The organism is Variovorax sp. OV700, assembly GCF_900099805.1.
Classification (GTDB): Bacteria; Pseudomonadota; Gammaproteobacteria; order Burkholderiales; family Burkholderiaceae_C; genus Variovorax.
Genome location: NZ_FNDR01000005.1, coordinates 451,107 through 507,786, shown reverse-complemented (window position 1 = coordinate 507,786; position 56,680 = coordinate 451,107). Strand labels below are relative to the sequence as shown.

Annotated in this window: 50 protein-coding genes, 1 tRNA gene and 1 riboswitch (2 of these 52 only partly in view); of the genes, 24 read left to right on the top strand and 27 right to left on the bottom strand. The window is 66.2% G+C overall.

The window, feature by feature from the left end; genetic code table 11:
* On the bottom strand, positions 1-919 hold the 5' portion of the coding sequence (locus BLR24_RS15090) for an efflux RND transporter periplasmic adaptor subunit (protein WP_093018165.1). The gene continues 275 nt to the left of window position 1, outside the view; only the first 919 of its 1,194 coding nucleotides appear in the window; its start codon is at positions 917-919; its stop codon lies off the left edge, out of view.
* 99 nt (positions 920-1,018) lie between these two features.
* Positions 1,019-2,863 carry a potassium transporter Kup gene (locus BLR24_RS15085; RefSeq protein ID WP_093018163.1) on the bottom strand — a complete coding sequence of 615 codons (1,845 nt, stop codon included), beginning with the start codon at positions 2,861-2,863 and terminating at the stop codon, positions 1,019-1,021.
* A gap of 149 nt (positions 2,864-3,012) precedes the next feature.
* Between BLR24_RS15085 and hpnC the strand changes: the two genes are divergently transcribed.
* The 5 genes from hpnC to BLR24_RS15060 are packed head-to-tail and all read left to right on the top strand — an operon-like array spanning position 3,013 to position 6,656.
* Positions 3,013-3,924 carry a squalene synthase HpnC gene (hpnC, locus tag BLR24_RS15080; protein ID WP_093018161.1) on the top strand — a complete coding sequence of 304 codons (912 nt, stop codon included), beginning with the start codon at positions 3,013-3,015 and terminating at the stop codon, positions 3,922-3,924.
* Positions 3,921-4,760: a presqualene diphosphate synthase HpnD gene (hpnD, locus tag BLR24_RS15075; protein ID WP_093018159.1), complete on the top strand. Its 840-nt coding sequence runs from the start codon at positions 3,921-3,923 to the stop codon at positions 4,758-4,760. Before hpnC ends, hpnD begins: the two co-directional genes overlap by 4 nt.
* Positions 4,757-6,016, top strand: a complete 1,260-nt coding sequence (gene hpnE / locus BLR24_RS15070; RefSeq protein ID WP_254787309.1) for a hydroxysqualene dehydroxylase HpnE — start codon at positions 4,757-4,759, stop codon at positions 6,014-6,016. The genes hpnD and hpnE overlap by 4 nt, the downstream gene beginning before the upstream one ends.
* The gene (locus tag BLR24_RS15065) at positions 6,013-6,315 is read left to right on the top strand and encodes a hypothetical protein (RefSeq protein ID WP_093018156.1); all 303 of its coding nucleotides are present in this window, start codon (positions 6,013-6,015) and stop codon (positions 6,313-6,315) included. The genes hpnE and BLR24_RS15065 overlap by 4 nt, the downstream gene beginning before the upstream one ends.
* Positions 6,316-6,350: 35 nt before the next feature.
* A complete protein-coding gene (locus BLR24_RS15060) occupies positions 6,351-6,656 on the top strand; it encodes an NIPSNAP family protein (protein ID WP_093018155.1) in 306 nt (101 codons plus the stop codon).
* 9 nt (positions 6,657-6,665) lie between these two features.
* Here the strand turns inward: BLR24_RS15060 and BLR24_RS15055 are convergent, their stop codons facing one another.
* Entirely contained in the window at positions 6,666-7,397 is a 732-nt protein-coding gene (locus BLR24_RS15055) for an HAD family hydrolase (RefSeq protein WP_055806207.1), read from the bottom strand.
* 15 nt (positions 7,398-7,412) lie between these two features.
* On the opposite strand from BLR24_RS15055, the gene hemH reads away from it, so the two are divergent.
* A complete protein-coding gene (hemH, locus tag BLR24_RS15050) occupies positions 7,413-8,447 on the top strand; it encodes a ferrochelatase (protein WP_093018153.1) in 1,035 nt (344 codons plus the stop codon).
* Here hemH and BLR24_RS15045 read toward each other — a convergent pair.
* The 9 genes from BLR24_RS15045 to BLR24_RS15005 all read right to left on the bottom strand — a co-directional run bounded on the left by BLR24_RS15045 (position 8,444) and on the right by BLR24_RS15005 (position 18,547).
* The gene (locus tag BLR24_RS15045; protein WP_093018151.1) at positions 8,444-8,950 is read right to left on the bottom strand and encodes a DUF1993 domain-containing protein; all 507 of its coding nucleotides are present in this window, start codon (positions 8,948-8,950) and stop codon (positions 8,444-8,446) included. The two genes, hemH and BLR24_RS15045, sit on opposite strands and share 4 nt — an antisense overlap.
* A 51-nt stretch (positions 8,951-9,001) precedes the next feature.
* A complete protein-coding gene (locus BLR24_RS15040) occupies positions 9,002-9,889 on the bottom strand; it encodes an alpha/beta fold hydrolase (RefSeq protein WP_093018149.1) in 888 nt (295 codons plus the stop codon).
* A complete protein-coding gene (locus tag BLR24_RS15035; RefSeq protein ID WP_093018147.1) occupies positions 9,886-10,953 on the bottom strand; it encodes a branched-chain amino acid ABC transporter permease in 1,068 nt (355 codons plus the stop codon). Before BLR24_RS15035 ends, BLR24_RS15040 begins: the two co-directional genes overlap by 4 nt.
* A 16-nt stretch (positions 10,954-10,969) precedes the next feature.
* Positions 10,970-11,953, bottom strand: coding sequence for a branched-chain amino acid ABC transporter permease (locus BLR24_RS15030; RefSeq protein ID WP_093018145.1), 984 nt, complete (start codon positions 11,951-11,953; stop codon positions 10,970-10,972).
* Between the two features lie 151 nt (positions 11,954-12,104).
* Complete coding sequence (locus BLR24_RS15025; RefSeq protein ID WP_093018143.1) at positions 12,105-12,833, bottom strand: ABC transporter ATP-binding protein; 729 nt, start codon at positions 12,831-12,833, stop codon at positions 12,105-12,107.
* A gap of 136 nt (positions 12,834-12,969) precedes the next feature.
* Complete coding sequence (locus BLR24_RS15020) at positions 12,970-13,737, bottom strand: ABC transporter ATP-binding protein (protein WP_093018141.1); 768 nt, start codon at positions 13,735-13,737, stop codon at positions 12,970-12,972.
* A 39-nt stretch (positions 13,738-13,776) separates the two neighbouring features.
* Positions 13,777-15,234 (bottom strand): extracellular catalytic domain type 2 short-chain-length polyhydroxyalkanoate depolymerase, encoded by a 1,458-nt coding sequence (locus BLR24_RS15015; protein ID WP_093018139.1) that lies wholly within the window; start codon positions 15,232-15,234, stop codon positions 13,777-13,779.
* Between the two features lie 168 nt (positions 15,235-15,402).
* Positions 15,403-16,590 (bottom strand): substrate-binding domain-containing protein, encoded by a 1,188-nt coding sequence (locus tag BLR24_RS15010; RefSeq protein WP_093018137.1) that lies wholly within the window; start codon positions 16,588-16,590, stop codon positions 15,403-15,405.
* Between the two features lie 415 nt (positions 16,591-17,005).
* Positions 17,006-18,547 (bottom strand): sigma-54 interaction domain-containing protein, encoded by a 1,542-nt coding sequence (locus tag BLR24_RS15005; RefSeq protein WP_093018273.1) that lies wholly within the window; start codon positions 18,545-18,547, stop codon positions 17,006-17,008.
* A gap of 158 nt (positions 18,548-18,705) precedes the next feature.
* On the opposite strand from BLR24_RS15005, the gene BLR24_RS15000 reads away from it, so the two are divergent.
* The 4 genes from BLR24_RS15000 to BLR24_RS14985 are packed head-to-tail and all read left to right on the top strand — an operon-like array spanning position 18,706 to position 25,257.
* Entirely contained in the window at positions 18,706-19,431 is a 726-nt protein-coding gene (locus BLR24_RS15000) for a CerR family C-terminal domain-containing protein (RefSeq protein WP_093018135.1), read from the top strand.
* Positions 19,428-20,921, top strand: a complete 1,494-nt coding sequence (locus tag BLR24_RS14995; RefSeq protein ID WP_093018133.1) for an efflux transporter outer membrane subunit — start codon at positions 19,428-19,430, stop codon at positions 20,919-20,921. The genes BLR24_RS15000 and BLR24_RS14995 overlap by 4 nt, the downstream gene beginning before the upstream one ends.
* Positions 20,918-22,150, top strand: coding sequence for an efflux RND transporter periplasmic adaptor subunit (locus BLR24_RS14990; RefSeq protein WP_093018131.1), 1,233 nt, complete (start codon positions 20,918-20,920; stop codon positions 22,148-22,150). Before BLR24_RS14995 ends, BLR24_RS14990 begins: the two co-directional genes overlap by 4 nt.
* Positions 22,147-25,257, top strand: a complete 3,111-nt coding sequence (locus BLR24_RS14985; RefSeq protein ID WP_093018129.1) for an efflux RND transporter permease subunit — start codon at positions 22,147-22,149, stop codon at positions 25,255-25,257. The genes BLR24_RS14990 and BLR24_RS14985 overlap by 4 nt, the downstream gene beginning before the upstream one ends.
* Positions 25,258-25,384: 127 nt before the next feature.
* On the opposite strand, the gene BLR24_RS14980 is transcribed toward BLR24_RS14985, so the two are convergent.
* The 3 genes from BLR24_RS14980 to BLR24_RS14970 form a co-directional block, all read right to left on the bottom strand.
* A complete protein-coding gene (locus BLR24_RS14980) occupies positions 25,385-26,899 on the bottom strand; it encodes a tripartite tricarboxylate transporter permease (protein WP_093018127.1) in 1,515 nt (504 codons plus the stop codon).
* Between the two features lies 1 nt (position 26,900).
* Positions 26,901-27,437, bottom strand: coding sequence for a tripartite tricarboxylate transporter TctB family protein (locus BLR24_RS14975; RefSeq protein WP_093018125.1), 537 nt, complete (start codon positions 27,435-27,437; stop codon positions 26,901-26,903).
* 180 nt (positions 27,438-27,617) lie between these two features.
* Positions 27,618-28,577, bottom strand: coding sequence for a tripartite tricarboxylate transporter substrate binding protein (locus BLR24_RS14970; protein WP_093018123.1), 960 nt, complete (start codon positions 28,575-28,577; stop codon positions 27,618-27,620).
* Between the two features lie 127 nt (positions 28,578-28,704).
* Between BLR24_RS14970 and BLR24_RS14965 the strand changes: the two genes are divergently transcribed.
* From BLR24_RS14965 to BLR24_RS14950, 4 genes are read left to right on the top strand one after another with little or no spacing between them, the layout of a single operon-like run.
* Positions 28,705-29,385, top strand: coding sequence for a response regulator transcription factor (locus BLR24_RS14965; protein WP_093018121.1), 681 nt, complete (start codon positions 28,705-28,707; stop codon positions 29,383-29,385).
* Positions 29,382-30,803, top strand: a complete 1,422-nt coding sequence (locus BLR24_RS14960; protein ID WP_093018119.1) for a sensor histidine kinase — start codon at positions 29,382-29,384, stop codon at positions 30,801-30,803. The genes BLR24_RS14965 and BLR24_RS14960 overlap by 4 nt, the downstream gene beginning before the upstream one ends.
* Before the next feature lie 2 nt (positions 30,804-30,805).
* On the top strand, positions 30,806-31,240 hold the full coding sequence (locus BLR24_RS14955) for an RNA-binding S4 domain-containing protein (RefSeq protein ID WP_093018117.1): 435 nt from the start codon (positions 30,806-30,808) through the stop codon (positions 31,238-31,240).
* Positions 31,241-31,292: 52 nt separating this feature from the next.
* Positions 31,293-32,102: a PPK2 family polyphosphate kinase gene (locus tag BLR24_RS14950; protein WP_093018115.1), complete on the top strand. Its 810-nt coding sequence runs from the start codon at positions 31,293-31,295 to the stop codon at positions 32,100-32,102.
* Positions 32,103-32,150: 48 nt separating this feature from the next.
* On the opposite strand, the gene BLR24_RS14945 is transcribed toward BLR24_RS14950, so the two are convergent.
* From BLR24_RS14945 to BLR24_RS14930, 4 genes are all read right to left on the bottom strand, one after another.
* Positions 32,151-32,822 carry a hypothetical protein gene (locus BLR24_RS14945; protein WP_093018113.1) on the bottom strand — a complete coding sequence of 224 codons (672 nt, stop codon included), beginning with the start codon at positions 32,820-32,822 and terminating at the stop codon, positions 32,151-32,153.
* A 166-nt stretch (positions 32,823-32,988) separates the two neighbouring features.
* Positions 32,989-33,675, bottom strand: a complete 687-nt coding sequence (locus BLR24_RS14940; protein WP_093018111.1) for an RraA family protein — start codon at positions 33,673-33,675, stop codon at positions 32,989-32,991.
* 20 nt (positions 33,676-33,695) lie between these two features.
* Positions 33,696-34,682, bottom strand: a complete 987-nt coding sequence (locus BLR24_RS14935) for a Bug family tripartite tricarboxylate transporter substrate binding protein (RefSeq protein WP_093018109.1) — start codon at positions 34,680-34,682, stop codon at positions 33,696-33,698.
* The gene (locus BLR24_RS14930) at positions 34,679-35,908 is read right to left on the bottom strand and encodes a pyridoxal phosphate-dependent aminotransferase (protein WP_093018107.1); all 1,230 of its coding nucleotides are present in this window, start codon (positions 35,906-35,908) and stop codon (positions 34,679-34,681) included. The genes BLR24_RS14935 and BLR24_RS14930 overlap by 4 nt, the downstream gene beginning before the upstream one ends.
* A gap of 104 nt (positions 35,909-36,012) precedes the next feature.
* Here BLR24_RS14930 and BLR24_RS14925 point away from each other — a divergent pair, with 104 nt between their 5' ends.
* Positions 36,013-37,017: a LysR family transcriptional regulator gene (locus BLR24_RS14925; protein WP_093018105.1), complete on the top strand. Its 1,005-nt coding sequence runs from the start codon at positions 36,013-36,015 to the stop codon at positions 37,015-37,017.
* A 153-nt stretch (positions 37,018-37,170) separates the two neighbouring features.
* Here the strand turns inward: BLR24_RS14925 and BLR24_RS14920 are convergent.
* The 6 genes from BLR24_RS14920 to cysS form a co-directional block, all read right to left on the bottom strand.
* A tRNA-Ser gene (locus BLR24_RS14920) sits at positions 37,171-37,263 on the bottom strand.
* Between the two features lie 26 nt (positions 37,264-37,289).
* Positions 37,290-38,558, bottom strand: a complete 1,269-nt coding sequence (locus tag BLR24_RS14915; RefSeq protein ID WP_093018103.1) for an aspartate kinase — start codon at positions 38,556-38,558, stop codon at positions 37,290-37,292.
* A 67-nt stretch (positions 38,559-38,625) separates the two neighbouring features.
* Positions 38,626-39,603: a tRNA lysidine(34) synthetase TilS gene (gene tilS / locus BLR24_RS14910; RefSeq protein ID WP_093018101.1), complete on the bottom strand. Its 978-nt coding sequence runs from the start codon at positions 39,601-39,603 to the stop codon at positions 38,626-38,628.
* A gap of 10 nt (positions 39,604-39,613) precedes the next feature.
* Complete coding sequence (locus tag BLR24_RS14905) at positions 39,614-40,594, bottom strand: acetyl-CoA carboxylase carboxyltransferase subunit alpha (RefSeq protein ID WP_093018099.1); 981 nt, start codon at positions 40,592-40,594, stop codon at positions 39,614-39,616.
* Positions 40,595-40,610: 16 nt separating this feature from the next.
* Complete coding sequence (locus tag BLR24_RS14900; protein ID WP_093018271.1) at positions 40,611-41,261, bottom strand: DNA-3-methyladenine glycosylase family protein; 651 nt, start codon at positions 41,259-41,261, stop codon at positions 40,611-40,613.
* 17 nt (positions 41,262-41,278) lie between these two features.
* On the bottom strand, positions 41,279-42,655 hold the full coding sequence (cysS, locus tag BLR24_RS14895) for a cysteine--tRNA ligase (RefSeq protein ID WP_093018097.1): 1,377 nt from the start codon (positions 42,653-42,655) through the stop codon (positions 41,279-41,281).
* A gap of 191 nt (positions 42,656-42,846) precedes the next feature.
* On the opposite strand from cysS, the gene BLR24_RS14890 reads away from it, so the two are divergent.
* From BLR24_RS14890 to BLR24_RS14865, 6 genes are all read left to right on the top strand, one after another.
* A complete protein-coding gene (locus tag BLR24_RS14890; RefSeq protein WP_093018095.1) occupies positions 42,847-43,437 on the top strand; it encodes a tetratricopeptide repeat protein in 591 nt (196 codons plus the stop codon).
* Positions 43,438-43,575: 138 nt separating this feature from the next.
* Positions 43,576-44,124, top strand: a complete 549-nt coding sequence (locus tag BLR24_RS14885; RefSeq protein WP_254787317.1) for a peptidylprolyl isomerase — start codon at positions 43,576-43,578, stop codon at positions 44,122-44,124.
* Positions 44,125-44,154: 30 nt separating this feature from the next.
* Positions 44,155-44,667 (top strand): peptidylprolyl isomerase, encoded by a 513-nt coding sequence (locus BLR24_RS14880; protein ID WP_093018091.1) that lies wholly within the window; start codon positions 44,155-44,157, stop codon positions 44,665-44,667.
* A gap of 25 nt (positions 44,668-44,692) precedes the next feature.
* Positions 44,693-45,463 carry a UDP-2,3-diacylglucosamine diphosphatase gene (locus BLR24_RS14875; RefSeq protein WP_093018269.1) on the top strand — a complete coding sequence of 257 codons (771 nt, stop codon included), beginning with the start codon at positions 44,693-44,695 and terminating at the stop codon, positions 45,461-45,463.
* Positions 45,464-45,471: 8 nt separating this feature from the next.
* Positions 45,472-46,263: a M90 family metallopeptidase gene (locus BLR24_RS14870; protein ID WP_093018089.1), complete on the top strand. Its 792-nt coding sequence runs from the start codon at positions 45,472-45,474 to the stop codon at positions 46,261-46,263.
* Between the two features lie 243 nt (positions 46,264-46,506).
* Positions 46,507-46,800 carry a GYD domain-containing protein gene (locus BLR24_RS14865; protein ID WP_093018087.1) on the top strand — a complete coding sequence of 98 codons (294 nt, stop codon included), beginning with the start codon at positions 46,507-46,509 and terminating at the stop codon, positions 46,798-46,800.
* A gap of 96 nt (positions 46,801-46,896) precedes the next feature.
* Here BLR24_RS14865 and BLR24_RS14860 read toward each other — a convergent pair whose 3' ends face one another.
* Together BLR24_RS14860 and BLR24_RS14855 are read right to left on the bottom strand one after the other, a co-directional pair.
* Positions 46,897-49,767, bottom strand: a complete 2,871-nt coding sequence (locus tag BLR24_RS14860) for a DUF349 domain-containing protein (RefSeq protein WP_093018267.1) — start codon at positions 49,765-49,767, stop codon at positions 46,897-46,899.
* Positions 49,768-49,957: 190 nt separating this feature from the next.
* The gene (locus tag BLR24_RS14855; protein ID WP_093018085.1) at positions 49,958-53,770 is read right to left on the bottom strand and encodes a DUF748 domain-containing protein; all 3,813 of its coding nucleotides are present in this window, start codon (positions 53,768-53,770) and stop codon (positions 49,958-49,960) included.
* Positions 53,771-54,368: 598 nt separating this feature from the next.
* Between BLR24_RS14855 and BLR24_RS14850 the strand changes: the two genes are divergently transcribed.
* From BLR24_RS14850 to nrdR, 3 genes are all read left to right on the top strand, one after another.
* Positions 54,369-55,214 carry a lytic transglycosylase domain-containing protein gene (locus BLR24_RS14850; protein WP_093018082.1) on the top strand — a complete coding sequence of 282 codons (846 nt, stop codon included), beginning with the start codon at positions 54,369-54,371 and terminating at the stop codon, positions 55,212-55,214.
* A 17-nt stretch (positions 55,215-55,231) separates the two neighbouring features.
* A riboswitch (ZMP/ZTP riboswitch) is annotated at positions 55,232-55,357 on the top strand.
* Between the two features lie 41 nt (positions 55,358-55,398).
* Positions 55,399-56,643, top strand: a complete 1,245-nt coding sequence (gene glyA / locus BLR24_RS14845; RefSeq protein ID WP_093018080.1) for a serine hydroxymethyltransferase — start codon at positions 55,399-55,401, stop codon at positions 56,641-56,643.
* Positions 56,644-56,662: 19 nt separating this feature from the next.
* On the top strand, positions 56,663-56,680 hold the 5' end (the start) of the coding sequence (gene nrdR, locus BLR24_RS14840) for a transcriptional regulator NrdR (protein WP_055806121.1). The gene runs 426 nt beyond the window's last position; only the first 18 of its 444 coding nucleotides appear in the window; the start codon lies at positions 56,663-56,665; the stop codon falls past the right edge of the window.

Below are 56,680 nucleotides of genomic sequence, written 5' to 3'. Positions count from 1 at the left end.
AGGTGCCCTTGCCCTCCTGGCGCAGCGCGCTGGTCGGGAGCTTCATGACCGCGCCGCCTGCGCGCGCCAATGCCTGCGGGCGGGCATAGACGGTGGCGCCGAGCGCTGGCGACGTGGCCGCGTCGATCGCCACCTTGACTGAATAGGTGCGCGTGACCGCGTCGGCGCTGGCTGCCACTTCGCGCACCTCGCCCTGCAGTTCTGCGCCGCCCGACCAGCCGCGCACCGTGACCGGCGAGCCGGGCTTGATCAGGGCAGCGCGGTCTTCGGGCACCGCAAACACCACGTCGCGCGCGCCGTCCTGCGCAATGCGGACGACTGGCGTGCCGGCCTGCACCACCTGGCCCGGCTCGGCCTCGATGGCGGTAATGATCCCGGCCACGTCGGCCACCAGCGTGGTGTAGCTGGCCTGGTTGCCTTGCGACGAAAGTTGGGCCTGCGCCTGTTCGAGCTGCGCCTGTGCGGCCTTCCAGGTGGACTCGCGGCGTTCCAGCTCGGCGCCGCTGATGAAGTTCTGCTCACGCAGTTCGCGATAGCGCTTGAGGTCGGCCGCCGCGAGATCGCGGTTGGTCTGGGCCGCGGCCAGTTGGGCCCGTGCCGCTTCGGCTGCCAGCCGGTAGTCCTGCGGATCGAGCTGGGCCAGCACGTGGCCGGCCTGCACGTGCTGGCCGAGTTCGGCCTGGCGCTTGGTGATCTTGCCCGCCACCCGGAATCCCAGGCGCGATTCGACGCGCGCCCGAACCTCGGCCGAAAACTCGGGCTGTGCGTCGATGTCGCTGGTGCCCACCGTCACCAGCTTGACCGCGCGCACGGGTTCCTCGGCTGGTTTGGACTGCGAACAGCCGACCAGGAACAAGGCGGGAAGCAGCAGCCATGCAATGGCGCCGCGGGCAGGAGAAAAGCCGGAAGAGGCGGTCATGAGACACCCTGGAAAGGTCGAACCCGGTCATTACTGACCCACTGGTTAGTAATCTAGGGTAAACCTCCGGGACTGTCAATCTCGGAGTTCCAAGATTCGCTAGGTTCGCTGTCCCATCTCGACCAGGCGGTTGTCGGGAAGCTCGAAATAGTCGGACGCCCTGCCCGCGTTGCGCTGCAGCCAGCCAAAGAGCACGCGGCGCACGGGGTTCATGCCCGGAAGGGTTTCTTCCCCGACCGACGCGCGCGAGACGAAATACGAGGTCTTCATCGAATCGATGGCCAGCCCCTTCTGGTAGGCCAATATCCGCATGAACTCGGGCACGTCGGGCCGCTCCATGAAGCCGTGGCGCGCCGTGACCACCCAGATGCCATCCATCAGATGCTCGGCCTCGATGCGGATGACCGCATCGACGCGCGGGGTGTCGCAAGCCAGCACGCGCAGCACGACCACCTGCTCGTGCAGGACCTGGTTGTGCTTGAGGTTGTGGAGCAAGGCGTGGGGTACCGCCGTGGCGTCGGCATTCAGGAACACCGCCGTGCCCCTGACGCGGTGCGGCATGTCGAGCGCCAGCGATTCGAAGAAAGGCTTGAGCGGCAGGCTTTCGGCCGCGGCGGCCTCCAGCCCCAGCCGACGACCCTTGGCCCAGGTCGTGAAAAGCACCATCACTCCCGCCGCCACCGCCAGCGTGAGCCAGCCGCCTTCAGCCACCTTGAGGCTGTTGGCCGCCACGAAGGTCAGGTCGACCACGGCAAAAGCCACCACCCCGAGCACCACTGCCACCCTGTTCCAACGCCACAGCCCCCAGGCCACGACGCCGGCCAGCAGCGTGGTGGTCACCATCGTGATCGACACCGCAATGCCATAGGCCGCCGACAGCTCGCCCGAACTGCGAAAACCCAGCACCAGCAGCAGCACCCCGGTCATCAGCAGCCAGTTGACCACCGGCACGTAGATCTGGCCGATGGCCGCGCCCGAGGTCTGCACCACCCGCATGCGCGGCAGGTAGCCCATGCGCATGGCGTGGGCTGTGAGCGAAAAGGCGCCCGAGATCACGGCCTGCGAGGCAATCACGGTGGCCATGGCGGCCAGCACGACCATCGGCAAAACGCCCCAGGCAGGAAAGAGCCGGAAAAACGGGTTGTCGACGGCGGCGGGATCCGCCAACACCAGCGCGCCCTGGCCGAAATAGTTCAGCACCAGCCCGGGCAGCGCGATGAAGAGCCAGGCGAGCCGGATCGCCCGCGCGCCGAAATGCCCCATGTCGGCGTAGAGCGCTTCGCCCCCGGTAAAGGCAAGAAATACCGCGCCCAGCACCCCCATCGACTGCAGCCGGTGCTCGACCAGGAAACCGATGGCCCGGCGCGGGTCGAGCCCCGCCAGCACCTGCGGATGCTGCAGCACCTGCCATCCGCCCGCGAGGGCCAGCACCCCGAACCACAGCATCATGACCGGCCCGAACACCTTGCCCACCACCCCGGTCCCCTTGCGTTGCACCGCAAAAAGCCCAAGCAGGATGAGGATGGTGATCGGAATCACCGCGCGCTTCAGCACGGGTGCCTGGACCTCCAGCCCCTCGACCGCCGACAGCACGGAAATGGCCGGCGTGATCAGGCTGTCGCCATAGAACATGGCCGCCCCTACCAAGCCGAGCGCCCCGATGACATTCCACAGCCACGGCCGGGTCTTCGAGCCTCCGGCCGCGCTGCGGGCAAGCGCCTGCAGCGCAAGAATGCCGCCCTCGCCGTCGTGGTCGGCGCGCAGCACGAACACCACGTACTTGAGCGTGACCACGAACATCAGGCCCCAGAAGATGAGCGAGAGCAGGCCGAGCACCGTATCGGGCGTGAACCCCACGCCGTGCTCGGGGTTCAGCGTTTCCTTGAAGGCATAGAGCGGCGAGGTGCCGATGTCGCCAAACACCACGCCCAGTGCCGCGATCATCAGGCCCGGCCCTGCCGCATGAGACGCCTCGCCGTGCGTTGGACTCTGGGCAGCGGGGATCTGTGCCTGTGCATTCATGAAATCGTGGGATTGGATCGGAGGTGACGCCGCGAGCATAGTGCGCGCCACGTGTCGCGGACAATCGCCGCGTGCCTGAACCTTCCCACATTGCCGCGCCGCCGGCGCATTACGAGAATTTTCCAGTGGCCTCCTGGCTGTGCCCGCCCCATCTGCGACCGCCGATTGCCGCGATCTACCATTTCGCGCGCACCGCGGACGACATCGCAGACGAAGGCGACGCCTCGCCGGACCAGCGGCTGGCCGATCTTCGCGCCTACCGCGAAGAGCTCCGCGCCGCTGCCCGCGGCAGCGTGCCGGCCGCCTCGCGCTGGCCGTACGTGTTCGGGCCGCTGGCGCACAGCATCGCGCAGTTCTCGCTGCCCGAAGAATTGCTCGCCGACCTGTTGAGCGCCTTCATGCAGGACATCGAGAAGACGCAGGGCGGCGGAAGCTACGCCGACCGCGCCGAGCTGCTCGACTATTGCCGCCGCTCCGCCAACCCGATCGGGCGCCTGCTGCTGCACCTGTACGGCGTGCACGATGCCGAGGCGCTGGCGCAAAGCGACGCCATCTGCAGCGCCCTGCAACTCATCAATTTCTGGCAGGACCCGAGCGTGGACCTGCCGCGCGGCCGCTTCTATCCGCCGCTGGCCGACTGTGCCCGGCGCGGCCTGACGCGCGAAAGCTTCAAGGCATTCATGCCGCTGGCCGATGCACCGCCGCCGCAGGAAGCCATCAATCTGATCGCGGTCGAAAGCGCCTGGGCGCGCGAGCTCATGGCCCAGGGCGCCCCGCTGGTCCACCGCCTGCCGGGCCGCGCCGGCTGGGAACTGCGCTTCGTGGTCCAGGGCGGCTTGCGCATCCTCGACAAGATCGAAGACCTGGGCTTCGACACCTTCTCGCAGCGCCCCAAGATCAGCAAGACCGATGCGCCATTGCTGGCCTGGCGCGCGCTCCGGATGCGGAGACAATTGCCGCCCATGAAAGCGCCCCTCCGATGACTCCCGAGCAATACGTACAAGACAAGGCCGCCGCCTCGGGCAGCAGTTTCTATTACGCCTTTCTATTTCTTCCCAAGCCGCGGCGCGCCGCGATCACGGCGTTCTATGCGTTCTGCCGCGAGATCGACGACGTGGTCGACGAGGTCACCGACCCCGGCGTGGCGGCCACCAAGCTCGCCTGGTGGCGCACCGAGGTGGCGCAGTCTTTTTCAGGCCCGCCCCGCCACCCGGTGATGCAGGCGCTGGTGCCGCATGCCACCGCCTACGGTATCGAGCCCAGGCAGCTGAACGAGGTGATCGACGGCTGCCAGATGGACCTCGACCAGACCCGCTACCTGGACTTTCCCGGCCTCGCGCGCTACTGCCATTTGGTCGCCGGCGTGGTGGGCGAAGTCGCGGCGCGCATCTTCGGCCAGACCGATCCGCAGACCACCGCCTATGCGCACAAGCTGGGGCTGGCACTGCAGCTCACCAACATCATTCGCGACGTAGGGGAGGACGCGCTGCGCGGCCGCATTTACCTGCCCGTGAACGAACTGCAGAAGTTCGACGTCAAGGCGCACGAGATTCTCAACCGCGTGCATTCGGAACGCTTCGTGGCGCTCATGAAGTTCCAGGCCCAGCGCGCGCACGCGGCGTACGACGAAGCCCTGGCCCTGCTGCCCGCCGCGGACCGCCGCGCGCAAAAGCCCGGCCTCATGATGGCCAGCATCTACCGCACGCTGCTGCGCGAGATCGAGCGCGACGACTTCCAGGTGCTGAACCAGCGCGTGAGCCTGACGCCGGTGCGCAAGTTCTGGCTGGCATGGAAAGTCCAGGCGCTGGGGAGCATTTGAAGACCGCCGTCATCGGCGCCGGCTGGGCTGGCCTTGCCTGCGCCGTCGAAGCCACGCGGCTCGGCCATGCCGTGACGCTGTTCGAGACCGCGCACATGGCGGGCGGGCGCGCGCGGCGCGTCGACCACATGCATGGGCTGACGCTGGACAACGGGCAGCACATCCTCATCGGCGCCTACACCGCCACATTGAAGCTGATGCGCGAGGTGGGCGTCGACATCGACAAGGCCCTGCTCCGGCTGCCGCTCTCGCTGCGCTTTGCCGACGGCGGCGGGCTGAAGCTGTCGAGGCTGCCAGCGCCGCTCGATCTGCTGGTCGGCATCTTCACGGCGCGCGGCTGGTCGTGGCGGGACAAGTCCACCCTGCTGCGCACCGCGGTGCAATGGCGCCTGCGCGGGTTTCGCTGCGACCCGGGCACCAGCGTAGCCACGCTTTGCGCCGGGCTCACGCCGCGCGTGATGGAAGAGCTGATCGAGCCGCTGTGCGTCTCCGCACTCAACACGCCGGTCGATCAGTCGAGCGGCGAGGTGTTCCTGCGGGTGCTGCACGACGCGCTCTTCAGCGGCAGCGGCGGGGCCGACCTGCTGCTGCCGCGCGTCGACCTTGGTGCGCTTTTTCCCGATGCAGCCCTGGCGTGGCTCGCTCAGCATGAGGCCACGCTGCGAATCGGCATCCGCGTGCACGCGATCTGGACCGAGGGCGCTGCATGGCGAGTCGACGGCGAGCGATTCGACCGCGTGGTTCTGGCCTGTGCGCCATGGGATGCCGCGCGTCTCGTCCGCGCGTCCGGCCTGCCCGCGCAGCGCTGGTGCGAGACCACCGAGGCCCTGCGCTTCGAGGCCATCGCCACGGTCTATCTGCGCGGCGCCACGCCGCTGGCGGAACCGATGCTGGCATTGCGCAGCCGCCCCGACACCGCACCGGCGCAGTTCGTGTTCGACCGTGGCCAGCTCGGCGGACCCGAGGGCGTGCTTGCCATGGTCGTCAGCGCGAACGAAACTCCGCGCGAGGCGTTGGAACATCAGGCCATGGCACAAGCCGCAACCCAGCTGGGCCAGACCGCGCTGCAGCCTGTGCAGACCGTGGTCGAGAAGCGCGCCACCTTTGCCTGCACGCCCGGGCTCGTACGGCCGCCCGCGGCCATCGCACCCGGCCTGCAGGCCTGCGGCGACTACACCGAAGGCCCCTACCCCGCGACACTCGAAGGCGCAGTCCTGAGCGGACTGGCCGCCGCCAAGGCATTGACATCACCATGACCGAATTGCGCTACCTGGATTTCGACTACAGCGAGGACACCGAAGGCCACGGCACCTTCGACGCCATGGCTTCGACCGCGCCCGCGAAAACACGCGAGGTGCTGGCCGAAGTCGCGGAAGTTCTGGCCTGGGCCAACGCCACCTTCCCGGATGCGCAAGGCGCACTGGCAGACGGAGCGGCATGGGATTTCGACTTGCAGCAAACCCGGGAAGCGCCGGACCTCGACACCGTGACCTTCTCGCTCAGCGGCACCGCCGATTTCTGCGCGGCGCTGCGCGAGCAATTCAAACTGGACTGAAACCCGACTGCCGCTCCCCATTCACTGAGAGAAACATGGTCACCTGCTACCTGCGCTACATCGTCGATCCGTACAAGCTCAAGGAATTCGAGCACTACGGCAAGCTCTGGATTCCGCTGGTCGAGAAATTCGGCGGCCAGCACCACGGCTACTTCCTGCCGTCGGAGGGTGCGAACAATGTGGCGCTTGCGATGTTCAGCTTTCCGAGCTTCGCAGCCTACGAACAGTACCGCGCCGATTCGATGCAGGATGCTGAGTGCCAGGCTGCGTTCAAGTACGCCGAGGACACCCGCTGCATCCTCAGCTACGAGCGCAGCTTCTTCCGGCCCGTGTTCTCGTAAAGCGCGAACTCAAGCGCCGAGTGCCACGCACAGCGCGTGGAGGTTCGGCACGATCAGTTGCGGACGCGCCCCGTGCACCCAGGGGCGCTCGTCGCGCACCAGCCAGGCGGCCTGCATGCCGGCGTTGAGCGCGCCGACCACGTCGAGCTCCGCGTCGTCGCCCACGTGCAGCACGTCCTTCGGCAGCAGGCCGACTGACGCGGCCGCGGCGCGGAAGATCGGCGCATGCGGCTTGCCGCTGCCGAAGGCGCGCGCATTGAATGCGGTGCGAAACCAGCGGCCCACGCCGGTCAGGTGGATGTCGGCATTGCCGTTCGAAATGGCCACCAGCGGATAGCGCTCGCTGAGCCACTTGAGCGCCGGCAGCGCGTCTTCATACAGCGTTACGCGCTGGCGCTCGGCAAAGAAGGCATCGAAGGCCGGGTCGGCCAGCGCCGGGTCTTCGCCCGAGCGCTTCAGTGCCGTGCGAATCGATTCGCGGCGCAGCGCGCTCAGGTCGTGCGCTAGGTCCGAACGTTCCTTGGCGGTGGCTTCACGCAATTCGCGCAGGACGCCGGGGTTCAGCAGCAGCGATGCGGTCTTGGGGGCTTCGCGCAGCAGCCATTCCTGCAGCACGGTCTCGGCACGTTCGATGGTCGGCCAGATGGGCCAGAGGGTGTCGTCCAGGTCGAGCGAGATCGCGGAGATGCGCTTGATGTCGAGTGGCTCAGCGCCCGCCAGCGCCGTGGAAACGGAAGTCATGCCCGAGAATATCGCATGCCTCAAGACAACGGGAACAACAGTTCCATCGCCGCGCGCACCGCCGTACTCTGGTGCAACCTCGGCTCGCCGGATGCCCCCACCACGCCCGCCGTGCGGTCTTACCTTGCGGAATTTCTCGGTGACCCGCGCGTGGTCGAAATTCCGAAGCTGCTCTGGGCCGTGATCCTGTACGGCGTCATCCTTCGCGTGCGACCCGCCAAGTCGGCCGCCAAGTACGCGAGCATCTGGATGGCCGAGGGCTCGCCGCTCAAGGTGTGGACGCAGAAGCAGGCCACCCTGCTTGCCGGCTGGCTCGGCGAACGCGGGCACCGCGTGTCGGTGCGCGATGCAATGCGCTACGCCAGCCCGTCGATCGCCTCGCGCCTCGACGCGCTGCAGGCCGAAGGCGCAGCGCGCGTGCTGGTGCTGCAGGCCTATCCGCAATACTCGGCCACCACCACGGCCAGCGTGATCGATGCGGTGAACGACTGGAGCCGCCGCCAGCGCCGCATTCCGGAGTTTCGTTTCGTCAACCAGTACCACGACGATCCGGCCTACATCGAGGCGCTTGCGCAAAGTATCGAGCGCCACTGGAAGACCGAAGGCCGCGGCGAGGTGCTGCTGATGAGTTTCCACGGCATTCCAGCGCGCAACATCGCGCTCGGTGATCCGTACCAGGCGCAGTGCCTCGAAACCGCACGCCTGCTTGCCACTCGCCTCGGGGTATCGGCCGCGCAGCACCGCGTCACCTTCCAGTCGCGCTTCGGCCGCGCCAAGTGGCTCGAGCCCTATACCGAGCCCACCCTGCGTGAACTCGGCGCGAGCGGCGTCAAGCGGGTCGACGTGGTGTGCCCGGGCTTTCCGGCCGACTGCCTGGAGACGCTGGAAGAAATTGCGATGGAGGGCCGTGAGGCCTTCATGCATGCGGGCGGAGAAGCCTTCAGCTACATCCCGTGCCTGAACGACAGCCCTGCCTGGATCACCGCGCTGGCGGGCATCGCGGAACGCAACCTCGCGGGCTGGCCCACGCAGCGCCCCGCCAGTACTTAGAACTTGCCCAGGTAGTCCATCTTGCCGATGGGCATGCCCTTGTGGCGCAGCACGTCGTAGGCCGTGGTCACATGGAAGAAAAAGTTGGGCAGCGCGAACTGCAGCAGGTAGCGCTGCGCGGTGAATTGCGCCTCGCCTTCGCGCGCCTTGATGGTTACCTGGCGTTCCTCCTGGCCGTCGATCAGCGTGCGGTCCACGGTGGCGAGGAAATCCTGTGTCTTCGCGATCCGGGCCAGCAGTTCGTCGTACGTCTTCTCCTCATCGGGAAAGCTCGGTGCCGTGATGCCCGAGATGCGCGCCACACCAAGCTTCGACGCATCGCTCGCGCGCTGGATCTGGCCGGCCAGCGTGATCATGTCGGGTGCAAGCCTCGCATCCACCAGCGTCGCCGGATCGATGTCGTTGGCCCTGGCGTGCGCCAGGCTCTTCTCGAGCACGTGGGTGAGTTGGCCGAGCCCGCGCGAGAAGACCGGCACGGAAAGGTCGTACAGCGAAAGCGCCATGGGGAAATCCTTGTGGTTGGAATCGGCGGCGATTGTCTCGCCGACTCGCGCCTAGCGGCCAGCGGCCCGGATAAACCCTTCAATCAGATCCAGTTGTTCGGGCACGTTGAGCGCGGGCGCGTGGCCGCACCCCTGGATTTCAATCACCTTCAGCAACCCGGCGGCGCCCGGCCCCCGCTGCTGCATCTGCTGCGTGACCTCGGGCAGCACCAGGTCCGATTCCGCGCCGCGCAGGCACAGCACCGGCACCTCGATGACGTCGTAGTGCGGCCAGATCAGGTAGTCGTTGTCGTGCGCGCTGAACTGACGAACCATCGCCGGGTCGTAGTGCGGCGTCACACGGCCGTCAGGCAGGCGGCGCGTGGAGCTCTCGGTCAGGCGGCGCCATTGCGCATCGCTGAGCCAGCCGTAGGGCTTGTAGACGGTGCGAAAGAAAAGTTCGAGCTCGGCCACGGTGTCGAATGCGGGTGGCTCGCCCGCATAGGCGCGGATGCGCTCGATGGCCGCCTGCGCGAGCTGCGGCGCGTTGTCGTTGAGCACCAGGCTCGCAATGCGCGCCCTCATGCGCGGCTCGAACAGGCCCGACGCGCAGACCGTGCCGATGGCACCGCCCATCGAGGTGCCGACCCAGTGCACGCGGCCCAGGCGCAGCTCGTCGCACAGCGCAGCGGCCATGCGGGCGTAGAACGAGAGCTGGTATTCCTCGTCGGGCAGCGGACTCCACTGGCTCAGCCCACGGCCGATGGTGTCGGGGCAGATCACGCGGAAGCCGCGCGCGGCAAAGTGCTGTGCCAGCTCGTCCATGTCGCGGCAGGTGCGCGCGAGGCCATGCCACGCGATGATCACCGGTGCATCGGGCGCACCCCAGTCGAGCCAATGGATTTCGCGGCCAGCAAGCTGGGCATAGCGGGACACCGGAACGGGAAGATCGTTGCTCATCGTGCAGCCCTCGCCCTCAGCTTGCCGACGATGCCCGTCGGAAAATAATAGACCGAGAGCACGAACAGCACCCCCAACCACAGCAGCCACCGGTCGGGCGACAGCAGCGCCGCAAGCCACGGCAACCCGCTCGCGGCCTCGCTGCCCACGCGCAGCAGATCTTGCAAATAGCTTTGCGCCAGCACGAACAGCACCGCGCCGATGGCCGCGCCGTAGATGGTGCCCATGCCGCCGATCACCACGATCAGCAGCACGTCGATCATGATCTCGAAGCTCAGCGACGTGTCGGGCCCGTTGTAGCGCAGCCATATGGCGAGCATCGCGCCGGCCAGCGTGGCGAACAGGGCCGACAGCACGGCCGCCGTGGTGCGGTACACCACCACGCGGTAGCCGATGGCCTCGGCGCGGAACTCGTTCTCGCGGATCGCCTGCAGCACGCGGCCGAAGGGCGAATTCACGATACGCAGCAGCGCGAGCACCAACACCACCGCCGCCACGAAGAGCATGTAGTAGCACAGCAGGCGGCCATCGAGCGAGACACCGAGGAAAGGTTCTTCGGAGAACTCGAAGCTCGGCGAAATCAGTTCGGGCAGCTTGAAGGTGAGCCCGTCTTCGCCGCCCGTGAAATCCGACAGCTGCGAAGCCAGCGTCTGAAACGCCGAAGCCACCGCCAGCGTGATCATCGCGAAGAAGATCGCACGCACCCTGAGCGAAAACAGACCGATGGCGAACGAGAGCACCAGCGAGATCGCGAGCGATGCCGCGAGCCCCAGCAGCACCGCGCCCCAGCTGGGACCGATCCGCGAAGCCGAGATGGCGATGCCATAGGCCCCGATGCCGAAGAACATGGTGTGCGCGAAGCTCACGATGCCGGTGTAGCCCAGCAGCAGGTCGAAGCTCGCGACCAGCACCACGAACACCAGGATCTTGGCCGCGACACTGAGCGCCTTCACGCCCGGGAAGATGAAAGGCGCGAACGCCAGCGCGATGAACAGCGCCACCAGCAGCAGCGCCAGCAGGCGGCTCCTCGGCGTGTCGTTGGAGAGAAGTCGTTTCAGGAACATGGCGGCTTCTTCTTTCTCAGCGGTTGGCAACCGGGTACACGCCCTGCGGACGCCACAGCAGCACGGCCACCATCAGCAGGATGCTCGCGAACTGCGTGAGCGTGGGCAGCAAGAAGCCGATGTAATTGGTCATGAGCCCAACCAGCAGTGCACCGATCAGTGCCCCGCCCGTCGAGCCGAGCCCGCCGATGATGATCACGATGAAGATCAGCACGTTGACCTGCGCGCCCATCTGCGGCACCAGGTTCTGCTGGAACAGGCCCCACATCACGCCGCCCAGGCCGGCCAGCGCACTGCCCACCACGAACACACCGACGAACAGCCGGCCGATGCGGTAGCCGAGCGACTCGACCATCTCGCGGTCCTGCACGCCGGCGCGGATCAGGAGGCCGATCTTGGTGCGACTCAGCGTCCATGCGAGCAGGCCGAACACCGCGATGCCCACCGCCACAGCAAGCAGGCGGTACTTGCTGATGGCCGCATCGCCGATCAGCAGCGAGCCGCGCAAGGCTTCGGGCAGCGGCAGCGGCACCTGGGCTGGCCCCCAGATCACCTTGATGAGCTCTTCGCCGATGATCATGCCGCCCATGGTGATGAGGATCTGCTTCAGATGCTGGCCATACACCGGCCTTACGATGAAGCGCTCGAACGCGAGGCCGACCGTACCGGCCACCGCCATGGCCACCAGCATCGCCGGGAATACGGCGACGAGGTTGCGCCACAGCTCGCCCGAACCCGTCCAGTCGCCCATCAGGCCGAGCACGCTGCTGGCCACGAAGGCGCCGAGCGCAATGAACACGCCGTGGCCGAAGTTCAGGACATCCATGAGGCCGAACACCAGTGTGAGGCCCGACGCGATGATGAAGATGATCATGCCCATCGCCAGGCCCGCCACTGTGAGCGTGAGCCAGGTCGAGAAGGAACCCGTAAGTGGCAGCGCGACCAGTGCGAGGATGGGTGCGAGAAGCAGCGGCTTCCAGTCGAAGTCGAGCGCCTTCATTGCTGCGCTCCCTTCTTCTCTTGCTCCTTCCCCCTCCGGGGGAAGGCTGGGATGGGGGCTGACGGCACTTGCAAGGCCGCGCTGTATCGAAGGCCGCGAGCCCCCACCCCAACCCTCCCCCAAAGGGGGAGGGAGAAAAACGTCGAATACTTCATAGGGCCAGTCCAAGCAGCGATTGCTGCAATTGCGCATCCGCGGAGAACGCCGCCATGCTGCCGCTGTGCACCACGCGGCCGTTGTCCATCACCGCGACGTTGTCGCCCAGGCGCTGGGCGAAGTTGATGTTCTGTTCCACCAGCAGGATCGTCACGCCGCTGCGCTTGAGCTCGCCAAACGCATCGATCATGTTGTTGATCATCACGGGCGCGAGGCCCTTGCTGGGCTCGTCGATCAGCAGCAGCTCGCGCGGCTCGACGATGGCGCGCGACACCGCGAGCATTTGCTTCTGGCCGCCCGAGAGCTTGCCGGCCGGATGGTTCCAGAACTTCTCGACCGCGGGGAATAGCGTGAAGATCCACTTCAATCGCGTGTCGTCGATCTGCGCGGCATTCTTGGCACCGCGCGCGGCGAGCAGCATGTTCTCCTTCACAGTGAGGTCGGAGAAGATGCCCATGTTCTCGGGCACGTAGGCAATGCCAAGCCCCGCGATCTGCGGCGTGTGCATGGCGGCGATGTCTTTATCGCCGAAGCGCACCCGGCCCTCCGACGCATGCCACAGGCCCATGATGGTTCGAAGCGTGGTCGTCTTGCCCGCGCCGTTGCGGCCCAGCAGCATGGTGAGCTGGCCTTTGGGCACCGCGAGGTCGACGCCATGGAGGATGTGGTACGCCCCGATGTGCGTATGCACGCCTTCGAGGGTCAGCAGGTTCTGGTGTGTCATCGGTCTTGCTCCTTCCCCTTCCGGGGGAAGGCTGGGATGGGGGCAGGCGGCGCTTGAAGGGCCGCGGCGGTGTGAAGGCCGCTTGCCCCCACCCCTGCCCTCCCCCGGAGGGGGAGGGAGAAATTCATCGGGCGCGTCATGCAGCGGCCTCCTTCGCGATGCCGAGGTACGCCTCCTGCACCACCGGCGAGGCAATCACCTCGGCCGGTTCGCCATCGGCCACGAGCGTGCCGTTGTGCAGCACGATGATGCGGTCCGCGAGTTCGCGCACCACGTCCATCTTGTGTTCGACCAAGAGAATGGTCTTGGTCTTGTCCTGCTTCAGCTTGCGGATCAGGTCGAGGATGACGGGTGCCTCGGCGGCATTCATGCCGGCCGTCGGTTCGTCGAACATGAAGACCTTGGGCTCGAGCGCCATCAGGAGCGCCACCTCCAGCTTGCGCTGGTCGCCGTGCGGCAGGCTGGCCACGGTCGCATGTTCGCGCGACTTCAGCGCCACGTCGGCCAGGATCTGGTCGGCGCGCTCGGTCAGCGCCTTGTGGTCGCTCCAGATGCTCCACAGGTTGAGTCCGCAGCGGTGCGCGCCTTCGCGCGTGGCCTGCACCGCAAGGCGCACGTTCTCCAGCACCGTGAGGTTGGGAAACAGGTTCGTGAGCTGAAAGGCCCGCCCCAGCCCCGCATGCGTGCGCGCTGAAGGCGACAGGCCCGACAGCGGATGCCCATCGAGCGACACCGTGCCCGCGCTCGCCTTGAGCTGACCCGAGATCAGGTTGAAGTACGTGGTCTTGCCCGCACCGTTGGGGCCGACGATGGCTGTCAGCGTGCCCGGCGCGAAGGCGCAGCTCACGCTGTTGACGGCCACGTGCCCGCCGAAGCGGATGGTCAGGTCTTTCGTCTCAAGCATCGTTGGTCATTGCAAATGAATGTCGGTGTAGATCGGCGCTCAACAGCTGCCGATCACGTAGTAGTTCGGGCCGGTCTGCTTCAGCGTGGTGGTGACGTAGATGTTCCACAGCCCCATCGATTGCCCGGAGCCGTAGGCATAAGTGAGGCCCCACAGCGCATAGGCGCGCCCGGCCACGGTGTGCGCGTAGTTGCTGGCGGTGTAGCAGGTGCCACCTCCACTGCTTCCGGCAAGCGTGGTGCCCGTGGCCGCGGCCGACATCGCGCCCTGCGCGTTGCTGGCGTCCAATGCCGCCACGGTCCAGCTGTAGGTGGTCGACGCGGCCAGTCCGCTGTCGGTGTAGTTGGTGCCGGCCACCGGCGCGGCGTTGACCTGGCTGCCGCCGCGATAGACGTTGTAGCCGCCGGCGCCGGAGACGCCGTTCCATCCGATCACCATGCTGCTGCTGGTTGCGCCGGATGTGCCCACGCCGGTGGGTGCCGGCAGTGCCGAGCCGCCGCCGGAGCCGGTCACGCGATCGACCATGGCCTTGAGCGCCGCCATCTGCGGGCCCGACTTCTTCGCATAGTTCGCGTTGTCGTAGCCCCACCAGTCCCAGCAGCTGTTGGTGGCCGCCGTGCTGGTCTGCGGATAGATCAGCACGATGTTGTTGGTGTCGGCCCAGCGGTTGTAGCCGGTCTTGCGCACGTACTGGTCGCTCACGTCGGTGTAGTTCTGCTTGCAGCCGTGCAACACCAGATGCACGCGGCAAGATGCCGTGGTGCAGGCCTGCGGCACGTAGATCCAGCCGGTGGCTGCCACCCCGTGGCCGGTGATGAACTCCGATTGGTTGAACTCCGTGAACGTGCCGCCCAGCGTGCCGTTGTTGCGAGGGTTCAAGGGCCCGTAGAGCTGCTGAAGAATTTCGCCCGCGAGGTCGAAGCCGCAGTTGTTGATATAGGGCGCAGCGGTGGTGCTGCAAGCGGCGCCGAAGTCGTCGGTGACCATCGCGTGGCCGGCCCCGATGTTGTTCTTGTAGACCGTGTTGGCCGCGGGCACGAAGCTCTGGTAGTAGGTCTTCAGGTCGTCCATCACCGCCTGCTTGACGGTGTTGTCCGAGGTGCCGGAAAACAGGTACAGCTTGGAGCCCGTCATGTTCGACACCGGATCGATAGCGCCGCTGGCGGCCCAGCTGTTGGTGGTGCTAACGAGCGTCGACACCGGAATGCTGGTGCTGTGCGCCATGCAGCGGCCGGTGGCATTGACCACCGAGCCCTCTGCGCAGTAGTACGGCCCGCCGGCCACTACGCCGGCACCGCGCTTGAAGGTGGCCGAATAGGCCACGTGCAATTGCACGGCCATGAAGCCGCCGGCCGAGAGGCCGGACACGCTCACCTCCGCTGGGTTTGCGCCGAGAGACGGCAGCGGCACCGCCGCCGTCGCCGTTCCGGCGTGCGCACCAACCGCCATCGCCGCAGCCGCGGCCAGTCCCTTCCAGTTCCATCGCATCGCTGCCATCGCTGTCTCCTTCTGTTGTAGGTGTATCGAACGCTTGCTTGATTGCTGACGAATGGGCCATTGGTTGCGCCGCCGCATCCGCTACAAAGGCGCAGGCTGGCGCTCCGCCCGGCGGCCATGCCGGGGCGAAAGGGATGCGGCCTCAGGACCGCGGTATCGGGGTGCCGATCAGCGCTTGTTCTTGATCGGGATGTCCATCTCTTCGGGCTTGATCTCGCGCACCAGCTCCGGCACGCCCCATGCAAAGGCGGGATCGTTCTTGATCTTGAAGTGGTACATCGACTGCATCGCCTGGTGGTCTTCCTTGCGGAAGGTCATCTTGCCCTTGGGCGTGTCGAAGCTCATGCCTTCCATGGCGCTGATGAGCTTGTTGGTGCTGGTGTCGCCGCCCGTCTTCTTGAGCGCGGTGACCACCGCCATCGCGGCCGAGAAACCGCCGGCTGTGAAGAAGTCCGGCGGCGTCTTGTATTCCTTGTAGTGCGCCGCGACGAGGGCTTCGTTCACGGGATTCTTCGGGATGCCGAAATAGTAGTACGCCGCCCCTTCCATGCCCGGCAGGTTCTTGTAGGCCGCCATGGCCGGCAGGATGTTGCCGCCCGTCGCGATCTCGATGTTGTAGCGCTTCAGGTCCAGGTCGACGATCTTGAACGGATTGCCCGCGCCAGCCCAGACGATCCAGATGATCTTGCGGCCCGGCTGGTCCTTGAGCTTGTCGATCAGGCGCTGCGCGCCGGCCGTGAAGTCGGTGGTGGCGGGTGGCAGGTATTCCTCGTGCACCAGCTTCGCCTTCTTGAGCGCGGCGCCGAAGGCCTTCACGCCGTCGCGGCCGAAGGCGTTGTCCTGCGCAAGCGTGGCCACGGTCACGCCGGCCTTGTCGATGGCCACCGCGTTGGAGATGGCGTCCTGGCTCGAATTGCGACCGGTGCGGAAGATGTATTTGTTCCACTTGTCCCCGGTGATCGAATCGGCAACCGCCGGCTCGACGATCAGAATCTTCTTGTACTCCTCGGCCACCGGCAGCATGGCCAGCGCCACGCCAGAAGCCGTGGGGCCCACCGCCAGCGCGGCCTTGTCGTCGGAATACGCGGCCGCCAGCAGCGACTTGCCAAGGTCGGGCTTGCCCTGGTCGTCCTTCTCGATGACCACCAGCTTCTTGCCGTTGACCGTCATCGTGCCGCCGGTGGCGTAATCCAGGCCCATCGTGAAGCCGGTCTGCGTCTGCTTGCCATAGGCCTCGAGCGGACCGGTCTTGCTGTAGATGTGCGCGATGCGGATTTCGTTGGACTGGGCCCAAGCAGGGGCTGCGGCGGCGCAGGTGGCAAGTGCGGCCAGGGCGACGAGGTGGCGACGGTTCATTCTTTGTCTCCTTAAATAGGTGACTGAATATTGCACAGTTCGTGCCACACGCCCAAACCATTGATAACAAAGGATTCTTCATTGGAGAAGAACCGATTTCGCCTGGTTTAGGAACACTCTCGATGCCTGATATTCAGGCATTTGTATTTTTGTCAGTCAGGGTTTTCGAGAAGATTCACTCGCAGATCGCCGCCACTGTTCAGCCAATTTTCGGACTACGAGCGACAGGAAACAGGACGACGGTACGGCACCCATATTTCTCCCAGATTCCTGCCTACATTGGCACTTGGCACCCCTGGCTACCTCTCCCTCCTCCCTCCGACGCGGGGGCTGCCCCTGACCCGCTTCGGCGGGTCTTTTTTTGGCTGCCGCCATTGCGCCGGCGGCCCCCCTCTCGCACCATCATTCGAGTGCTTCAGCGAACCGGATTCGTCATCCGTTCATACAGCGTCGCGCGTGAAATGCCGAGCAGCCGCGAGGTCGCGAGCTTGTTGCCGCCTGTGCTCGCGAGCGCAGCGGCAATGGCTTTCTGTTCCAGTTCCGCAACCTGTTGCGCCAGCGGCCGCAGCAGCGCCGCCTCTTCGTCGCCCGACGAGTGCAGGACATCGGGCGGCGCGATCTGATCCAGCCCCGCTTCGCGCAGGATGCGTTCGAGCTGCGCCGCATCGATGCGCTGCGAGTCGCTGCGCATGGTCACTTGCTCCAGCACGTTGCGCAGCTCGCGGATGTTGCCACGCCAGTGCTGGCCGGCCAAGAGCGCCAGCGCATCGGGCGTGAGTTCGGGCGGCGCCTCGCCGCTGCGCAGCGCCATGTCTTCGCCCAATGCCTCGACCAGCGCCGGAATGTCGCTGCGGCGCTCGCGCAGCGGCGGCACGCGCAGCGGCAGCACGTTGAGGCGGTAGTACAGGTCTTCGCGGAATTGGCCGCGGCGCACCAGCTCGGGCAGGTCGCGCGACGTGGCGGCAATCACGCGCGCATCGAAGGGCACCAGCTTGTTGGAGCCGAGCGGTTCGATCTCGCCTTCCTGCAGCGCTCGCAGCAGCTTGGCCTGCAGGCCGAGCGGCATGTCGCCGATCTCGTCGAGAAAAAGACTGCCGCCGTCGGCCAGCTTGAATTTGCCTTCGCGGCCGCGGCGATCGGCGCCCGTGAAGGCTCCAGGCGCGAAACCGAAGAATTCGGCCTCCAGCAGCGTGTCGGGCACGGCCGCGATGTTGACGCTGACGAACTGCCCCTTGGCTCGCGCCGACGATGCGTGGATCGCATGCGCGAGCAGCTCCTTGCCGGTGCCCGTTTCGCCGAGCAGCAGCACCGGGCTCGTGGACTGTGCGGCGCGGCGCGCATGGCGCTTCACCTCCACCGCCGCGGGGCTGCTGCCGATGAAGCTGGCAAAGGTGTACTTGGAGCGGCGCTGCCCGTCGGCCGCGTGCTGGTACAGCGGGTTGTTGCGCTGGCTCGCCAGCTCGCGCCGTGCGTCGTCCAGGTCGCGCTGCAGCAGAGCGAACTTGCTGATGAGCGGCTGCAGCGTGGTTTCGGGCTGGTCGAACAGCACGATGCCGATGGCGCCGATGACCTCTCCCGCCCTGCCCTCGCGCCCATCGCTTTCGGCACGCAGCGGAATGCGGCTGACAACGAAAGTACCCGCCTTGTTGGTGAGCAGGTCGACGAGGATCGGCTCGCCGGTTTCGAGCACGCGCCGCATCTGCGTGTTGGGAATGACGTCCTCGACCATGTGGCCCATGAACTCATCTATCGACGAGAAGCCCAGCGCCGGCAGGAAGCGCCGGTAACCTTCGTTGACCCACACGATGCGCCCGCTGCGGTCGACCAGGAACATGCCTTGGCTGATGCTAGAGAACAGATGGAACATCGATCGCGCCGCCAGCGCGAGGATGCCGTCGGCATCCAGAGGCAGAGTTGGCAAAGCGGGCGGTGCGGAAACGGGCGGAACAGCAGACATGGGCGGATCGTAGCGCGCATCAATCGCCTGCCAATCGAGCATCAATGCGCCTTTGCAAAATGCCCAAAATGCGCATTGGCCGGACAGTCAGAAGAAAGCCCTCATGCTGGCATAAGTAAATCAATCGTTTGATTGCCCACAATGGTCTAATCGCCGGCATGAGCGCTCCTGCCCTGCAAGCCATTTCCGCCCGCGCGCCGCGCAGCGACGGCGTCGAAGCGCGCCAGCGCCTTCTCTACGCCGCCCTGGCCCTCTTTGCGGCCAACGGCTACGCCAAGACCTCGACCCGCGAGATCGCGCGCGCGGCGGACGTCAACATCTCGGCCATCAGCTACTACTTCGGCGACAAGGCCGGTTTGTATGCCGCCACCTTCGGCGAACCGATGGGCGGCAATGCCGGAGATTTCGTTTCGCTGTACGACGCGCCCGATCTGCCGATGGAAGAAGCACTGCGCATCTTCTTCACCCGCATGGTCGAGCCGCTCAAGCAGGGCGAGATCGTTCGGCAATGCATCCAGCTGCACATGCGTGAGATGCTCGAGCCCACCAGCCAGTGGGCCAAGGAATTCGAGCGCGACATCAAGGCGCCACACATTGCGATTGCCGGCGTGCTGTGCCGCCGCCTGGGTCTTGCGCGGCCCGACGACGACGTGCACCGCCTGACCTTCGCCATCACCGGGCTCGCGGTGCAGCTTTTCGTGAGCCAGGATCTGGTCGACGCCATACGCCCTTCACTGCTGAACACTCCGAAAAATGTGGACGCATGGGCGCAACGCCTCACGGGCTATGCCGTTGCGCTGGTCGAGGCGGAAGTCCTGCGCCGCAAAGCGATTGCCAAGCCCACGGCCGTACCTGCTGCCCGTTCCGGGAGAAAGAAGACATGAGACGACTTCGATGGATTGCCGCCGTGTGCCTGCCGCTCGGTGTGGGCCTGGCCGGCTGCGGCCTGACGCGCCCGCCGGCCACGGTGGAGGCGCCGTTCCCCGCGCAGTGGCATGCGCCGCTGCCCCACGGCGGCTCGGTGGCTTCGCTGGCCGACTGGTGGCGCCAGCTCGACGACCCGCTGCTGGTCGAACTGATTGCTGCGGCCGAAACCGCAAGCCCCAACCTCGCGAGCGCCGCTGCGCGCGTGGCCGAGGCGCGCTCCACGCGCGTGCAGGCCGGCGCGGCGCTGCTGCCCAACCTGGATGGCACGCTGTCGGCCAGCCGCGGTGTCTCGGGCTCTTCCTTCGGCTCAGGCGGCACGACGGCCTCCTCGTCCACCAGCGCCAGCGCGGCCATCGCGCCGGTGACCACGCTGCAGGCCGGCTTGCAATCCAGATGGGAGATCGACCTGTTCGGCCGCCTGCGCTCCGACCGCGATTCGGCCGAGCAGAAGCTCAGCAGCGCCACCGCCAAATGGCATGACGCGCGCGTGGCCGTCGCGGCCGAAACGGCCAATGCGTACTTCGCTGAACGCGCCTGCCAGCAGCAGCTGCGCGTGGCCGAATCGGATGCGAAATCGCGCGGCGAAACCGCGCGCCTCACGGACCTGTCGGCGCGCGCCGGTTTCACTGCCCCGGCCGACGCCGCGCTGGCGCGCGCCAGCGCCTCGGACGCCTCGGGCCGCCTCACGCAGCAGCGCGCCCAGTGCGCGGTGCAGCGCAAGGCGCTGGTGGCGCTCAGCGGCATCGACGAGCCCACGCTCGAACAGAAGCTGGCCGCCTCCCCCGCGCAGCGTGCGCTGCCGGTGGTGGGCAGCATCGCCAGCGTGCCGGCCGAAGCCATCTCGCAGCGGCCCGACGTGTATGCGACCGAACTCGGCGTGGCATCGGCCAGCGCGGACGTGGGCTCCGCCGAAGCCGAGCGCTATCCCAAGCTCAGCATCTCGGGCTCCATCGGCCGCATGCAGATCCGCACCAGCGGCTTTCGGGCGTCGCTCGACACCTGGTCGATTGGCCCGGTGTCGCTCACCGTCCCGCTGCTCGACGGCGGCGCACGCGCGGCCAACAGCGATGCGGCCAAGGCGCGCTACACCGAAGCCGTGTCGCTCTACCGCGCGAACGTGCGACAAGCGGTGCGCGAGGTCGAAGAAGCACTGGTCAATCTCGACGCCACCGATGCGCGCGCCACCGACGCCGATTCCGCTGTGAAGAACTATCAGGCTTCCTTCGACGCCACACAGGCCCGCTACCAGAGCGGATTGGCCAGCCTGTTCGAACTCGAGGATTCGCGCCGCACCCTCTTTGCCGCGCAAACCGCGCGCGTCTCGCTGCAGCGCGAACGGGCCCAAGCCTGGGTTGCGCTCTACCGCTCGATGGGCGGTGGCTGGGCCCGCCCCGGATCGCCCTCGATGACTTCCAACCCGGCCGCCAAGGTCGCGACGTCGCCATGAAAAGTATCAAACGCTCCACCCTCGCCATCGCGCTGCTGGCGCTCGTCATCGTCGTTGCGGCGGTCGTGTGGCTGACACGCAAGCCAGCGAGCGAGCCCGGCACCCCGGCGGCGGTCGCCAAGGACAAGGCGGGTGCCCCGGCTGCTCGGCCGACGTTGACGGTCACGGTCGCCAAGCCCGAACTCACCGAGCTCACGCAGACCCTTGCGGCCAACGGCAACGTGGCCGCCTGGCAGGAGGCCATCGTGGGCTCCGAGTCCACCGGGCTCCGGCTCGCTGAAGTGCGCGTGAACGTGGGCGACGTGGTCAAGAAGGGTCAGGTGCTCGCCGTCTTCTCGCCCGAGACCGTGCAAGCAGACATCGCGCAATCGCGTGCCTCGCTCGCCGAAGCCAGGGCCACCGCCGCCGACGCAGCCGGCAACGCGGCGCGCGCCCGCACGCTGCAGGCCACCGGCGCGCTGAGCCAGCAGCAGATCAACCAGTACCAGACCGCCGAGCAGACCGCCAAGGCACGCGTCGAGGCCGCCGAAGCCGTGCTTACCGCGCAGCAGGTTCGCGGGCGCAACACGCAGGTGCTGGCCCCCGACGACGGCGTGATCTCATCGCGCACCGCCACGGTCGGCAGCGTGGTGGCCTCCGGCACCGAGCTGTTCCGGCTAATCCGCCAAGGCCGACTCGAATGGCGCGCCGAGGTCACCTCGGCCGAGCTCAGCCGCATCGCGGTGGGCACCACGGCCTTCGTGGTCAGCGCCAGCGGCGCGCAGGTGCGCGGCAAGGTGCGCAGCATCGCGCCCACGGTCGATCCGCAAACGCGCGCGGCGCTGGTCTACGTCGACCTGCCGAACGTGCAGCAGAACACCGGCATCAAGGCCGGCATGTTCGCGCGCGGCGACTTCGAGCTCGGCCGCAGCTCGGCGCCCACCGTGCCGCAGACCTCCATCGTTCCGCGCGACGGCTTCAACAACGTCTTCATGCTGCTGCCCGACAACCGCGTGGCGCAGCTCAAGGTGCAGACCGGCCGCCGCGTCGGTGAGCGCGTCGAGATCACCAGCGCGCTGCCCGAAGGCGCGCAGATCGTGGTGCAAGGGGCCGGCTTCCTGAATGACGGCGACCTGGTGCGCGTGGTGGCGGCGCCCGCGCCGGCAACCGCAGGTGCCCAGCCCGCTGCATCGGCCGCCTCGGCCGCCGCGGGCAGGCAGGGCGCGAACGAAACGAAGGTACGTCCATGAATGTTTCCGCATGGTCCATCCGCAACCCGATTCCGGCGGTGATGCTGTTCGTGCTGCTCACCTTCGGTGGGCTGCTGTCGTTCAACGCGATGAAGGTGCAGAACTTTCCGGACATCGACCTGCCGACCGTGACGGTCTCGGCGGCGCTGCCCGGGGCCGCGCCTTCGCAGTTGGAGACCGACGTCGCGCGCAAGCTCGAGAACTCCATTGCCACGGTGCAGGGCCTGAAGCACATCACCACCAAGGTGCAGGACGGCGCCGCCACGCTGATCGTCGAGTTCCGGCTCGAGAAGCCGGTGCAGGAGGCCGTGGACGACGTGCGGTCCGCGGTGCAGCGCGTGCGCGCCGACCTGCCGGCCGACGTGCGCGACCCGGTGGTCACCAAACTCGACTTCGCGGCCCAGCCGGTGCTGGCTTTCACCATCGCCTCGGCGCGCATGGACATCGAGGCGCTGAGCTGGTACGTGGACAACGACATCACCAAGAAACTGCTCGCGCTTCCGGGCGTGGGTGCGGTGAACCGCGTGGGTGGCGTCACGCGCCAGGTGCATGTCGACCTCGATCCGGCCAAGCTGCAGGCGCTGGGCGCCTCGGCGGCCGACATCTCGCGCCAGCTGCGCCAGGTGCAGACCGAAAGCGCCGGTGGCCGCATCGACCTGGGCGGCAGCGAGCAGCCGGTGCGCACCATGGCCACCGTGCAGTCGGCCGACCAGCTCGCCGACATGCAGATTGCGCTCTCCGATGGCCGACGCGTGCGGCTCGACCAGGTGGCGCGAATCAGCGACACCATCGCCGAACCGCGCGCCGCCGCGCTGCTCAACGGAAAACCGGTGGTCGGCTTCGAAGTGGCCCGCAGCCGCGGCGCCAGCGAAGTGGAGGTGGGCCGCGCCATTCAAAAAGCGCTGGCCGACCTGCGCGTGCAGCGCCCCGACATCGAGTTGACGGAAGCCTTCAACTTCGTCGACCCGGTGGAAGAGGAGTACGACGGCTCGCTGCACCTCTTGTATGAAGGCGCCATCCTGGCGGTGATCGTGGTGTGGCTGTTCCTGCGCGACTGGCGCGCCACTTTCGTCTCGGCGGTGGCACTGCCCATGTCCGTGATCCCGGCCTTCATCGGCATGCACCTGCTGGGCTTCTCGGTCAACGTGATCTCGCTGCTCGCGCTCTCGCTGGTGGTCGGCATATTGGTGGACGACGCCATCGTGGAGGTGGAAAACATCGTGCGCCACCTGCGCATGGGCAAGTCGCCTTACGAGGCGGCCATGGAGGCGGCCGACGAAATCGGCCTGGCGGTGATCGCCACCACATTCACGCTGATCGCGGTGTTCCTGCCCACGGCCTTCATGAGCGGCGTGGCCGGCAAGTTCTTCAAGCAGTTCGGCTGGACGGCCTCGCTGGCGGTGTTCGCGTCGCTGGTGGTGGCGCGGGTGCTCACGCCCATGATGGCGGCCTACATCCTGAAGCCGGTCGTCGGCGCCGAAAAGGAGCCGCGCTGGCTCACCGCCTACATGCGCGCCGTCGAATGGAGCACGCACCATCGCTTCAAGACGATGGTGCTCGCCACCCTCTTCTTCTTCGGTTCGCTGGCGATGATCCCGCTGCTGAAGACCGGCTTCATTCCGCCGGACGACAACTCGCAGACGCAGATCTACCTCTCGCTCGCACCCGGCTCCACGCTCGCCCAGACCACTGCGGCCGCGGAAGAAACGCGGCGCCGCGTGATGCAGATCAAGCACGTGAAAAGCGTCTACACCACCGTGGCGGGCGGCAGCGCGGGCGGCGATCCCTTCGCCAATTTCGGAACACCCGAAACGCGCAAGGCCACGCTGACCATCAAGCTGGACGAGCGCGGCGACCGCCCGCGCAAACAGGTGATCGAAAACCAGATTCGCACGGCGCTTGAAACCCTGCCCGGCGTGCGCAGCACCGTGGGCCTCGGCGGTTCGGGCGAAAAATACATCCTCGCGCTCACCGGTGAAGACCCGGCGGCGCTGGCCAGTGCGGCCAGCGCGGTCGAGAAAGACCTGCGCACGGTTCCCGGCCTCGGCAACATCACCTCGACCGCGAGCCTGGTGCGCCCCGAGATCGCTGTGCGCCCCGACTTCGCACGCGCCGCCGACCTGGGCGTGACCAGTTCAGCCATCGCCGAGACGCTGCGCGTGGCCACGCTCGGCGACTACGACCAGGCGCTGGCCAAGCTCAACCTTGCGCAGCGGCAGGTGCCCATCGTGGTGAAGCTAGAAGACTCGGCACGGCAGAATCTCGACCTGCTCGGCCGCCTTTCGGTACCCGGCGCGCGCGGACCGGTGATGCTGAGCCAGGTGGCTTCATTGACGATGGAAGGCGGCCCGGCCGTCATTGATCGCTATGACCGCTCGCGCAACGTCAACTTCGAGATCGAGCTTTCGGGCGTCGGGCTCGGCGATGCCAAGACCGCAGTGACGGCGCTGCCCTCGATCCAGAAACTGCCGCCCGGCGTGCGCGTGACCGAGGTGGGCGACGCGGAAGTGATGACCGAGCTGTTCGCGAGCTTCGGCCTTGCGATGCTCACGGGCGTGCTGTGCATCTACATCGTGCTGGTGCTGCTGTTCAAGGACTTCCTGCATCCGGTGACGATTCTTTGCGCACTGCCCCTGGCGCTCGGCGGTGCCTTCGTGGGCCTGCTCATCGGCCAGAAGGCGCTTTCGATGCCGTCGCTGATCGGGTTGATCATGCTGATGGGCGTTGCCACCAAGAACTCGATCCTGCTGGTGGAGTACGCCATCGTGGCGCGCCGCGACCACGGCATGACCCGCTGGGAGGCCCTGCGCGATGCCTGCCACAAGCGCGCCCGGCCCATCATCATGACCACCCTGGCGATGGGTGCGGGCATGCTGCCGATTGCCGTGGGCCTTGGCGCGGCCGATTCGAGCTTCCGGTCGCCGATGGCGATGGCGGTGATCGGTGGGCTGATCACGTCGACCGTGCTAAGTCTGCTGGTGGTGCCGGCTGTGTTCACTTATGTGGACGACATCGAGCATTGGATTCGGCGGACTGTGCGGAAGGTTCGGGGGCAGCCGGCTGATCCGCATATTGATGATGACCTGGTGGAGCGGACGGCTGGTTGACGCTTTTTTAACGCTGCGTGTCGTTTGCTTCCCGAGGCCGGGTGTCGCCCCGGCCTCGGGAAGCAAGCGCCGCGCAGCGGTATTAGAAGCAACTGTCCTTCCCGCCCTCAAACGAGGGCAGGAAGAGTCAAACCGCCAACCGAGCCAACTTCCGCTCACTCATGCGCTTAGCCACACGCGGCAACACCAGCACAGCCACAATGATGACCACCAGCGTGATCGACATAGGCCGCTGGAAGAACACCACAGCACTGCCCTCACCGATCGACATGGCGTTGCGCAACTGCGCTTCAGCGAGCGGCCCCAGAATCATGCCCACCACCACAGGAGCGGTCGGAAAGTCGAAGCGCCGCATCACCACGCCGAGCAGGCCGATCCCGTACAGCAGGAACAGGTCGAACGCGCTCTGGCGCATGCCGTAGGCACCCACCGTCGCGAAGATCAAGATGCCCGCATAGAGCTGCGGCTTCGGAATCTTCAGCAGCTTGACCCACAGGCCGACCATCGGCAGGTTCAGCACCAGCAGCATCACGTTGCCGATGTAGAGCGACGCGATCAGTGCCCACACCAGGGCAGCCGAGGTGGTGAACAACTGCGGTCCCGGCTGGATACCGTAGTTCTGGAACGCGCCGAGCAGGATGGCGGTGGTGTTCGACGTCGGAATGCCCAGCGTGAGCAGCGGAATCAGCGCGGCGGTCACCGTGGCGTTGTTGGCGGCTTCGGGGCCGGCCACGCCTTCGATGGCGCCAGCGGTACCGAACTCGGCCTTGTCTTCCGGGTTCTTGGCCAGTTTCTTTTCCATCGCGTAGCTCAGGAAAGTCGGGATCTCGGTGCCGCCGGCGGGAATGCAGCCGAACGGCGTGCCGATGGCGGTGCCGCGCAACCATGCCGGGATCGAGCGTTTCCAGTCGCGCTTGGTCATGTGGACGCGGCTCAGCCTGTTCTGGCCTTCGACCACCTTGCCCTCGTAGAGCACGGCGTACAGCACTTCGGCCACCGCAAACAGGCCCACGGCCACCAGCACGATCTCGATGCCGTCGAGCAGTTCTGGCACGCCGCCGGTGTACCGGCCCTGGCCCGAGATCTGGTCGAGGCCGACGCAGCCGGCCGCCAGGCCGATGAACAGCGCCGTCATGCCGCGCAACGTGCTCTTGCCCAGCACCGCGCTCACCGTGGTGAAGGCCAGCAGCATCAGCAGGAAATACTCGGGCGGCCCGAGCTTCACGGCGAACTCGGCCACGAAGGGTGCGAACAGCGTGACGATGACCGTGGCGATGGTGCCGGCCACGAAGGAGCCGATGGCGGCGGTCGCGAGCGCAGCGCCCGCCCGTCCGCTCTTGGCCATCTTGTTGCCTTCCATGGCCGTGACCATGCTGGCCGTCTCACCCGGCGTGTTGAGCAGGATCGACGTGGTCGAACCGCCGTACATGGCGCCGTAGTAGATGCCCGAGAAGAAGATCATCGAGGCCGTGATCTCGACCTTGCCCGTGATCGGCAGCAGCATGGCAACCGCCACAGCGGGCCCGATGCCCGGCAGCACGCCAACGGCCGTGCCGAGGGCACAGCCCACCAGGCACCAGAGCAGATTGACAGGGGTGATCGCCGCGGCGAAACCCGTCATGAGTGCGTTGAAGATTTCCATGTCAGATCCAACCGGTGGTGGTGAGGCCCGGCAGGTTGATGGCCAGGAACTTGGTGAACATCCAGAACACGGGTGCGGCAATGAGCGCGCCGGTCAGCAAATCGATGGCCCAGGTTCGCGGCAGATTGGCCGAAGGCTGTCCGCTGGCGCGGCGCAAGCCCTGCACCGCCATCACGTAGCACAGCGTACAGCTCAGGATGAAGCCGAGTTGGGTGATGAGCGCCGCATTGAGCAGCAGGCCTGCCGACACCCAGACGAAACCCGGCCAATAGGCCTGCTCGGCGCCCGTGGGTGCATCGAGCTCACGAAAGCCGCCGCTGCGTGCTTCCCACAGGATCCAGCCGCCGCACAGCGTGAGCACGCCCGACACCAGCCAGGGCAGGAAGTTAGGGCCGACGCCGCCATAGCCGGCTTCGGAAGGAATGCCGATGGCGCCGAAAGCCAGCGCCAGGCCGGTCAGCAGCACGCCGACGCCGACCAGGGTTTGCGGCCAGATGGCCGCGGGTTGCGGTGAGACCGAGGATTCTGGAGTTGTCATTTTTTGCTCCCACAGTCAGGGAAAGGAATGGGACCCATTGAAAGGTCACACTAGCGAAAGAGCCCCCATCCCCTTCCAGAAACACCGCGGAACGGGCTTTGCCGGGCCGCTGGTGTTGCCCCCCCGGTAGGGGGTTGGCGTAGCGACACGAAGTGCGCGAAGACTGGGGGCGACCGAGGTTCAAATCATTCCGGACTTGGCCATGATGGCGCGCAGGCTGGCGAAGTCGTCGTCGACGAACTTGGCAAAAGCCTCGCCCGAAAGCACGGCCGGCGTCCAGTCGTTCTTCTTGAGCGATTCGGCCCACGACGGGCTCTTGAGGGCAGCCAGCACCATGTCGGTCAGCGCCTTGCGCTGCTCGGCGGTGATGCCGGGGGCGCCGTAGACGCCGCGCCAGTTGCCGATCTCGACATCGATGCCCTGCTCCTTGAGCGTGGGCACGTTGATGCCCGGCAGGCGCTGGGCGGACGTGACGGCGACGGCTTTCATCTTGCCGGCGGCGATGTACTCGGCGAACTCGCTGTAGCCGCTGCCGCCGATGGTGACGTTGCCGCCCAGAATGGCCGCCGTGGCCTCGCCGCCGCCCCGGAAGGCCACGTAGTTGATCTTGGACGGATCGGCGCCGGACTTCTGCGCGATCATGGCCGCGGCAATGTGCTCGGTGGAGCCGCGCGAACCGCCGCCCCACTTGACGCTGCCGGGATCTTTCTTGAGCTGATCGACCACGTCCTTCATGGTCTTGAACGGCGAATTGGCCGGCAGCACGAAGACGTTGTATTCGGTGGTCATGCGCGCAATGGGCGTGGCCTGCGAAAGATTGACCGGCGGCTTGCCGGTGATGATGCCGCCGAGCATGACGGAGCCCATCACCATGAGCGCATTCGGATCGCCCTTGGAGCCGTTCACGAACTGGGCCAGGCCCAGTGCGCCGGCGGCGCCGCCCTTGTTGTCATAGGTGACCGTGTCCGCCTGCTTGGCTTCGGTCAATGCCTTGCCCAGCGCGCGGCCCGTGGTGTCCCAGCCACCGCCCGGGTTGGCTGGAATCATCATCTTGACGTTGGCTGCGGCGCGCGCCGACAACGGCAGCGCTCCGGCGGCGGCCAGCGCGGCCAATGACTTCAAAAAGGTGTCGCGACGCATCGATGTCTCCTGGTAACTAAAGAAAACCTGACTTGGACCTGAGCCGCTATCATGCGCCGCCCCGCTGTCAGTTGGCTGTCCACCGGACTGGGGAAAACACCGAAGTACCATTGCCCCCTCCACGTCCATGAAGCTGCTGCTGGTTGAAGACGATCCCTCGATGCAGGTCACCCTGCAGCGCGCCCTCGCCCGCAGCAAGATCGACGTGCGCATCTGCGGCGATGGCGCCCTGGCCGTCGAGCAATGGCGCGCCCTGGAGCCGGACGTGGTGGCGCTCGACCTGAGCCTGCCGAACCTGGACGGCCTCCAGGTGCTGGCCGAGGCGCGCGCCGCGGGACTGCGCACGCCCGTGCTGCTGCTGACCGCCCGCGGCACGGTGGGCGACCGCATCATGGGCCTGAATGCCGGTGCCGACGACTACCTGCCCAAGCCCTTCGACCTCGATGAGCTCGAAGCGCGCATCCGCGCCCTGCGACGGCGCCACCAGAACGCCGGCGCCGACGTAATCCTCAATCCACAGGAGGTCGGCGGCCTGCGTTTCGAGCCCGAAAGCGGCGCCATCTACCACCGCGGCGGCATCCTGGAACTCACGCCGCGCGAACTGGCGCTGCTCAAGGCGCTGATGATGAAGCCGGGCCATGCGGTCAGCAAGGAACGGCTTTTCGAGCTCGTGTTTCCGGGCGAGACCGACGTGCAATACGAGGCTGTCGAGGTGGTGGTGTATCGCCTTCGCAAGAAGCTCGTGGGCACCGGTGCCGCGCTGATGACGCTGCGCGGACTGGGCTATCTCTTGCGCGCGGAGCCATGAAGGCGGCCTTGTCGCTGCGCGCGAGGCTGCTGTTCGGCATTCTCGCGCCGGTGGCCATTTTCATCGTGATCAACAGCGTGAGCCTGTACCGGCAGAGCCTGGCCGCAGCCACCACCGCCTACGACCGCACGCTGCTCGCGTCGGCCAAGACCATCGGCGAGCAGCTCGACGTCGAAGGCTACGACGACGGGGCGCGGCTGCGCGCCATCGTGCCCTACTCCGCGCTGGAAGCCTTCGAGGCGGACAACCGCAGCCGGCTTTTCTATCGGGTTTCGGCGCTCGATGGCGAGATGGTTTCGGGCTTTGCCGAACTGCCGTTCTGGCGTGGCCGCATCCCCGATCGCGGAGCCTATTCGGCGCTGGTCGATTTCTACGATGCGCGCTTTCGCGACCAGCCCGTTCGGATGGCGGTGCTGCTGCAACCCGTGTCCAGCGGCCGCGGCCGCGGCATGGCCGTGGTGCAGGTGGCCGAAACCCTCGAGCTGCGCGAAACGCTGGTGCGCAAGCTGCTCGTCGACATGCTGTGGCGGCAGCTGCTGCTGATGGGCGTCATCGCGCTGGTCACGGTGCTGGTGGTGCAGCGCGCCACGCGGCCGGTGCGGGAGCTCGGCGAAGCCATCGAGAAGCGTGCGGCCGACGACCTGTCGCCCATCGATGCGCCCGATGCCCCGCGTGAACTACGGCCGCTGGTCGACGCCACCACCGAGGTCATGGGCCGGCTGCAGCGCCTGCTCGACCACCAGAAGCGCTTCGTGCGCGACAGTGCCCATCAGTTGCGCACGCCGCTGGCCGTCCTGAAGGCGCAGGTGCAGTCGGCAAGGCGCGGCGATGTGGCGCCCGAACAGGCGCTCCGCGAAATCAGCCAGACGGTGGAGCGTGCCACCACGCTCGCCAACCAGATGCTGTCGCTCGCCAAGGTCGAGCAGCTGCGGCAGCAGCCGGAATCGGTTCCGCTGGAACTCGGCGAGGTGGTGCGGCAGATTGCGCTGGACCTCTCACCACTGATCGCAGACAAGTCGCTCGATTTCGAGCTGGACATCGACCACCCCGTGACGGTGCGCGCGCACCAGTGGATGCTGCAGGAGCTCACGCGCAACCTGCTGCACAACGCCATCAAGCAGAGCCCGCGGGGCGGCGCGCTCTCCGTCATGGTGCGCTCCGACGAGAACGAAGCCGTTCTGACGGTGCGCGACGAGGGCCCTGGCATTTCGGCCGAACTGCGCCAGCGCCTGTTCGCGCCCTTCGCCGCCGGCGACACGGCCAGCGGCTCCGGGCTGGGCCTTGCAATCTGCCGCGAGATCGTGCTCGCCCTGGGCGGACGGATCAGCCTGGACAACCGCAGCGTGCAGGAAAATTCCGCACAGGTGGTCGGGCTCGACGCTGTCGTGCGGCTCCCGGTCTACCGCCACAATTCTTGAATATGGATCGCTTGCGCATCGACAAATGGCTCTGGGCCGCCCGCTTCTTCAAGACGCGATCCCTGGCTGCGGATGAAATCGGCAAAAACCGGATACAGGTCAACGGCGACATCGCCAAGGCGTCCCGGGAGGTCAAGGCGGGGGACACCGTGGCCATACGCCTGGGCGCCGTGACGCGCACGGTCAGGGTGCGCGGCTTGAGCGGCCAGCGCGGGCCGGCGCCCGTAGCGCAGCAGCTTTATGAAGAAACGCCGGAGAGCATTGCGGCGCAGGCCGAGATGCGCGAGCAACGCCGCATGGGCAGCGAACCGGCACTGGCCATCGTGCAGGGCCGGCCGACCAAGCGCGACCGACGCGAGCTCGACGGTGCGGCACGGCATGCCGATTGGGACAACCGCTGGAGCGCGTCCATCGATCCCGACGACACCGATCGCTGATCGCCCGCGGCCGATCGCGTACGCTGCGTGTCTTTGCACGGAGCCCGGGTTCATGGCCAACCTCAAGAAATACCGCGTCGATGGCAACACGTTCAAACTCTCGCAGGTAAGCCCCGGCGAAACACCCTTTCTGGAGGGAAACACAGCCGCGCAGGTCGCAGAGATCGACGCCCTCGCGGTCGAACTCGACGAAATGCAGGACCTGTTGCATGCCGAGGGCCGCCGCAAGGTCTTGCTGGTGCTGCAAGGCATGGACACCAGCGGCAAGGACGGCACCGTGCGCTGGGTTTTTTCGCGCACTTCTCCGCTGGGTGTCCGGGTCACGGCCTTCAAGGCGCCGAGCGACGACGAACGCGCACACGACTATCTCTGGCGCTGCCATGCGGTCGTGCCTCGCGCGGGCGAAATCGCGGTGTGGAACCGCAGCCACTACGAAGACGTGCTGGTGCCCGTGGTCGAGGGCTGGATCGACAAGGCCGAGGCCAGGCGGCGCTATGCGCAGATCAATGATTTCGAGCGTCTGCTGGTCGAGACCGGCACGGCCGTCGTCAAGTGCATGCTTCACATCGACAAGGACGAGCAGCGCGAACGTCTGCAGGCCCGCATCGACACGCCCGGCAAGCAATGGAAGTTCAGCATGGGCGACCTCGAGGTGCGCACCAAGTGGAACGTCTACCAGGAGGCCTACGACAAGGCTCTGCGCGCAACCTCGACCGAGCACGCGCCGTGGTACGTGATACCCGCCAACCACAAGCGGCATCGCAATCTCATGATTGCCCGGCTGCTGATGAAGACGCTGCGCGACATGAAGCTCAAGGCACCTCCCGCCGACCCTGCGCTCAAGGGCATGATCATCAAGTGATCAGGCGAGCGCCGGTTGCCCGCGCTCGCGGCCCGGCATGTGCGAGCTTCAGGAGCGGCGAATAGCCGGCTGCCCCAGCACGCGGCACTTGCCGAATTCGCAGCGCACCGCCAAGGTGGCGCCGTTCGAACACGGCACGCTGTACGACTCGTAGCCCGGGCCCTTGGCCGTCAGTTCAGCCCGCGGCTGAATGCTGCATTGGCCGGCCTTGGCAAGAATTTCGGCGTTGTAGGTGTCCACGCCAGTCCTGCGCGGCGCCAGTACGACCTCCGGGTTGAAGGCATGGCCGTAGAACGTGTCGCGCACGTTGGGGTCGAGATTGCGGTAGCCGCGCTTGGCCATGCAGTGCACCAGCGCGATCTGCTGATGCTCGGCAATCAGGCTGGCATCGGGCCGGTAAGACATGTCGATCGCCGCTGCCGAAATGCCCGTGTACGAAGCCGCAGCGACGATGCCCTGGCCATGCACCGTGATCAGGCCCAGGCCCAATGCCAGCCACATGGCGTCGCCAGACTCGCTACGCGCGGTGATCCGCATTGCCGCAGTGCGGCAATCGGCCACGTCGCTGTCATAGCGGGCCTTGTCGACACCCTCCATGGCCACCATGGGCACATAAGACAGGCCTGATCCTGTTCCGGGCTGCGTCGGAGTCGGCGGCGGCGTGCTGACGCACCCGGCCAATGCAACAACGGCGCACACGATGCTCAGCAGCAGCTTCATGGAATTTCCCTCGTCCTCTTTCGCGATATTTCTGCCGATTTAACCATACAGATGGTTACTTTTTCGCCATTTTTGTCGCAACCTCGCGACGGCCAACGGCTTGAATACTTTCGGTTAAAGACTTCGGGAGACGGAGCGTTCCACGCGGCACTGCACGTTCGCTGAATCAGAGCGTCTCGTGTTCCTTGAGCACGCCCGCCTTGCGCAGGGAAGCCACCAGCCACTTGGCCGTCGTGTCGCCCCTCGCGATGGCCTCGACGCGCGCGGCTTCTTCCTCGACCTTCAATTTCGCCGCGCGAATGAACGCTTCAACCTTTTCCCGCTCGACCACCACCACGCCGTCGGCGTCGCCCACGATCAGGTCGCCCGAACGGACGGCCACGCCGCCCACGGACACCGTGTGCCCGATCCGCCCTGGGGCCAGTTTGGTCGGGCCATTGGGATTGGTGCCGACCGAGAAAACGGGAAAGTCCATCACGTCGATCTCGGCGCTGTCGCGCACCGCGCCATCGATCACCACGCCGGCAATGCCGAGCTGCCGGCAGGCGGTCATCATGATCGTGCCCATCAGGGCGGCGCTCTGATCACCCTTGCCATCGATCACCAGCACGTCGCCGGGCTTTGCCAGCGCGATGGCGGCGTGGATCATCAGGTTGTCGCCCGGCCGCACTTCCACCGTGAGCGCGCTGCCGGCCAGCTTCATCCGGTGGCGCAAGGCCCGGATGCGGCCGTGCAGCGCGCCTCGGCGACCCGCAACGTCGGCAAGGATGGCGGGCTGGAAAGCCGAAGCCTGCCGGACCAGATCGGAGGAAACGCGTTCGAAGTCGCGCACGATATCGGGAAGCTGGTTCATCGTCTCTCTCGTTCTCGTTCTTACTCGGCCTTGACGTCGGCGTCTTTCACGACGCGGCCCCATTTGCGCTTGTCCGCAGCCAGGAAGGCGCGGAACTGCTCGGGGGTGCTTCCTACAGGCTCCAGGCCGTCGGCGGCGAGCCGCTTGGAGATCTCAGGCATCGCGAGCACCTTGGCGACTTCGCGCTGGATGCGCTCCACGACGGCCGGCGGTGTGTTCTTCGCCGCGCAAATGCCTGCCCATGTCACGGGTTCGAAGTCGGGAACGCCGGCTTCCATCACGGTCGGAATGTCGGGAAAGGCGGCCAGCCGGCGCGAACTGGCCACGGCCAGCGCGCGGAGCTTGCCTGCGCGCGCGTACTGCATCGAGCTGACGGGCTGATCGAAGATCATCGAGACCTGGCCTGCGATGAGATCGGTCATGGCCTGGCCGGTGCCCTTGTAGGCCACGTGAACGATGTCGATGCCGGCGCGGCTCTTCAGCATCTCGCCCGCAAGATGCCCACCCGTGGCCGTGCCCGATGAAGCGAAGTTGATCTCGCCCGGCTTCTGTTTGGCGTAGGCGACCAGTTCCTTGACGCTTTTCACCGGAAGGGTCGCATTGACCATCAGCATGTAGGGTGCGTAGATGATTTGCGTGACCGGCACGATGTCCTTCTCGGAATCGAACGGCATGCTCTTCAGGACGTGCGGCTGGATCGACAGGGTTCCGGTGGTGCACATCAGCAACGTGTGCCCGTCCGCAGGCGCGCCGAGCATGGCCGACGCAGCGATGTTGCCGCCGGCACCGGGGCGGTTTTCGATCAGCACCTGCTGGCCGAGGCCCTCCGCCAGTTTCGGAGCAATCAGGCGTGCCACGACGTCGTTGGATCCGCCGGGCGAGAAGCCGACGAGGATCTTCACCGGCTTCGACGGAAAAGCATCTGTACCCTGCGCCTGGGCGGCGCCGAGCCAGACGGTGCCTGCGGCAAGAGCCGGCAGCAGCTTCAGGAGTGGTCGGAGTTTCATTGCAGTTCCCGGTTGATGGCTTGGCCCGAAAGTTCGTCGCGCGCCTGCGCAATGCGGCGGCAACCCTCCAGCAGCTGTTGTGTGCTGGCGGCAAAAGAAATGCGGAAATGGGTCGGTACGCCGTAGGCGCTACCCTGCAGCGCCGCCAGGTCCTGCGAATCGAGCAGGTGCATCACCCAGTCGTCGCTGCTCTCGATTGCAACGCCCTTGCGTGTGCGAAGGCCGAACAATGCGCTGCATGAGGCGAAGATGTAGAACGCTCCGTCGGGCACATCGCACCGGATGCCGTCGATGGCATTGAGCGACGCAACCACCATGTCGCGCCGCTTCTCGTATTCGCGCCGGTTCGCGGCAATGGTGTCCTGCGGCCCCGTGAGCGCTGCAACGGCCGCGGCCTGGGCGATGGAGTTCGGCCCGGAAGTGCTCTGCGACTGGAGCTTGACCATCGCCTTGACGAATGCCGAAGGCCCCGCCCCGTAGCCGATGCGCCAGCCTGTCATCGCGTAGGCCTTGGAAACGCCGTTCACCGTCAGGGTGCGGTCCTTGAGGTCGGGCGCAGCCTGGGCCATGGTGGCGAACTCGGCATCGCCGTAGATCAAGTGCTCGTAGATGTCGTCGGTCAAGATCCAGACGTGGGGGTGGCGCCGGAGCACCTCGGCCAGGGCCAGAAGCTCGGCACGCGTATAGGTCGCCCCGCTCGGGTTGTTCGGCGAGTTCAGCATCAGCCAGCGCGTCTTGCCGGTGATGGCGCGCTCCAGATCCGCGGGCTGCAGCTTGAAACCCATGGCCGCCGGACAGTCGACGAAGACCGGAACGCCGCCGGCCAGCAAAGCGATGTCGGGGTACGACACCCAGTAAGGCGCCGGCACGATGACTTCGTCGCCCGCTGCAACCGTGCACATCAGCGCGTTGAAGATCACCTGCTTGGCGCCCGTGCCGACGATGATCTCGCTCGGCGCGTAGGACAGTCCGTTCTCGTTCAGGAACTTGCCTGCAATGGCCTCCTTCAGCAACGGCGTGCCGCCCACATCCGTGTACCGGGTCTGGCCCGCCGCCATGGCTCGGATTGCCGCCTCCTTGATGTGATCGGGCGTCTCGAAATCGGGCTCGCCGGCGGTAAGGCCGAGGATGTCCCGACCCATCGCGCGCAGCTCGCGCGCTCGCTGTCCGGCCATGGAACTGGGAGACGGCTTGATTCGATTCAGGCGTGGAGCAATGTGAAGCATGCACGCAGTATCGAAGTCCGGTTGCCGCAGGACAAACGAGAAATCGGAGCAGTGAGCTATTCCTTTTTTTCGTGCGGCAAGCCGTCGGCGTACATTCCCCTGGAATGAACTTCACCTTCAAGCAGCTGGAGGCCTTTCTCTTCAGCGCCAGGCTCCAGAGCTTCAGCGCAGCGGCGGTGAAGCTACACACCACGCAGTCGGCCATCTCCAAGCGCCTGGCGGAACTCGAGCAGTCGCTCGGCGGCCCGTTGCTGCATCGCACGTCCCACGGCCTGGAACTGGCGCAGGCCGGCAGGGAGCTGCTGCCGCTCGCGGAAGAAGCGCAGCGGCTGTGGCAGCGCATCCAGCACGACATCAGCGTCGACAAGACGCTGCGCGGCACCTTCCGGGTGGGTGTGACGGAACTGATCGCGATGACCTGGCTTACGAGCCTGATCCAGCTGCTCCAGAAGCTGCACCCCCAGGTGACGCTCGAGCCCGTGGTGGACGCCGGGCTTACGCTCTTCGAGCGCCTGGAAGCCAACAAGCTCGACCTGACCATCATGCCCGGGACCTTCTGGGGCCAGGCTTTCGAATCGATCAAGGTGGGGCAGGTCGACCAGGCCTGGATCGCGAGCCCGCGGCTCGACATTCCCGCCCGGGCCCTGAAGCCGCATGAGTTTGCCGATTACCCCGTGATCGAGCAGCCCGCCGGCGCCTCGAAGAACAGGTTCTACGAAGCCTGGCGCGCAGAGCACGGGTTTCGCTTCGGCAAGGTCATGCTGACGAACAGCACGACCATCCTGCGCGAACTGACGATCAGCGGCTTCGGCATCAGCCAGCAGGCGCTCGACTACGTGCGCCCGGACATCAAGAGCGGCTTGCTGCGGGTGGTGAAGAGCGACCCCATGCCACCGCCCCTGGTCTACAGCGCGGTCTACCGGCGCGACAATTTCAGTCCCGCGCTGGCGCGCATCGTCGAGCTGGCCGTCAAGACCTGCGACTTCACCCTGCGCGCAAGCCAGCACCACGTGGCCCCGGCACGGCCGCCGCGGGGCTCGGGCGGGCCCCTAAAGCAACGCGCGCTCCGCCAGGGTGCGAAGGCACCGGTCAGGAAGACCAGAAAATAGCACCAAACGATGAGCGATTCGCGTTGGGCGCTTGAAGGCGGGAATGGGCCGGAAAGCCTCGGAGCGTCTAAGAAGTCAGACCATGAAAAAGCCCAGTAAATCAATGATCTACTGGGCTTTTTGGAGGCTACTGGAAGGCACCAGAAGCCGTATTGGCGGAACCGGAGGGATTCGAACCCTCGATGAGGCTCTACACCCCATACTCCCTTAGCAGGGGAGCACCTTCGGCCACTCGGTCACAGTTCCTGAAAGAAGCCGAGATTATGCCACCGTCAGGCGGCCGGTTGATCCAGATCGAAGGCTTTGTGCAGCGCGCGCACGGCCAATTCCATATATTTTTCGTCGATCACGACCGAGGTCTTGATCTCGCTGGTCGAAATCATCTGGATGTTGATGCCCTCTTCGCTCAGCACGCGGAACATCTTGCTGGCCACGCCGACGTGGCTGCGCATGCCGATGCCGACGATGCTGACCTTGCAGATCTTGGTGTCGCCCACGATTTCGGTCGCGTTCAGCGAAGGCATGACCTTGGTCTGCAGCAGGTCGACGGTCTTGGCGTACTCGTTGCGGTGCACGGTAAAGCTGAAGTCGGTGCGGCCATCCTTGCTGAGGTTCTGGATGATCACGTCGACCTCGATGTTGGCGTCCGCCACGGCGCCGAGGATGTGGTACGCGATGCCCGGCTTGTCGGGCACGCCGAGCACCGAGATCTTGGCCTCGTCGCGGTTGAAAGCGATGCCGGATACGACGGCTTGTTCCATGTTTTCGTCTTCCTCGAAAGTGATCAGCGTGCCGGACTTGGCCTCTTCATTGATGTCGATGTCCCACGGCGTGAAGCTCGAGAGCACGCGCAGCGGCACCTTGTACTTGCCGGCGAATTCGACCGAGCGGATTTGCAGCACCTTGGAGCCCAGGCTCGCCATCTCGAGCATCTCTTCGAAGCTCACGGTCGAGAGGCGACGCGCATCGGGCTCCACGCGCGGGTCGGTGGTGTAGACGCCGTCCACGTCGGTGTAGATCAGGCACTCGTGTGCCTTCATGGCGGCCGCAATGGCCACGGCGGAGGTGTCGCTGCCGCCACGGCCCAGCGTGGTGATGTTGCCGTCTTCGTCCACGCCCTGGAAGCCGGTGATGACGACCACCTTGCCGGCGTCGAGGTCGGCGCGCACGCGCTCGTCGTCGATGCTCTCGATGCGGGCCTTGGTGTAGGAGTTGTCGGTGCGCACCGACACTTGCCAGCCCGCGTAGCTCACGGCTTCCATGCCTTCGGCCTGGAGGGCAATGGCCAGCAGCGCGGACGAAGCCTGCTCGCCGGTCGAGGCGAGCATGTCGAGTTCGCGGCCATGGGCGTCGCTGGGTTTGCTGGGCGCAAGCTCCTTGGCCAGGCCAAGCAGGCGATTGGTTTCGCCGCTCATGGCACTCGGGACCACGATCATCTGGTGGCCGGCGCGTGCCCATTTGGCGACGCGCTTGGCAACATTCTTGATGCGCTCGGTCGAGCCCATCGACGTACCGCCGTATTTGTGAACGATCAATGCCATGGGTGAATTCAGAGAAAAAGAAGGGGCCGCTTCACGCCGGTGTGCAAGCGCGGCGCCCTGCAAACCGTCAGCGCGAAGCCTTGGGCGAGGGCCCGGAATTGTACCAATGCAGAAAATCGCCCCTCCGCTCGATGAAACCACCGGCCACCTTCAGGTGGATGCGATGGCCGCGTGTGGTGCAGGCGCGAACCTGGTCCAGCAGTTGTTCCAACTGCGCCGCGCTGGGCGCACAGCCGTGCGCCTGCATGAGCCAGTGCCGCAGCACATTGGCTTGCCGCGCGCGCGAAAGCGCCTGCAGCTCTGCGATGCGGGGCGGATCTCCCACCACGGCCAGGTCCTGTGCCGCAAGTTCACTCAGCAACTGTTGCGCCTGCGCTGCATGGCCGATGCTGCGGGCGAAGGTGGCGCGGAATTGCGGAAAAGTCCGAGCCAGCGCGGGCAGCAGCACCGCGCGAATCCGGTTGCGCGTATAGCGCTCGTTCTGGTTGGTCGGGTCCTCGATCCAAGGCAAATCGAGGCCTTCGAGCCAAGCGCGGATATCGGCGCCAGGGACAGCCAGCAATGGCCGATGGATGTCGAGCCCGTGGCGCTGCGCATGCGCGGGCATCGCGGCCAGGCCCGGAAGACCCGCGCCCCGGGAAAGGGCCAGCAACAGGGTTTCGACCTGATCGTCCGCATGGTGCCCAAGAGCTATGGATTTGATAGCGCCAGCGGGTTCGCCCTTGCGCGCCATTGCAGTAAAGGCTTCGTAACGGGCGCGCCGCGCCGCATCTTCGGGGCTGTCGCCCTGCGCATGCCGGGCATCGACGCGGTGCACCACCAGCGGCACGCCGAGGCGCTCGCACACCGCGGTGCAGTGCTGCTCGAAATCGTCCGCCGCAGCCTGCAGGCCATGGTGCACGTGGAAGGCCACCACCTGCCCCGGCCAGGCCGACGCGCATGCGGCCAGCAAGGCGGTGGAATCCGCGCCGCCGCTGAAGCCCACCGCCAGCGGCAGATGCGCCGGCTCGAACGCGGCCATCGCGCGTTCGAAGGCTTCGTTCATGGGCGCTTGCTTATCTGCCGGTGTCGGCCTTGGTGTCGTTGAACCGGCCGTAGCTCTGCAAGCGCTCATAGCGGCGATCGAGCAGTTCCTTCGGCTTCAGGTCGCCGACCTGGCGGAATGCATCGTTGAGCGCGCGCTTGAGGAAGGCGGCCATCTGGCGATGGTCGCGGTGCGCGCCGCCAACCGGCTCATTGACGATCTTGTCGACCAGGCCCAGGGCCTTCAGGCGGTGCGCCGTGATGCCGAGGGCATCGGCCGCTTCCTGCGCCTTGTCGCTGGTCTTCCAGAGAATGGAAGCGCAGCCTTCGGGGCTGATGACCGAGTAGATGGAGTACTGCAGCATCACGAGCTGATCACCCACCGAGATGGCCAGTGCGCCGCCGGAGCCGCCCTCGCCGATGATGGTGACGATGATCGGCACCTCGAGCTGCGCCATCTCGAAGATGTTGCGGCCGATGGCTTCGGACTGGCCGCGTTCCTCGGCATCGATGCCGGGGTAGGCGCCCGGCGTATCGACGAACGTGAAGACAGGCAGCTTGAATTTTTCGGCCGTCTTCATGAGCCGCAAGGCCTTGCGGTAGCCCTCGGGTTTGCTCATGCCGAAGTTGCGCGCGGTGCGCTCCCTGGTGTCGCGGCCCTTCTGGTGGCCGAGCACCATGCAGGGCGTGCCGTTGAAGCGCGCGAGGCCGCCCACGATCGAGAGGTCGTCGGCAAAGTGCCGGTCGCCGTGCAGTTCCACGAAGTCGGTGAAGATCTCGTTGACGTAGTCGAGCGTGTAGGGCCGTTCCGGATGCCGGGCGATCTTGGTGATCTGCCAGGGCGTCAGGTCGCTGTAGATGTCCTTGGTGAGCTGCTGACTTTTCTTGCCGAGCTGGTCGATTTCCTCCGAGATGTCGACCGCCGATTCGGTCTGTACATAGCGCAGTTCTTCGATCTTGGATTCGAGTTCAGCAATGGGCTGCTCGAAGTCGAGGAAGGTTCGTTTCGCCAACGTCTTCTCCTGTTGTTCAGTATGCGACCGGTACCGGGTCGAGCGAGCGCCAAATATACCAAGTCGCCACGCTGCAATACGGCGCCCAGGCCACGGCGACGTCGCGGGCATCGCTGCGGCTCACCGGATCGCCCGAAAAATAATTGACGCTGATGCCGTTGAGCAGGCCGAGGTCGTCGACCGGCAGCACATTGGGGCGCATCAGGTGGAAGATGAGGAACATTTCGGCCGTCCAGCGGCCGATGCCGCGGATAGCGACCAGTTCATCGATGATGAGTTCGTCGGCCATGTCCTTCCAGGCATCAACGTGCACCGCGCCGGAATCGAAATGGATGGCCAGGTCGACCAGGTACTCGACCTTGCGGGCCGACAGCCCTGCCCCGCGCATGTCGTCGACCTTGAGCTTGAGCACGTTGGCGGGCGTCAGTTTGCGTGGCAACAGCGCGAACTTGTCCCAGACCGTTTGCGCGGCCTTCACCGAAATCTGCTGGCCCACGATGCTTCGCGCGAGCGTGGTGAACGCGTCGCCGCGCGATTCGAGGCAGGCATCGCCGAACTTCGGAATCAACCGCTTCATCACCCGGTCTTTCTTGGCCAGGTGCTTGCAGGCCTCTTCCCAATAGTCCGGCGTATAGATCTTGATTGCCGGATTCCTGGAAGCCGGCATGGGGTTGGTCGTTCCGTTCACTGAGCGGCGGCCCAGGTCGTGCCCGTGGGCGAATCCTTGAGCACGATGCCCTGCGCAAGAAGGTCGTTGCGGATGCGGTCGGCCTCGGCAAAGTTCTTCGCGGCCTTGGCGGCCGCGCGCGCGTCGATCTGCGCCTGGATGGTGGCTTCGTCCAGTGTCGCGCCCGCGCGCAGGAAGCTCGTCGGATCGCTCTGCAGAATGTTCAGGCAGCCGCCCAACGCCTTCAGCAGCCCGGCCTGTGCGGGCGATCGCGTACGGTTCACCTCGCCCGCCAAGTCGAACAGTACCGCAACCGCCTCGGGCGTTGCAAAGTCTTCGTCCATAGCGGCCTTGAAGCGCGCCGCATAGGGGTCGCTCCAGTCGATGGCCACGGCTTCTGGCGCGACCAGGTCGAGCGCCGTGTAAAGGCGCTTGAGCGAATTGCGGGCGTCGTCCAGGTGCACGTCGCTGTAGTTGAGCGGACGGCGATAGTGCGCCCGCACCACGAAAAAGCGAATGGTCTCGGCGTCGTACTTCTTGAGCACATCGCGGATCAAGAAGAAGTTGCCCAGGCTCTTGGACATCTTCTCGTTGTCGGTCACGATGAAGCCGTTGTGCATCCAGTAGTTGGCCAGCGGCTTGCCGGTGGCGCCTTCGCTCTGTGCAATTTCGTTCTCGTGATGCGGGAACTGCAGGTCTTCGCCGCCGCCGTGGATGTCGAGCGTTTCGCCGAGCAGTTCGCAAGCCATGGCCGAGCACTCGATGTGCCAGCCCGGACGGCCCGGTCCAAATTCGCTGGGCCACTTCACTTCGTCGGGCTCGGTCGCCTTGGCGCTCTTCCAGAGCACGGGGTCGAGCGGGTCGTCCTTGCCGTCGAGCACGGCCACGCGTTCGCCGGCGTGCAGCTCATCGATGGACTTGCCGCTGAGCTTGCCGTAGCCCGGGAACTTTCGAATCGCGTAGTTCACGTCGCCGTTGTCCGAGCGATAGGCCAGGCCCTTCTTCTCGAGGGTGCCGATCATCGAGAGCATCTGCGGGATGTAGTCGGTGGCGCGGGGCTCGTGCGTGGGGCGCTCGATGCCGAGCGCATCGGCGTCTTCGTGCAGCGCGTCGATCATGCGGTCGGTGAGCGAGCGGATCGTTTCGCCGTTCTCGACGGCGCGGCGGATGATCTTGTCGTCGATGTCGGTGATGTTGCGCACATAGGTCACGCCGTATCCGCTGGCCTTGAGCCAGCGCTGCACGAGGTCGAACGCAATCATGGAGCGGGCGTGGCCCAGATGGCAGAGGTCGTAGACCGTCATGCCGCAAACGTACATGCGCACCTTGCCGGCTTGCAATGGGGAGAATTCCTCCAGTTCACGCGAGAGCGTGTTGTAGATGCGCAGACTCATGAGGCTCGGAAAGCGTCGCTTCGCGCACGTGCGGCACGGGCGAACGACGGTGTATTTCAGGGGTGACGGGGCAGTGGCTGCGAGGGGTTGGACATGGCCCCTCGGCTACAATGCAACGCAGTATAAACGGCTACCGCCGTGTCCTTCCGGGTGTTTTCGAGGCCCGCATTTCCCAATCCTGCCGAGGCTTCATGAAGCACGTCGCATTCACCAAACTCTCCCTTGCTTTCGCATTGCTCTTCAGCCTGTGGGGTTCCGCCGCGTATGCCAACGACTACGACGACGTGAACACCCTGCTGCGCCAGGGCAAGTCGAACGAGGCGCTCGCCAAGGCCGATACCTACATTGCCGGCAAGCCGCGCGACCCGCAAATGCGCTTTCTGCGCGGCGTGATCCTCACCGAGCAGAAAAAGCAGAACGAGGCCATCGCCGCGTTCACGCAATTGACGCAAGACTTCCCGGAACTGCCCGAGCCCTACAACAACCTGGCCGCGCTCTACGCATCGCAGAGCAAGTTCGACCAGGCGCGCGCGGCGTTGGAACAGGCGCTCAAGCTCAATCCGAATTACGCCACCGCGCACGAGAACCTGGGCGATGTCTACGCCCGCCTCGCGGCCCAGGAATATGTGCGCGCGCAGCAATTTGCCAGCACCAATGCCAGCGTTGCGCCCAAGCTCTCGCTGATCCGCCAGATCTTCACCCCCAAGACCGAAGCCGATGCCGCGGCCCTGCCCGCGGCACCGCCCGAAGTTCGCAAGCCGGTCGGCCGCGCGAGCAAGTAGCCTGCGAGCAGCTGCCAACGGTGCATTGGCGCCGCGGCGGCTTGCATCGGCCGGCCCGAGCCCCACATCATTCGCACACCGGAGCTTTTCTTGACGACCCAAGTTCTTATCCAATCCGCTCGATTCAGCCGCCGCGCCGTGCTGGTGCTGGCGTCCGCCCTCGCCTTCGCCGGCGCCGCACATGCAGAAGCCGGACCGCGCGTGAAGCTCGACACATCGGCGGGCGACATCCTGATCGAACTCGACCAGGCCAAGGCACCCAAGACGGTCGAGAACTTTTTGCAGTACGTCAAGGACAAGCACTACGATGGCACCGTGTTCCACCGCGTGATCGACGGCTTCATGATCCAGGGCGGCGGCTTCACGCCTGAAATGCAACAAAAGCCAACCCGTGCCCCCATTGCGCTCGAAGCCAGCAACGGCCTCAAGAACGACAGGTACACCATCGCGATGGCCCGCACCGGCAACCCGAACTCGGCCACCTCGCAGTTCTTCATCAACGTGAAGAACAACGATTCGCTCAACGCGCCCAACCCCGATGGCTACGGCTATACCGTGTTCGGCCGCGTCGTGTCCGGCACCGACGTGGTCGACAAGATCCGCGCTGTTCAAACCGGTAACAAGGGCGGCATGCAGAACGTGCCGCTCGAACCCATCGTCATCAAGTCCGCCACACTGGCGAAGTAATTTCCGAACATCCGAAAGAAGGACTCCCTCATGAGCAACCCCAAAATCGAACTCCACATCAAGAACTACGGCGTGATCACACTCGAACTCGACAGCGTCAAGGCGCCGAAGTCGTCCGAGAATTTCGTCAGCTATGTGAAGAACGGCCACTACGACAACACGGTGTTCCACCGCGTGATCCCGGGCTTCATGGTGCAGGGCGGCGGCTTCGAGCCAGGCATGAAGCAAAAGCCCACCGGCGCCGAGATCGAGAACGAAGCCAACAACGGCCTGAAGAACGACAACTACACCGTTGCCATGGCCCGCACGAGCGCTCCGCACTCGGCCACCGCCCAGTTCTTCATCAACGTGGCTGACAACGGCTTCCTGAACCACACCGCTCCCTCGGCCCAGGGCTGGGGCTATGCGGTGTTCGGCAAGGTCACCGGCGGCGCCGACGTGGTCGACAAGATCAAGGCCGTGAAGACGGGCCGCAAGGGCTTCCACGATGACGTTCCGCTCGAAGACGTCGTGATCGAAAAGGCCGTTGTCGTCTCGGAATAAAGACCGGCGCGGCATGGGCTCGGACATGGCGGCACCCCCGGCTTTCAAGGAGCTGCTCGCCCCGCCCGCATGGCGCACCGTCGACCTGATTTCCGACCTGCATCTGCAAGCCGGCGAGCCCGACACCTTCGAGGCCTGGCGGGGCTATTTGGAAACCACGCCGGCCGATGCACTGATCATCCTCGGCGACTTGTTCGAGGTGTGGGTGGGCGACGACGCAGCCGACCTCCCTGGCTTCGAGGCCGAGTGCGCCGAATTGCTGCGCCGAACGGCCGAGCGGCTGCCGGTGTACTTCATGCACGGCAACCGAGACTTCCTCGTGGGCGCCGCGCTGGCCGCACGATGCGGCTTCACGCTGCTGGACGATCCCACGGTGCTTGTGCTGCACGGTGAACGCTGGCTCCTGAGCCACGGCGACATTCTTTGCCTGGACGATACCGACTACCTCAAGTTTCGCGGCCAGGTGCGCACGCCTGAATGGCGGGCGGCGTTTTTGGCGCGGCCGCTCGCCGAGCGCCGGGCGCTCGCGCGCTCCATGCGCGTGCAAAGCGAGGACCGCAAGCGCGACCCGTCGGCGCGCTGGGCCGACGTGGATGGCGGCGCCGCCCGCCAATGGCTTCATCAGGCGCGTGCGCGCACGCTGGTGCACGGCCATACGCACAGGCCCGCCGATCACGACCTGGGGGACGGCCTGCGGCGCATGGTGCTGAGCGACTGGGACGCCGCGGCCCACCCGCCGCGTGCGCAGCTGCTCTGCCTTTCCACCGCCGGCGCGCAGCGCGTCGACCTGCGCTAGCGCGGCCCATGTTCAAGTGGCTGCGCCGGTTGCGCGCCCTGCCCCCGATTCCCGAAGCTGCCTGGCGTGCCACGCTCGAGCGCTATGCCTTTCTCGGCGCATTGCCCTTCGATGCGCAGCAACGGCTGCGCACCCTGGCCGCCGAATTTCTGCGCGACAAGGAGTTCCATGGCACCCAGGGCTTCGTCATCACCGACGAGGTTGCTCTGGCCATTGCCGCGCAAGCGGTGCTGCCGGTCCTGAACCTGAAGGGCGGGCTGAACTGGTACGACGATTTCGTCGGCATCGTGGTGCATCCGTCCGAGGTCGTCGCACGGCGCAAGATAGTCGACGAAGCGCAGGTGGTGCACGAATACGACGAGGTGGTGGCCGGTGAGGCCATGGACCGCGGACCGGTGATGCTCAGCTGGCAGGACGTGCTCGCAAGCAGCATCACGGCGGGCGGCGGCTACAACGTCGTGATCCACGAGTTCGCTCACAAGATCGACATGCGCGGCGGCGACGCCGACGGCTGTCCACCGCTGCCGCCAGGATTTGCGGGCAAGCGCAGTGCCCGCGAATCCCGCGCCGCCTGGATGGCAGTGCTGCAGCCCGCATATGAGAATTTTCGCGAGAAGACGATCCTCGCCGACCGCTTTGGCGCCGAAGCGCCCTGGCTCGACGACTACGGCGCGGTGTCGATCAGCGAATTCTTCGCTGTGGCCTGCGAGGCCTATTTCGTGAACCGTCCGAACTTCGCCCGCGACTTCCCTCCAGTGCTTGCTCTCTTCGACGAATTCTTTCGGGCCGAACGGGCCTGACTGCCCTTCGCATCTGCGCATCTGCTCATCTGCGTTTCTTTGCTTACGCGCACGGGACCGGCCCGCATACCCTGTCCAGGGTATGAACTGGCGTGCAGTACCTTGCCTTTGCGAGCCTCAGGCGTAGCATCGCTCCGCCATCGCCCACCACAGCACTGTTGCGCGTGATGACCTGAAGCGTCGCCGTCGGGGGCGGCGTTGCCTCACGTGATTCATCCCCCGCGGATAACACAGGAGCAAAAAATGGTGACCTATATCGGTATGCTGAACTTCACGGACAAGGGCATCCAGAGCGTCAAGGAAACCACCAAGCGCGCCGCTGCCGCGAAGGAAAGCGCCCAGAAGCTCGGCGTCAAGATGCGCGATATCTACTGGACCATGGGTGACTGCGATGTGGTCTGCGTGCTGGAGGCCGAGGATGAACAGGCGATCGCCGCATTCAGCCTCGCGATCGCAATGCAGGGCAATGTGCACACGCGCTCCCTGCGGGCCTACACCGCCGGGGAAATGGACAAGATCCTGGCCAAGCTGCCTTGAGCCGCGTCGGCGGAGCGCCGGGACTGTGACGCTGCCGATCAGTGAAATGAAAAAGCCCGCGTGCAGCGGGCTTTCTCGTGGACTTGCGCCGAAGCCTTACTTGCGCAGCAAGGCCTTCAGTGCGTTCTGCAAACGGCGCGCGCTGGCAGCGTCATGCGCCGCAGCCAGCACCTTGCCCGCGTCCTGGCCCCAGGTCTGGACCGGCGCTGGATCGCCGCGCTTCGTCAGCAGTTTGAGCTGCAGTGCGCGGCGTGCGTCGAGCTGCTCGGCAGGGGTCGGCACTTCGGCGGCCATTTCGAGCCGCAGCAGGGCTTCGGCTGCTTCATCGGGTGCGGCCTTGGGCGCCGAACCGACAGCCTGAGACCATCCGCTGCGTACCGCGGGCGTCACCGCTCGTCCCAGTTCCTGGACGCTGGGCAGCTTCGAGGCGTCGCGCTGTTCCCATGCGCCAAGCACTTGCGTGAGCGCTTCGCCGTGCGCCTGTGCCGCCAGCTTGCGCAGCGCCATGTCCGCGCGCTCGAGCGCTTCGCGCTGGGCACGGAAGGCGGCATCGCCGAGCCTCGGCCCGCGATCTTCGAAGCGCGGGGGACGATCGCCGAAGCGTCCGGCCGGTGCGCCGCGGTCGCCGCGGGCATCGGGACGAGGCGCGCCGCGATCGCCGGGACGGCCAGGGCCGCCCGGGCCCGGACGGGCGCCATCGCGACGATCGCCGAACTTGCCGCCAGCGCGGCCAGCAGGTGCCGCGTCTGTCTTCTTGCTGCCAGGACGGTCGTCGCCACGCATGGCAACGACCGGCTTGGATGCGGGCTTCGGTGCCGCCGCAGGCGCGGGGCTCTCGACGGCAGCCGCTTCGCCGGCTTCGTGTGCCGCGTCATCGCTGCGCGCAGACGCGTCGGCGCCGTCGGCCGGTGCCACGAGGTCGGGAGTTGCAGCTTCCGCGGCTTCGGCATGTGCAGCCGGCAGGGCTTCTGCATCGCTCGAGCCCGGCGCCTGCTCGGCGCTTTCGCCGAATTCGGCCGCGGCCTGCCCGGGCGCGGCGACTTCGGTCGCGCCGACCGAGGGGCCGTCGCTGGAAGCCGCCGGCGCTTGCGCGGGCTTCGCGGCGGGTGCCGGCGGGGGCGCTTCGCCACGCAGCGCGGCTTCGAGGCGCACGATGGCGGCGCGAATCTTCTGCACGTCGCCGCCGGCGTTGGCCGCGTCGAGCGCCTTGGAGGCCTCGAGCACGTGGCGATCGTGTTCGCTCATGGCGGAGGCCGACTTCTCGCGCTCCGCCGTCTTGCGGTTGAAGGCTTCGTCGATGGGTGCGCGGAATGCGTCCCACAGCTTCTGTTCGTGGCGGCGGTCGAGCGGCACGCTCTGGGCTTCTGCCTGCCAGCGCTGCTGCAGCGCCTTGACCGCATCGATGCGCAGCATGGGTTGGGCGCCGAGTTCGGCAGCCTCCGCGATCATGGCCTGGCGCCGTTCGATGCTGGCCTTTTGTGCGGTCTCGAAGGGCGCACGCGCGGCACCGAAGGCTTCATTCCACTGCGGCTGCAACTCCGCGAAGACCTTCTCGCCCACGTGGCCGGCATCGCGCCAGCGGTCGGCAAACTGATGCAGCGCGCGGTTGTGCGCCTTCAGGTCCGAAGATGCGGCGTGCTCTGCCGCCCAGGCCTTGACCTCTTCGATGAGCGCCACGCGATGGGCGCGGTGCTCGGCCGCATCGGCGCGAACCTTTTCGAGCCAGGCTTCCACCACCTTGTGGGCTTCGTTGCAGGCTTCGTCAAAGCGCTTCCAGAGCGCATGGTTCGGCACGCCGCCCTGGTCGGCCTGTTTCCACTGGTCGCGCAGCGAGCGCAGCGTTTCCTGCATCTTGCGGCCGCCGAGCGCCTGGCCTTCGGGGCGCTTGAGCAGGCCTTCGGCCTTGGCGACGAGGTCTTCGCGCACCTTGTCGGCGCTCCAGCGCTGCCAGCCTTCGAGCTCGCCGGCGGCAACCAGCGCCGCATGCACGCGAGCCTCGAGCGGCGCATCGACCAGCTTGCCGTGTTCCTTCAGCACTGCACGCAATGCTGAAGCCGCACCGGCGCTGGCCTTGCCGTGGCCTTCGGCCGTTTCCTGTTCAAGCTTGGCGAGCGCGGCCTGCACGGCGTCTTGCGCTGCGGCGCGCACCGACGGGTCGACCTTGGGTGCGGCGGGCTTGGCAGGCGCGGCCTTGGGGGCCACCACCTCGCCGCGAGCGGCACGCAGTTCGTCGGCCCAGACGGGCACCGGTGGCAAGGGGGCCGCGGCATCGGCCGCCGCAGCCTGCGCCTGGGCCAGCGCACCGTGGAACGCATCGGACACGACCAGCAATTGCGCCTTCGACGACTCGAGTTGGGGGGCAAACCTGGCGTCGAGGCTGTTCCAGTTGGCATCGGCCGTGATGTCGCCGGCCTGCTGTTGCCAATGGGTCACGTCGGCGCGCAGCGATTCTTCGGCGGCCTGGGCGTCTTGCCAGCTCTTGGTCGACAGCACTTCGAAGCGCTGTGCGAGCAGAACGGCGGCTTCGCGGTGCACCTGGGCGCGGTGCTGCAGGTCTTCGATGCCCTTGACGCGCTCGGCGAGTTGCACCTTGAAACCTGCCAGCGGCTCGCGCGACAGCGGCGCGCCGGCCTTGGCGGCGTCGCGCTGCCAGGCGAGCGCATCGGCAATATTGAGCTTGGACTGAGCCAGCAAGGCCTCGGCCTTTTGCGCCCATTCGGCCGCAATGGCTTCCTGGCCCTTGGCGCGCTTGAGCTCGTCGAGCTTTTCGCGCAGGAGGCGCGCCGCGCCCTTGTCGCGGCCGCTCAGCTCCTTGAAGACTTCCTGCATTTGCTCAGGCGCGGGGTTGCCCGCGAGCCAGTCGCGGATGCGCGCGGCGCGCTCGCCCGAAGTTGGCGCGGTGAAGGCGCCGCCGGTGAGCGTGTCGAGGGCCTGGAGGTCGTGTGGCTTGGAAGAAGTAGAGGTCACTTGCGCGAAATCGTTGTCTGAAGAGAGAAAGCGAAGGCGCCGGCAAAGGCCGGCGCACATCGACATTTTCACCCAGTTGTGGCGGGCGGTTGAATTACATGCCGCAACAGCGGCCAAATGACCCCCGGAATCCCAGCGGCGTCTACCTATATATATAGCGAGGCGGCATGAAAAACCAAGTGGCTGCGGATCATTTCATGGCCAGCTTGAGTTCGGCACCGGGCTTCCAGTCGGCACCGCTCGCCGTGGTTTTCACGGCGCCAAGGAACAGGCGTTCGCTCGACAGTTTTTGCGCAAGCAGGTAGTCGCGCACCACCGCACCGCGCTCGACGGCCAGCTGCCGGATCGACTCCTCGTCGACCGGAACGCTCGCGAGCAGCAGGTTTTCCATCTCCTTCAAGGGCAGGTCCTTGGCCAGTCCGACCATGTTGCGCGGTTTGGTGATGTCGGCGCGCTTGTACACGGCCGTCAGCAGTTCGGGGTATTCGGCATCGGTGAGTGGCGGCACGTCGGTGCCCGCCTGGCCGGCGCGCACCACCACGCGCCGCTTCTCGGCCTGGGCCAGCTGGCGCAGGCGCTGGCGCTGGTAGGCGTCGCGCTCCCGTTCGAGGCTGGCCGTGCCGATCACGGTCATCTGCAGGGCCGGGCGCTCCGTCAATGCCTTGACGACCTTGTCTAGGCTCTCCTTTGCACTGGCGCCGAGTTCCGAGCTTCCGGGTTCGAAAGCAATGGTGCTCGATTCGCTGCTGCCGCCGCCCAGTCCGCCGGTCAGAAGATTGAAAGGCGCGGTCGCCGCTTTCACGATGAGGTTGATCACGGCCTTGAAGATCAGCGGGCCGATGCTGAACTGCGGATCGTTGAGCGAGCCGCTGAGCGGCAGGTCGACATCGATCACGCCGTTGCGGTCGGCCAGCAGGGCCACCGCGAGCCGCACCGGCAGGCTGTTGGGCGCGCCCTGCACTTCTTCGCCGAACTGCAGCTGGTTGAGCACCAGCTTGTTGGTGGCCGTCAGTTGGCCATCGGGCGCCACCTTGTAGTTGACATCCATGCTCATCTTGCCGCGCTCGATGCCGTGGCCCGAATAGCGCACGGAATACGGCGAGAGCGGGGCCAGGTCGAGGTCGCGCATCTTGGCCGTGATGTCGAGCTCGATAGGCTTGACCAGCGGGTTGAGCTTGCCCGTGATTTCCAGCGCGGCGGTCTGCTGCGCCTTGCCGCGCAGCTCCAGGTCGGCCAGCGCGGGGCGGCCGCTCTCTCCCTTGGGTGGATTCGACGAGAAGGAGCTGAGCTTGCCGGTCAGTGCGCTCAGGTCGGCCGAGTAGTTGGGCTTCACGAACAGGTCGGTGAAGTCGATGCGGCCGTTGACAAGGCTCATCGGTCCGAAGTTGATGATCGGCTTGGGCCCGGCGTCGGCTTGCGCCTGGGCCGTTGCAACCGGCGCTGAGGCCGGCTTGGCCGGCTCCGAGCTGCCACCGGCCATGGACTCGGCCGACACCGGCGCGCCGCCCGCCTGCGCAGGGGTGCGGGTCGTGGTGCTCGTTCCGCCCAGGCTCCTGCGGGTCTTCGCCTCGGGGGTGGCTGCGGCAGCTGTATTGGCCTCCGCTTCGCCCTTTTTGGTGAGGTTCACCAGGTTCAGGCGGCCGGTCGGGTCGACGATCACACGGGCGAAGAAGTCGGTCAGCGTGGTTTCGCGCACGTCCACCGCCGGCGCCGCATTGGGCGCCAGGCTCACCTGCAGGCCGCGCAGGCTCAGCGTCTTCCAGCTCAGCAGTTGGTTGGTGTTGCGGTCGAAGCCGGGCGACTGGGTGAGCGAAATGCTGTTGGCGCGGAAGTCGTCGAGCGCGGTGTCGCCGGCCAGCTTGAGGGTCATGCCTGCCGGTGCGCTCGCATAGCGCACGGTGCCGCGGTAGCTCGCGAAGGCGCGGCGGATGTCGACGTTCAGGGCATCGGCGTAGTAGGCCTTGAAGGCATGGGCGGGAAACGATGCCACGTCGAGCCGGCCCTCGGCCGCAAGCGGCTTGAGCACCAGGTTGCCCTTGTAGTCGAAGCGGCCCGGCTCGGAACGCCGCGAGCCGATGCGCCCCGAAATCTGCAGGGGCGATACCGTGGCGGTGTCGGGTGCGACCTTCTGGGCGTTCACATTCAGCGCCGTGATCTCGACCGCGACCGGCGTGGTGCTGGCCTTGTCGGCATAAGAAAGCGTGCCGTTCTCGATCGCCAGGGTGGCGATGGTCAGGGCCCAGGGCTTGGTGTTGGCGCCGGGCGGCGCCGTTGCGGCACCCGCGCCGGCCGGCTTGGGCGCAGCCACCTTGGCCTGCGCTGCCGCCCCGTTGCCGGCGGCCGGTGCCTTGAGCCAGCGCTCGAACATCCAGCGCTTTTCGCTGTCGCGCTCGACGTTCACCTTGGGATTGGTGGCCGTGAAAGAAGCCACGTTCAGCGTGTGCTTCGTCATATCGACTTCGGCATCGACCAGCTCGAAGCGGCCGACGCTTGCCAGCGCGGTCTTGGCCTGCGTCAGCGCGAGGCCGTCGGCGGCCAAGCGTCGGGCCTTGAACCTGAGGTCGGGCTGATCCCAGGCGACATCGATCTGTCCACTGAGCTTGCCATCGAGCGTGGGCTCGAGGCTGTGTGCCAAGTAAGGTGCCGCCAGCGACAGCGGCAGCGCATCGACTTCGGTCTGCACGTCGGCCTTCTTGTCGGTCGCGCTGCCCTGGAACTTGAGCGTCGCGCCGCCAATGACGGTGCTGCCGCTGAACTGGGCCGGCTTCTCCATCGGCCAGGTGACACCCGTCAGGTCGAGGCCGAGCGCGCTCGCCTCGACGGCCGCCGCGGGCTGAACCGTTTCGTCGCGCCACCCGATGCGCCCGCCGCTCAAGGCGACCTTGTCGACCTGGACCCTCAGCTTCGGCTTTTCAGCCGCCTTTCCGGCCGGAGCGCTGGCCGCGGACGCAGGCGGCGACACCTTTTCGGCAGCCCCCGTGGCCGGATCGGTGGCGAGCAGGTTGAGCCGGCCTTGCGCATCGCGCGCGACCGCGAGCTGCGGGTTGGACAGCGCAACTTCGCTCAGATGGAACACCGACTCCAGCGGACGCACGTCCGCCAGCGCCAGCTTGAGGGAGTCGAAGCCCAGCAGATCGCGGCCCCGGGCGTCGCCCAGTTTGGCACCTTGCGCTTCGACCGTGCCGGTGATCCTGAGGCCGGCCGTGGCGGCTTGCTCGAAGTCGATCTTCAGGTCGGCGTCCAGGCTGCCCGCCTGCAGCTTCACCGGCAGGCCGCCCGGCAGGTAACCCAGATAGGGCGCGAGGTCGAGCCCCTTGAACTGCAGATGGGCGTCGGTCTTGCGGCTTTTCGCGAACGGCGTGGTCAGGGCTGCCGAATCGAACTTGCCGCCGTTGAGCGCGAACGCGAGCTTGGGCTCGGTGTTCACGTCGCGCTTGGAGGCGAGGTTGCTCAGGAACGGCACGTTGAGCACGAAATCGCGCAGTTCATGCTTGCGCTTGACTGTCTGGTCATCGAAGTCGACCGCGCCATTCTTGATCGAGATGTTGTAGATCGCGAAGCGCGCGGGCTCGGCGTTGGGGTCGGACGGCGGAGCGGCGGCCAGCTTGGCCAGGATGTCGTCGATGTCGTACTTGCCGTCGGCAAGGTGCGTGAGCAGGATGGCCGGCGATTCGACGGTGACGGCGTCGATCACCGGCGCCAGACGGACGAGCGATTGCAGTTCGGCGTCGGCATAGATCCGCTTGACGGCCACCTGGGGCCGGCTGCCGTCGGCCGTGGCAATGCGCAGATCGTCCACGGCGAGTTCGAGGGTCCAGGGCTTGAAGTCGATCTTGCCGACGGTGACCTGCCGGCCGAGCTTCTCGCTCGCGATCTTCTGGAGCTGGCTCTTGGCGATCGGCGGTACCGCGAGCCAGGCAACGATCCAGAGCGCCAGAAGAGCCAGCACCGCGACGATCCCACGTCGCACCCATTTGTTTTGTTTGAGCGAAGCTGCATCCATCGCGGGAGTGTGCCGTAAAGAAAGAACAGGGCAGAAACAAGAAAGCCCGGCAATCAGACGAATGTCTCATTACCGGGCTTGATGGCGGGCCCGAGACCCATGCCATCGATTCGCGCGACCGGAAGTCTATGGTTCCTGCCGTGCTGGCAGCAAGAGATTGCCGCCGTGGGTCCTCTGCCGTTCGAGCCCTTGACTTGCACCTCGGGCTATCTGACTTCGGAACACGCCTGAATAACTCAGGCGTCTCCAGATTAGGCGCCTCCCCCTTGCATTGCAATCCCATCCACCAAGGGGATACCCTAGGGTAGGCCCGCTCAATGGGAACAATCTGTTTAAATATGTAATTGCATAAGGATAAGGTTTCTTATGCTTGACCGGGTATTTAGCCACGCTAGAATCCGGCCTGCCCCCTGGCTGCCCAGACCCAGCAGGGGCCTCCTGAATCCGCCGCCGAATCCCCCCGGCTTGATCAGGTCGCCGCGCTCTTACCCCCTACACCTCCATGCGCGGAGCCTGATTCGTACCAATCCAAGCGCCGTAGCCTTCATCCATCGCCTTTGCGGCGCTGCGAACAGGTGCCGCACAGAAAGGAAGAGCGATGAACAAGGCGTTTGATGCCACGGCCCGCGGGCTCCGGACCTTTGCGTCCGATGTGGCAGACGGCTTTTTTGAAATCACCCACAACGGGTTTGCACTGGTTGGTCTCGCCATCGTGTTCGCGGCACTCGCCCTCGTGGCACGGCCGGACCTGCGCCAGACCGGTGAGGAGCAACTGATGGGCTGGCTGCAATCGCGCAAGCCGGCACCGGAAGCCACCGACCTCGAGCCGACCGCCATCGTGCGCACCACGGCCGCAAGCCCCGGCGACCTGCCCAAGCAACAGGCGGCCGTGGCGTATTGGCTCAGCAAGAAGTACCGCGTGGCGGCCGAACCGCTGAGCGTGCTGGTCGCCGAGGCCTATCACCTGGGCAAGCGCACCAAGCTCGATCCGACGCTGATCCTCGCCATCATGGCCGTCGAATCGAGTTTCAACCCGTTTGCCCAGAGCCAGGTGGGCGCCCAGGGCCTCATGCAGGTCATGACGCGCGTGCACGGCGACAAGTACGAAAGCGCGGGCGGCACGCTCACCGCGTTCGACCCGGTGACCAACATGCGCGTTGGCGTGAAGGTGCTGCAGGAATGCATCGCCCGCGCCGGATCGCTCGAAGGCGGCCTGCGCTACTACGTAGGTGCCGCCAACCTCGAAGACGACGGCGGCTACGCAGGCAAGGTGCTCGCCGAGCACGAACGGTTGCTGCAGGTCGCCAATGGCCGCAATCCGCCCACGGCGGCGCCGGCGGTGCGCGCGCAGCCGATCCCCGTCGCGACGCCCCCGAAGCGGCAACAGGCCTCCGAGCCGGCAGCCGACCCGCAGAAAGTGGCCCTGCTTTCGGAAGTTTCCTGAGGCCCTGCGCTACACTTCACCCCGTACGCGACTGGCGATAGGCGCAGCACCCCCACGGTGCCCCGCGCTGACGTGGAATACCACTGGGAAGCGTGCCGCCTGGCATCCATACAGGCGTTCAGCCGTTCGCCTGGGCAGCCCTTGTTTGGTTGAAGAACAAGGACCTCGTCTTCAAAGGACTGCCATGTACCACCGCAATATCCTGGTCGAACAGACCGATCCCGAAATCTGGGCTGCCATCCAGGCCGAAAACGCGCGCCAGGAACACCACATCGAGCTGATCGCGAGCGAAAACTACGCCTCGCCGGCCGTCATGGCCGCCCAGGGCTCGCAGCTCACCAACAAATACGCCGAAGGCTACCCCGGCAAGCGCTACTACGGCGGCTGCGAGCATGTCGACGTGGCCGAACAGCTGGCCATCGACCGCGTCAAGCAGATCTTCGGCGCCGATGCCGCCAACGTGCAGCCGCATTGCGGCGCCTCGGCCAACGAAGCCGTGATGCTGGCCTTCCTGAAGCCCGGCGACACCATCATGGGCATGAGCCTGGCCGAAGGCGGCCACCTGACCCACGGCATGCCTCTCAATATGAGCGGCAAGTGGTTCAACGTGGTGAGCTACGGCCTGGACGCCAACGAAGCCATCGACTACGACGCGATGGAACGCAAGGCGCACGAGCACATGCCCAAGCTCATCATCGCGGGCGCCTCGGCCTATTCGCTGCGCATCGATTTCGAGCGCTTTGCCAAGGTGGCCAAGGACGTGGGCGCGATCTTCATGGTCGACATCGCCCACTATGCCGGCCTGGTGGCCGCGGGCGTGTACCCCAACCCGGTGCCGCACGCCGACGTGGTGACCTCCACCACCCACAAGAGCCTGCGCGGCCCGCGCGGCGGCATCATCCTGATGAAGTCGCAGCACGAGAAGGCTATCAACAGCGCCATCTTCCCGGGCCTTCAAGGCGGCCCGCTGATGCACGTGATCGCCGCCAAGGCGGTCGCGTTCAAGGAAGCCATGACGCCCGAGTTCAAGGCCTACCAGCAACAGGTGGTCAAGAACGCCCAGATCGTTGCCGACACCCTGACCGAGCGCGGCCTGCGCATCGTGAGCGGACGTACCGAAAGCCACGTGATGCTGGTCGACCTGCGCGCCAAGGGCATCACGGGCAAGGAAGCCGAAGCCGTGCTGGGCGCCGCCCACATGACGATCAACAAGAACGCGATCCCCAACGACCCTGAAAAGCCGATGGTGACGAGCGGCGTGCGCATCGGCACCCCCGCCATGACCACGCGCGGCTTCAAGGACGAAGAGGCGCGCATCACCGCAAACCTGGTCGCCGACGTGCTGGAGAACCCGCGCGACGCCGCCAACATCGATGCGGTTCGCGCCAAGGTCCACGCGCTGACAAGCCGGTTCCCGGTCTACCGCTGATCCAGCAAGACGTGGCCGCATGAAATGCCCTTTTTGC

Bases quoted from the DNA above. Each gene is read 5' to 3' on its own strand.
- BLR24_RS15085 (WP_093018163.1), bottom strand. From the start codon at position 2,863: ATGATCGCGGCACTGGGCGTGGTGTTTGGCGACATCGGCACCTCGCCG.
- glyA (WP_093018080.1), top strand. From the start codon at position 55,399: ATGTACCACCGCAATATCCTGGTCGAACAGACCGATCCCGAAATCTGG.
- BLR24_RS14955 (WP_093018117.1), top strand. From the start codon at position 30,806: ATGGATCGCTTGCGCATCGACAAATGGCTCTGGGCCGCCCGCTTCTTC.
- BLR24_RS14940 (WP_093018111.1), bottom strand. From the start codon at position 33,675: ATGAACCAGCTTCCCGATATCGTGCGCGACTTCGAACGCGTTTCCTCC.
- BLR24_RS15045 (WP_093018151.1), bottom strand. From the start codon at position 8,950: ATGGCGCTTTCGCTGTACGACCTTTCCGTGCCGGTCTTCTCGCGCGGG.
- BLR24_RS14990 (WP_093018131.1), top strand. From the start codon at position 20,918: ATGAAAAGTATCAAACGCTCCACCCTCGCCATCGCGCTGCTGGCGCTC.
- BLR24_RS14965 (WP_093018121.1), top strand. From the start codon at position 28,705: ATGAAGCTGCTGCTGGTTGAAGACGATCCCTCGATGCAGGTCACCCTG.
- cysS (WP_093018097.1), bottom strand. From the start codon at position 42,655: ATGAGTCTGCGCATCTACAACACGCTCTCGCGTGAACTGGAGGAATTC.
- BLR24_RS14850 (WP_093018082.1), top strand. From the start codon at position 54,369: ATGAACAAGGCGTTTGATGCCACGGCCCGCGGGCTCCGGACCTTTGCG.
- BLR24_RS15020 (WP_093018141.1), bottom strand. From the start codon at position 13,737: ATGCTTGAGACGAAAGACCTGACCATCCGCTTCGGCGGGCACGTGGCC.
- BLR24_RS14950 (WP_093018115.1), top strand. From the start codon at position 31,293: ATGGCCAACCTCAAGAAATACCGCGTCGATGGCAACACGTTCAAACTC.
- BLR24_RS15025 (WP_093018143.1), bottom strand. From the start codon at position 12,833: ATGACACACCAGAACCTGCTGACCCTCGAAGGCGTGCATACGCACATC.
- BLR24_RS14880 (WP_093018091.1), top strand. From the start codon at position 44,155: ATGAGCAACCCCAAAATCGAACTCCACATCAAGAACTACGGCGTGATC.
- BLR24_RS14975 (WP_093018125.1), bottom strand. From the start codon at position 27,437: ATGACAACTCCAGAATCCTCGGTCTCACCGCAACCCGCGGCCATCTGG.
- BLR24_RS15010 (WP_093018137.1), bottom strand. From the start codon at position 16,590: ATGAACCGTCGCCACCTCGTCGCCCTGGCCGCACTTGCCACCTGCGCC.
- BLR24_RS14890 (WP_093018095.1), top strand. From the start codon at position 42,847: ATGAAGCACGTCGCATTCACCAAACTCTCCCTTGCTTTCGCATTGCTC.
- BLR24_RS15065 (WP_093018156.1), top strand. From the start codon at position 6,013: ATGACCGAATTGCGCTACCTGGATTTCGACTACAGCGAGGACACCGAA.
- BLR24_RS14980 (WP_093018127.1), bottom strand. From the start codon at position 26,899: ATGGAAATCTTCAACGCACTCATGACGGGTTTCGCCGCGGCGATCACC.
- BLR24_RS14995 (WP_093018133.1), top strand. From the start codon at position 19,428: ATGAGACGACTTCGATGGATTGCCGCCGTGTGCCTGCCGCTCGGTGTG.
- BLR24_RS15060 (WP_093018155.1), top strand. From the start codon at position 6,351: ATGGTCACCTGCTACCTGCGCTACATCGTCGATCCGTACAAGCTCAAG.
- BLR24_RS14945 (WP_093018113.1), bottom strand. From the start codon at position 32,822: ATGAAGCTGCTGCTGAGCATCGTGTGCGCCGTTGTTGCATTGGCCGGG.
- BLR24_RS14970 (WP_093018123.1), bottom strand. From the start codon at position 28,577: ATGCGTCGCGACACCTTTTTGAAGTCATTGGCCGCGCTGGCCGCCGCC.
- BLR24_RS15000 (WP_093018135.1), top strand. From the start codon at position 18,706: ATGAGCGCTCCTGCCCTGCAAGCCATTTCCGCCCGCGCGCCGCGCAGC.
- hpnD (WP_093018159.1), top strand. From the start codon at position 3,921: ATGACTCCCGAGCAATACGTACAAGACAAGGCCGCCGCCTCGGGCAGC.
- hemH (WP_093018153.1), top strand. From the start codon at position 7,413: ATGCCTCAAGACAACGGGAACAACAGTTCCATCGCCGCGCGCACCGCC.
- BLR24_RS14985 (WP_093018129.1), top strand. From the start codon at position 22,147: ATGAATGTTTCCGCATGGTCCATCCGCAACCCGATTCCGGCGGTGATG.
- BLR24_RS14935 (WP_093018109.1), bottom strand. From the start codon at position 34,682: ATGAAACTCCGACCACTCCTGAAGCTGCTGCCGGCTCTTGCCGCAGGC.
- BLR24_RS14930 (WP_093018107.1), bottom strand. From the start codon at position 35,908: ATGCTTCACATTGCTCCACGCCTGAATCGAATCAAGCCGTCTCCCAGT.
- BLR24_RS14855 (WP_093018085.1), bottom strand. From the start codon at position 53,770: ATGGATGCAGCTTCGCTCAAACAAAACAAATGGGTGCGACGTGGGATC.
- BLR24_RS14870 (WP_093018089.1), top strand. From the start codon at position 45,472: ATGTTCAAGTGGCTGCGCCGGTTGCGCGCCCTGCCCCCGATTCCCGAA.
- BLR24_RS15005 (WP_093018273.1), bottom strand. From the start codon at position 18,547: ATGTCTGCTGTTCCGCCCGTTTCCGCACCGCCCGCTTTGCCAACTCTG.
- BLR24_RS15035 (WP_093018147.1), bottom strand. From the start codon at position 10,953: ATGTTCCTGAAACGACTTCTCTCCAACGACACGCCGAGGAGCCGCCTG.
- BLR24_RS14900 (WP_093018271.1), bottom strand. From the start codon at position 41,261: ATGCCGGCTTCCAGGAATCCGGCAATCAAGATCTATACGCCGGACTAT.
- tilS (WP_093018101.1), bottom strand. From the start codon at position 39,603: ATGAACGAAGCCTTCGAACGCGCGATGGCCGCGTTCGAGCCGGCGCAT.
- BLR24_RS14960 (WP_093018119.1), top strand. From the start codon at position 29,382: ATGAAGGCGGCCTTGTCGCTGCGCGCGAGGCTGCTGTTCGGCATTCTC.
- BLR24_RS15040 (WP_093018149.1), bottom strand. From the start codon at position 9,889: ATGAGCAACGATCTTCCCGTTCCGGTGTCCCGCTATGCCCAGCTTGCT.
- BLR24_RS15030 (WP_093018145.1), bottom strand. From the start codon at position 11,953: ATGAAGGCGCTCGACTTCGACTGGAAGCCGCTGCTTCTCGCACCCATC.
- BLR24_RS14875 (WP_093018269.1), top strand. From the start codon at position 44,693: ATGGCGGCACCCCCGGCTTTCAAGGAGCTGCTCGCCCCGCCCGCATGG.
- BLR24_RS14925 (WP_093018105.1), top strand. From the start codon at position 36,013: ATGAACTTCACCTTCAAGCAGCTGGAGGCCTTTCTCTTCAGCGCCAGG.
- BLR24_RS15015 (WP_093018139.1), bottom strand. From the start codon at position 15,234: ATGGCAGCGATGCGATGGAACTGGAAGGGACTGGCCGCGGCTGCGGCG.
- BLR24_RS14915 (WP_093018103.1), bottom strand. From the start codon at position 38,558: ATGGCATTGATCGTTCACAAATACGGCGGTACGTCGATGGGCTCGACC.
- BLR24_RS15055 (WP_055806207.1), bottom strand. From the start codon at position 7,397: ATGACTTCCGTTTCCACGGCGCTGGCGGGCGCTGAGCCACTCGACATC.
- BLR24_RS14865 (WP_093018087.1), top strand. From the start codon at position 46,507: ATGGTGACCTATATCGGTATGCTGAACTTCACGGACAAGGGCATCCAG.